This is a genomic window from Lysobacter sp. Root690 (assembly GCF_001427785.1).
GTDB lineage: Bacteria > Pseudomonadota > Gammaproteobacteria > Xanthomonadales > Xanthomonadaceae > Lysobacter.
In genome coordinates, this window is the sequence record NZ_LMHM01000002.1 from 130,817 (window position 1) to 188,487 (window position 57,671).

46 protein-coding genes, 1 tRNA gene and 2 pseudogenes (1 of these 49 cut by a window edge) are annotated in these 57,671 nt (G+C 61.4%); 24 read left to right on the forward strand and 25 right to left on the reverse strand.

Translation table 11 applies throughout. The features are described from left to right. Nucleotides 1-61 precede the first annotated feature (61 nt). From ASD86_RS04495 to ASD86_RS04505, 3 genes are all read right to left on the reverse strand, one after another. Nucleotides 62-1,909 (reverse strand): SLC13 family permease, encoded by a 1,848-nt coding sequence (locus ASD86_RS04495; protein WP_056107430.1) that lies wholly within the window; start codon nucleotides 1,907-1,909, stop codon nucleotides 62-64. Between the two features lie 142 nt (nucleotides 1,910-2,051). Beyond that, nucleotides 2,052-2,792 (reverse strand): tRNA (guanosine(46)-N7)-methyltransferase TrmB, encoded by a 741-nt coding sequence (trmB, locus tag ASD86_RS04500; RefSeq protein ID WP_056107434.1) that lies wholly within the window; start codon nucleotides 2,790-2,792, stop codon nucleotides 2,052-2,054. Nucleotide 2,793: 1 nt separating this feature from the next. Then, a complete protein-coding gene (locus tag ASD86_RS04505; RefSeq protein ID WP_036106745.1) occupies nucleotides 2,794-3,588 on the reverse strand; it encodes a thiazole synthase in 795 nt (264 codons plus the stop codon). 402 nt (nucleotides 3,589-3,990) lie between these two features. Between ASD86_RS04505 and ASD86_RS04510 the strand changes: the two genes are divergently transcribed. Continuing rightward, the gene (locus ASD86_RS04510) at nucleotides 3,991-5,238 is read left to right on the forward strand and encodes a phosphatidylinositol-specific phospholipase C1-like protein (protein WP_082578064.1); all 1,248 of its coding nucleotides are present in this window, start codon (nucleotides 3,991-3,993) and stop codon (nucleotides 5,236-5,238) included. 230 nt (nucleotides 5,239-5,468) lie between these two features. Here ASD86_RS04510 and ASD86_RS26385 read toward each other — a convergent pair whose 3' ends face one another. Then, nucleotides 5,469-5,666, reverse strand: a complete 198-nt coding sequence (locus ASD86_RS26385; RefSeq protein WP_157476133.1) for a hypothetical protein — start codon at nucleotides 5,664-5,666, stop codon at nucleotides 5,469-5,471. Then, entirely contained in the window at nucleotides 5,663-6,037 is a 375-nt protein-coding gene (locus ASD86_RS26390) for a hypothetical protein (protein WP_157476135.1), read from the reverse strand. Before ASD86_RS26390 ends, ASD86_RS26385 begins: the two co-directional genes overlap by 4 nt. On the opposite strand from ASD86_RS26390, the gene ASD86_RS04515 reads away from it, so the two are divergent. Beyond that, nucleotides 6,036-6,311, forward strand: a complete 276-nt coding sequence (locus ASD86_RS04515; protein ID WP_157476137.1) for a hypothetical protein — start codon at nucleotides 6,036-6,038, stop codon at nucleotides 6,309-6,311. The two genes, ASD86_RS26390 and ASD86_RS04515, sit on opposite strands and share 2 nt — an antisense overlap. A 362-nt stretch (nucleotides 6,312-6,673) precedes the next feature. Here ASD86_RS04515 and thiS read toward each other — a convergent pair whose 3' ends face one another. After that, nucleotides 6,674-6,874, reverse strand: a complete 201-nt coding sequence (gene thiS / locus ASD86_RS04520; protein WP_056107437.1) for a sulfur carrier protein ThiS — start codon at nucleotides 6,872-6,874, stop codon at nucleotides 6,674-6,676. A 433-nt stretch (nucleotides 6,875-7,307) separates the two neighbouring features. Between thiS and ASD86_RS04525 the strand changes: the two genes are divergently transcribed. The 3 genes from ASD86_RS04525 (at nucleotide 7,308) to ASD86_RS04535 (ending at nucleotide 11,380) form a co-directional block, all read left to right on the forward strand. Next, nucleotides 7,308-9,098, forward strand: coding sequence for an autotransporter domain-containing protein (locus ASD86_RS04525; RefSeq protein ID WP_200957206.1), 1,791 nt, complete (start codon nucleotides 7,308-7,310; stop codon nucleotides 9,096-9,098). Between the two features lie 588 nt (nucleotides 9,099-9,686). Continuing rightward, a tRNA-Gly gene (locus ASD86_RS04530) sits at nucleotides 9,687-9,760 on the forward strand. A gap of 123 nt (nucleotides 9,761-9,883) precedes the next feature. Continuing rightward, nucleotides 9,884-11,380, forward strand: a complete 1,497-nt coding sequence (locus ASD86_RS04535; protein WP_056107442.1) for a site-specific integrase — start codon at nucleotides 9,884-9,886, stop codon at nucleotides 11,378-11,380. 619 nt (nucleotides 11,381-11,999) lie between these two features. Here ASD86_RS04535 and ASD86_RS04540 read toward each other — a convergent pair. From ASD86_RS04540 to ASD86_RS04575, 9 genes and pseudogenes are all read right to left on the reverse strand, one after another. Further along, nucleotides 12,000-12,245 (reverse strand): hypothetical protein, encoded by a 246-nt coding sequence (locus ASD86_RS04540; RefSeq protein WP_056107447.1) that lies wholly within the window; start codon nucleotides 12,243-12,245, stop codon nucleotides 12,000-12,002. 1,046 nt (nucleotides 12,246-13,291) lie between these two features. Then, nucleotides 13,292-15,013, reverse strand: a complete 1,722-nt coding sequence (locus ASD86_RS04545; RefSeq protein WP_157476139.1) for a hypothetical protein — start codon at nucleotides 15,011-15,013, stop codon at nucleotides 13,292-13,294. 2 nt (nucleotides 15,014-15,015) lie between these two features. Next, nucleotides 15,016-15,723 (reverse strand): class I SAM-dependent methyltransferase, encoded by a 708-nt coding sequence (locus ASD86_RS04550; protein WP_162253611.1) that lies wholly within the window; start codon nucleotides 15,721-15,723, stop codon nucleotides 15,016-15,018. A gap of 34 nt (nucleotides 15,724-15,757) precedes the next feature. Beyond that, on the reverse strand, nucleotides 15,758-18,340 hold the full coding sequence (locus tag ASD86_RS25740) for a diguanylate cyclase (RefSeq protein ID WP_082578066.1): 2,583 nt from the start codon (nucleotides 18,338-18,340) through the stop codon (nucleotides 15,758-15,760). After that, entirely contained in the window at nucleotides 18,330-19,211 is an 882-nt protein-coding gene (locus ASD86_RS04565) for an HAD family hydrolase (protein ID WP_056107460.1), read from the reverse strand. Before ASD86_RS04565 ends, ASD86_RS25740 begins: the two co-directional genes overlap by 11 nt. 784 nt (nucleotides 19,212-19,995) lie before the next feature. Continuing rightward, complete coding sequence (locus tag ASD86_RS26395; protein ID WP_157476141.1) at nucleotides 19,996-20,169, reverse strand: hypothetical protein; 174 nt, start codon at nucleotides 20,167-20,169, stop codon at nucleotides 19,996-19,998. Between the two features lie 235 nt (nucleotides 20,170-20,404). Further along, a complete protein-coding gene (locus ASD86_RS04570; RefSeq protein WP_056107463.1) occupies nucleotides 20,405-21,454 on the reverse strand; it encodes a DNA adenine methylase in 1,050 nt (349 codons plus the stop codon). An 88-nt stretch (nucleotides 21,455-21,542) separates the two neighbouring features. Then, nucleotides 21,543-22,611: pseudogene (locus ASD86_RS25745) on the reverse strand (IS3 family transposase). A 371-nt stretch (nucleotides 22,612-22,982) separates the two neighbouring features. Beyond that, nucleotides 22,983-23,321 (reverse strand): helix-turn-helix transcriptional regulator, encoded by a 339-nt coding sequence (locus tag ASD86_RS04575; protein ID WP_056107466.1) that lies wholly within the window; start codon nucleotides 23,319-23,321, stop codon nucleotides 22,983-22,985. Nucleotides 23,322-23,429: 108 nt separating this feature from the next. Here ASD86_RS04575 and ASD86_RS04580 point away from each other — a divergent pair, with 108 nt between their 5' ends. Together ASD86_RS04580 and ASD86_RS04585 are read left to right on the forward strand one after the other, a co-directional pair. Further along, entirely contained in the window at nucleotides 23,430-23,762 is a 333-nt protein-coding gene (locus tag ASD86_RS04580) for a hypothetical protein (RefSeq protein WP_056107468.1), read from the forward strand. Then, nucleotides 23,759-24,202, forward strand: coding sequence for a hypothetical protein (locus ASD86_RS04585; RefSeq protein ID WP_056107473.1), 444 nt, complete (start codon nucleotides 23,759-23,761; stop codon nucleotides 24,200-24,202). Before ASD86_RS04580 ends, ASD86_RS04585 begins: the two co-directional genes overlap by 4 nt. A 157-nt stretch (nucleotides 24,203-24,359) precedes the next feature. Here ASD86_RS04585 and ASD86_RS04590 read toward each other — a convergent pair whose 3' ends face one another. Together ASD86_RS04590 and ASD86_RS04595 are read right to left on the reverse strand one after the other, a co-directional pair. Next, entirely contained in the window at nucleotides 24,360-26,522 is a 2,163-nt protein-coding gene (locus ASD86_RS04590) for a hypothetical protein (protein ID WP_056107476.1), read from the reverse strand. After that, a complete protein-coding gene (locus tag ASD86_RS04595) occupies nucleotides 26,519-26,884 on the reverse strand; it encodes a hypothetical protein (RefSeq protein WP_056107479.1) in 366 nt (121 codons plus the stop codon). Before ASD86_RS04595 ends, ASD86_RS04590 begins: the two co-directional genes overlap by 4 nt. Nucleotides 26,885-27,563: 679 nt before the next feature. Here ASD86_RS04595 and ASD86_RS27670 point away from each other — a divergent pair. After that, the coding region (locus tag ASD86_RS27670) for a hypothetical protein (RefSeq protein ID WP_235567666.1) at nucleotides 27,564-27,860 on the forward strand (297 nt) is incomplete at its 3' end. A 4,378-nt stretch (nucleotides 27,861-32,238) separates the two neighbouring features. After that, nucleotides 32,239-32,616 carry a hypothetical protein gene (locus ASD86_RS26400; RefSeq protein WP_157476145.1) on the forward strand — a complete coding sequence of 126 codons (378 nt, stop codon included), beginning with the start codon at nucleotides 32,239-32,241 and terminating at the stop codon, nucleotides 32,614-32,616. Nucleotides 32,617-32,827: 211 nt separating this feature from the next. Here ASD86_RS26400 and ASD86_RS04610 read toward each other — a convergent pair whose 3' ends face one another. Both ASD86_RS04610 and ASD86_RS04615 read right to left on the reverse strand, forming a co-directional pair. Next, a complete protein-coding gene (locus tag ASD86_RS04610; protein WP_056107487.1) occupies nucleotides 32,828-33,274 on the reverse strand; it encodes a hypothetical protein in 447 nt (148 codons plus the stop codon). Nucleotides 33,275-33,349: 75 nt separating this feature from the next. Further along, nucleotides 33,350-34,168, reverse strand: coding sequence for a hypothetical protein (locus tag ASD86_RS04615; protein WP_056107490.1), 819 nt, complete (start codon nucleotides 34,166-34,168; stop codon nucleotides 33,350-33,352). 106 nt (nucleotides 34,169-34,274) lie between these two features. Between ASD86_RS04615 and ASD86_RS04620 the strand changes: the two genes are divergently transcribed. The 8 genes and pseudogenes from ASD86_RS04620 to ASD86_RS25755 all read left to right on the forward strand — a co-directional run bounded on the left by ASD86_RS04620 (nucleotide 34,275) and on the right by ASD86_RS25755 (nucleotide 43,801). Further along, nucleotides 34,275-34,604, forward strand: coding sequence for a helix-turn-helix transcriptional regulator (locus ASD86_RS04620; RefSeq protein WP_056107493.1), 330 nt, complete (start codon nucleotides 34,275-34,277; stop codon nucleotides 34,602-34,604). A gap of 934 nt (nucleotides 34,605-35,538) precedes the next feature. Continuing rightward, complete coding sequence (locus ASD86_RS04625; protein WP_056107496.1) at nucleotides 35,539-36,492, forward strand: GH25 family lysozyme; 954 nt, start codon at nucleotides 35,539-35,541, stop codon at nucleotides 36,490-36,492. Beyond that, on the forward strand, nucleotides 36,489-38,321 hold the full coding sequence (locus ASD86_RS04630; RefSeq protein WP_056107499.1) for a GH25 family lysozyme: 1,833 nt from the start codon (nucleotides 36,489-36,491) through the stop codon (nucleotides 38,319-38,321). The genes ASD86_RS04625 and ASD86_RS04630 overlap by 4 nt, the downstream gene beginning before the upstream one ends. Before the next feature lie 431 nt (nucleotides 38,322-38,752). Beyond that, the gene (locus ASD86_RS04635; protein ID WP_157476147.1) at nucleotides 38,753-41,155 is read left to right on the forward strand and encodes a P-loop NTPase fold protein; all 2,403 of its coding nucleotides are present in this window, start codon (nucleotides 38,753-38,755) and stop codon (nucleotides 41,153-41,155) included. Nucleotides 41,156-41,619: 464 nt separating this feature from the next. Beyond that, on the forward strand, nucleotides 41,620-41,982 hold the full coding sequence (locus ASD86_RS27675) for a JAB domain-containing protein (RefSeq protein WP_235567673.1): 363 nt from the start codon (nucleotides 41,620-41,622) through the stop codon (nucleotides 41,980-41,982). Between the two features lie 29 nt (nucleotides 41,983-42,011). Next, entirely contained in the window at nucleotides 42,012-42,575 is a 564-nt protein-coding gene (locus ASD86_RS04645) for a HEPN domain-containing protein (protein ID WP_056107509.1), read from the forward strand. Nucleotides 42,576-42,972: 397 nt separating this feature from the next. Then, nucleotides 42,973-43,253: pseudogene (locus ASD86_RS04650) on the forward strand (SOS response-associated peptidase family protein); the annotation flags it as partial. A gap of 53 nt (nucleotides 43,254-43,306) precedes the next feature. After that, nucleotides 43,307-43,801 (forward strand): GIY-YIG nuclease family protein, encoded by a 495-nt coding sequence (locus ASD86_RS25755; RefSeq protein WP_235567674.1) that lies wholly within the window; start codon nucleotides 43,307-43,309, stop codon nucleotides 43,799-43,801. 406 nt (nucleotides 43,802-44,207) lie between these two features. Here ASD86_RS25755 and ASD86_RS04655 read toward each other — a convergent pair whose 3' ends face one another. Further along, on the reverse strand, nucleotides 44,208-45,599 hold the full coding sequence (locus ASD86_RS04655; RefSeq protein ID WP_056107513.1) for a site-specific integrase: 1,392 nt from the start codon (nucleotides 45,597-45,599) through the stop codon (nucleotides 44,208-44,210). 592 nt (nucleotides 45,600-46,191) lie between these two features. Between ASD86_RS04655 and ASD86_RS04660 the strand changes: the two genes are divergently transcribed. Beyond that, nucleotides 46,192-47,343 (forward strand): heparan-alpha-glucosaminide N-acetyltransferase domain-containing protein, encoded by a 1,152-nt coding sequence (locus ASD86_RS04660; RefSeq protein ID WP_056107646.1) that lies wholly within the window; start codon nucleotides 46,192-46,194, stop codon nucleotides 47,341-47,343. A 203-nt stretch (nucleotides 47,344-47,546) separates the two neighbouring features. On the opposite strand, the gene ASD86_RS04665 is transcribed toward ASD86_RS04660, so the two are convergent. Further along, nucleotides 47,547-47,840 (reverse strand): hypothetical protein, encoded by a 294-nt coding sequence (locus tag ASD86_RS04665; RefSeq protein ID WP_056107515.1) that lies wholly within the window; start codon nucleotides 47,838-47,840, stop codon nucleotides 47,547-47,549. 1,390 nt (nucleotides 47,841-49,230) lie between these two features. Between ASD86_RS04665 and ASD86_RS04675 the strand changes: the two genes are divergently transcribed. The 5 genes from ASD86_RS04675 to ASD86_RS04695 all read left to right on the forward strand — a co-directional run bounded on the left by ASD86_RS04675 (nucleotide 49,231) and on the right by ASD86_RS04695 (nucleotide 52,267). After that, nucleotides 49,231-49,485, forward strand: coding sequence for a hypothetical protein (locus tag ASD86_RS04675; RefSeq protein WP_056107519.1), 255 nt, complete (start codon nucleotides 49,231-49,233; stop codon nucleotides 49,483-49,485). A gap of 14 nt (nucleotides 49,486-49,499) precedes the next feature. Beyond that, nucleotides 49,500-50,012 carry a hypothetical protein gene (locus ASD86_RS26405; RefSeq protein ID WP_157476151.1) on the forward strand — a complete coding sequence of 171 codons (513 nt, stop codon included), beginning with the start codon at nucleotides 49,500-49,502 and terminating at the stop codon, nucleotides 50,010-50,012. Nucleotides 50,013-50,300: 288 nt separating this feature from the next. Further along, nucleotides 50,301-50,807 (forward strand): H-NS histone family protein, encoded by a 507-nt coding sequence (locus ASD86_RS04685; RefSeq protein WP_056107521.1) that lies wholly within the window; start codon nucleotides 50,301-50,303, stop codon nucleotides 50,805-50,807. Continuing rightward, nucleotides 50,804-51,376, forward strand: a complete 573-nt coding sequence (locus ASD86_RS04690; protein WP_157476153.1) for a DUF3060 domain-containing protein — start codon at nucleotides 50,804-50,806, stop codon at nucleotides 51,374-51,376. Before ASD86_RS04685 ends, ASD86_RS04690 begins: the two co-directional genes overlap by 4 nt. Nucleotides 51,377-51,982: 606 nt before the next feature. After that, nucleotides 51,983-52,267, forward strand: a complete 285-nt coding sequence (locus tag ASD86_RS04695) for a hypothetical protein (protein WP_056107527.1) — start codon at nucleotides 51,983-51,985, stop codon at nucleotides 52,265-52,267. A gap of 62 nt (nucleotides 52,268-52,329) precedes the next feature. Here ASD86_RS04695 and traD read toward each other — a convergent pair whose 3' ends face one another. After that, nucleotides 52,330-52,641 (reverse strand): conjugal transfer protein TraD, encoded by a 312-nt coding sequence (traD, locus tag ASD86_RS04700; protein WP_157476155.1) that lies wholly within the window; start codon nucleotides 52,639-52,641, stop codon nucleotides 52,330-52,332. 339 nt (nucleotides 52,642-52,980) lie between these two features. Here traD and ASD86_RS04705 point away from each other — a divergent pair, with 339 nt between their 5' ends. Next, complete coding sequence (locus ASD86_RS04705) at nucleotides 52,981-54,573, forward strand: MobA/MobL family protein (RefSeq protein WP_056107530.1); 1,593 nt, start codon at nucleotides 52,981-52,983, stop codon at nucleotides 54,571-54,573. Nucleotides 54,574-54,769: 196 nt separating this feature from the next. Here the strand turns inward: ASD86_RS04705 and yecR are convergent, their stop codons facing one another. The 3 genes from yecR to ASD86_RS04715 all read right to left on the reverse strand — a co-directional run. After that, the gene (gene yecR, locus ASD86_RS25765; protein ID WP_157476157.1) at nucleotides 54,770-55,345 is read right to left on the reverse strand and encodes a YecR family lipoprotein; all 576 of its coding nucleotides are present in this window, start codon (nucleotides 55,343-55,345) and stop codon (nucleotides 54,770-54,772) included. A 215-nt stretch (nucleotides 55,346-55,560) separates the two neighbouring features. Continuing rightward, nucleotides 55,561-55,878 carry a hypothetical protein gene (locus tag ASD86_RS26410; protein WP_157476159.1) on the reverse strand — a complete coding sequence of 106 codons (318 nt, stop codon included), beginning with the start codon at nucleotides 55,876-55,878 and terminating at the stop codon, nucleotides 55,561-55,563. Between the two features lie 558 nt (nucleotides 55,879-56,436). After that, nucleotides 56,437-57,671 carry the 3' portion of an LTA synthase family protein gene (locus ASD86_RS04715; protein ID WP_082578071.1) on the reverse strand. The gene runs 730 nt beyond the window's last position, so the window shows 1,235 of its 1,965 coding nt (coding positions 731-1,965); its start codon lies beyond the right edge, outside the window; it ends in the stop codon at nucleotides 56,437-56,439.

Below are 57,671 nucleotides of genomic sequence, written 5' to 3' on the forward strand. Positions count from 1 at the left end.
TCGCTCAGGCGGACGGATTCGGGTTTCTAGGTGAGGCGTCGCGCTTGTTTTTTCTGCGACATTACTTGCCCCAAAACAACACATTCACCATCAACACCGTCACCACCGTATAGATCAACGACAACGGCCCGCCGATCCGCCACAGCTCCTTGCCGCTGTAGCCGGCCGGGCCGGAGATCATCGAGATCACCGGGTTCGACGCGGTCATGAAATTGTTCGAGGCCGACAGCGCGACGATCAGCGCGAACGCGGTCGGGTTGCCGCCGGCGGCCAGCGCGAGGTTGACCGCGAGCGGCACCACCACGATGGTCGCGCCGACGTGGCTGATGACTAACGAGAATAGTGTCGTCAGCAGCCCGATCAGTATCTCCAGCAGCCACACCGGCGTGCCGGTGGGCAAGCGCTCGATCGTATGCCCGGCGATCCACGCCGCCGCGCCGCTGGAATCCATCGCCCAACCGAGCGGAATCAGGCAGGCCATCAGGAACACGGTCTTCCAGTTGATCGCCGAATAGGCTTCGTCGATGTTGATCACCCCGGCGATCAACATGCCGGCGACGCCGGTCATCAGCGCGATCGACACCGGCAGGCGCGAGGACAACGCCAGCAGCATCGCCACGGCGAAGATCGCCAGCGCGATTTTGAGCTTGTGCGGACGCTGCTCGCCCTTGGGGTAATCGGTGACCACGACCAGGTCCTTGCTCGCCGCGGCGCTGGCCAGGTCGGTCCAGATGCTGTGGAACACCAGCATGTCCCCGGCGCGCATCGGAACGCTGCGCACGTTGTCGCGCAGCACGTCCTTGTCGCGGTTGATCGCCAGCAGGCTCAGGCCCGACTGCTTGCGCAAGTGCAGGTCGCCGGCGGTTTTACCGATGTAACCGGACGTCGCCGGCACCACCGCTTCGGAAATGCCGGCGCGCGAGGGATTGAACAGGTCGGCGAAATTGCGCAGGCGCGAGGACAGCCGCAGGAAATGGTTCTGGGCGAAATCGGCGACCTGCTGCTTCGGCCCCATCGCGCCGAGCACGCTGCCGACCCAGATGCGGGTGTCGGCCGGCGGCGCCAGGCGCGAGTCGTTGTCGCTCTTGAGCGCCAGCAGCAGCGGCGCGTCGCGCAAGGCTTCCGCTTCGCCCAGCGACATGCCGACCAGGGGGCTGTCGGCGGTCACGGTGAGTTCGTAGACGTCGCCCTCGATGCCGTAAGCCTTGGCGAAATAACTCTGGGTGCGCGCCGGGGTCGCGCCTTTCTCGGTGTCGTCCTTGAGCAGCTTGTCGCCGAAGAAATGGAAATACGCCAGCGACGCGGCCAGCAGGGCCACGCCGATCGGCAGCGGCGCGAACATCTTCAGCGGCTCGATCGTGGCCGCGCCCGAGGGCAGGTTGCTGTTCGCGTTGAGCAGCAAGTCGTTGAGCAGGATCAGCGGCGAATTGCCGACCATGGTCAGCGCGCCGCCCATGATGATCGCCGCGGCGATCGGCAACAGCAGTCGCGGCAGCGACAGGCCGGTGCGCGAGGACAGGCGTGAGGCGACCGGCATGTACAACGCCATCACCGACGGGTTCTGCATGAAGGAGGAATTCAGCCCGGCCACCGCGGTGGTCAGCAGCAGCAATCGCTGCTCGACGCCGTGCGCGCGCCGCAGCAACCAGCCGGCGAGGCGATTGAGCGCGCCGGTGCGGTCCAGGCCGGCGCCGAGGATCATCGTCGCGATGATGCTGATCACCGCGTTACCGGAAAAGCCGTTGAACAGTTCGTCGGGCTCGACCAGGCCGGACAGGCCCAGCAACACCAGCACGACCAGGGCGACCACGTCGGCGCGGATGCGTTCGAACAGGAACATCGCCATCGTGAACACCACCAGCCCGAGAACGAGCTTCATGTCGGTGGTTAGCGCGAGGGCGGTGTCCATTTAGGGCCGGGAATCGGGAATGGGGAATGGAAAATCGGAACAGCCAGGGCAAGAGCAAGGCACCGCAGCACTACCGAATTCGGCACCGACAACCTGTCGCGAATGTCCGGTGGCTCGCATCCGATTCCCGACTCCCAATTCCCTATTCCCGGCTCTTGTCGTACAGCAGATCCCAGACGCCGTGGCCGAGCTTCTGGCCCCGGGTCTCGAAATGCGTCTGTGGGCGCCAATCCGGACGCGGCACGCTGCCGCGCTTGCCCGCGCGGTTGACGATGCCCCCTGTCGCATCCAGGACGTCCCACATCTGTTCGGCATAGTCCTGCCAATCGGTGGCGAGGTGCAAGCGTCCGTCGTCGGCGAGCTTGCGCACCAGCAATTCGGCGAACGCCGGCTGCACCAGCCTGCGCTTGTTGTGACGCTTCTTATGCCACGGGTCCGGGAAATAAATCCGGACCTCGTCCAATGAACCGTCGGCGACTTCGTTGTTGAGCACTTCGACCGCGTCGTGGTGATACAGCCGCACGTGGTCGCTGCCGTCCTCGGCCAGGGCGTTCAACAGCCGGCCGACGCCGGGCGCGTGGACTTCGATGCCGATCAGGTCGCGGTCTTTATCGTTATTGGCGGCGAAACGCAGCGCATCGCCGTTGCCGAAACCGATTTCAAGCACGCGCTTGGCGCTGCGTCCGAACACTGCGTCGAAGTCGCGCGGCGAGCCGTGGTAATCGATACCGAAGCGCGGCCACAGTTCGTCGAACGCGCGCTGCTGGGCCGGGGTGAAGCGGCCCTGGCGCAGCACGAAGCTGCGCACCTGGCGGCGGCCTTCCTCGACCGTGAACGGCTTGGGTGGGGACTTGGCGCCGTCGCTGGCGAACGGATCGGTCATATCAGCCGATCAGGCCATCGATGGGGCTCGACGCGCTGGCGAAACGCTTGCGCGGAATGCGCCCGGCCTTGAATGCGGCGCGGCCGGCCTCGATCGCCAGTTTCATCGCATGCGCCATCAGGATCGGATCGCGCGCGCCGGCGATGGCGGTGTTCATCAGCACGCCGTCGCAGCCCAGTTCCATCGCGATCGCCGCGTCGGAGGCGGTGCCGACGCCGGCATCGACCAGGATCGGCACCTTGGCGTTCTCGATGATCTCGAGCAGGTTGTACTTGTTCTGCACGCCCAGGCCCGAGCCGATCGGCGCGGCCAGCGGCATCACCGCGACGCAGCCGATTTCCTCCAGGCGCTTGGCCAGGATCGGGTCGTCGGAGGTGTAGACCATCACGTCGAAGCCGTCCTTGACCAGGATTTCGGCCGCGGCCAGGGTCTGCACGACGTCGGGGAACAAGGTGCGCTGGTCGCCGAGCACTTCCAGCTTGACCAGTTTGTGGCCGTCGAGCAGCTCGCGTGCGAGGCGGCAGGTGCGCACCGCGTCGTCGGCGGTGTAGCAGCCGGCGGTGTTGGGCAGCAGGGTGTAGCGGTCCGGCGGCAGTACGTCGAGCAGGTTCGGCTCGCCCGGGTTCTGGCCGATATTGGTGCGGCGGATCGCGACGGTGACGATCTGCGCGCCGGCGGCCTCGGTGGCCCGGCGGGTTTCGTCGAGGTCCTTGAACTTGCCGGTGCCGGTCAACAGGCGCGAGCGGTAGGTTTTGCCGGCGATGACCAGCGGATCGGAGAAGGCGGTGTCAGTCATCCGGCAATTATGGCTGATCGCCGGTGAACATGTCCGAGCCGGGAGCGCGCCGGGCGGGGCTGTTCTGGCCTTTCCGCCATCGCGTTCTGCCCGGGCTCGCAGGCCCGGCTTGGCCGAATCTGGCCGCAAAGTCCCTTCGTCTGTCACCGGGGTTTAAGCGTTCGCGCGCAGCATTGGGTGCAGCGGTCGGGCTCGCGCCGGGCTTTTGGACGAAGCCGGCAGGCCGTGGGGCTCGCTTTCGGTCTTGTGGAGGATGCCGAAGCCTCGCGTCTCGATTGCGTCGGCCGGGCCGGTCGATCGGCCTCATCCGCGCACCGAGTTGGCATGGTGCGGCGGTTGCGGTCATGCCGCGCTGAGGTTCCAGCCGTGAGCGTATCGTTCGTTTTTTTAGCGAAGGGCCTTATGCGAATTTCCAAGCGGAATCGGCTGTGCGGCGCATGGGCGAGGGGCCTGCTGTCGGCCTGTCTGTTGACGGCGGGCATCGCGCAGAGCGCGATCGCGCAAACGCCGGCCCGAGCGCAGACACCCGGCTGCATCCTCGATGCCACCGGCGCGGCCCAGGCCGGTCCCGACTGCGCCGCGGCCTGGATCGATCGCAACCTGCGCCTCAACGACGTACAGGCGATCGGCACCCACAACAGCTACAAGCTCGCGATCGCGCCGGACGAACTCGCGGCCCTGCGCGCGCGCGACCCGGCCGGCGCCGATGCGCTGGACTACGCGCATGCGCCACTGCACGAGCAACTCGAACTGGGCATGCGCAGCCTGGAACTGGACCTGTACTACGACCCGAAAGGCGGCCGCTACGCGCATCCGCGCGGCGCGACGGGCCAGGGCTACGGCGACGCCGGTCCATGGAACCGCGAGGTAGCCGCACGGAAGCAGCTGCCCGGGTTCAAGGTCATGCATCTGGCCGATGTCGATTTCCGCAGTCAGTGCACGGTGTTCGTTCAATGCCTGGAGCAGATCCGGGCCTGGTCGCAGACCCATCGCGATCACGCGCCGATCCTGATCCTGATCAACGCCAAGGACGGCAAGGGCGGGACGGATTCGACCTCGCCGCTGCCGTTCGACAGCCGCGCCTTCGATGCGCTCGACGCGGAAATCCGCTCGGTGTTCGCCGCCGATGAATTGATCACGCCCGACCGTGTGCGCGGCGATGCGGCGAACTTGCGCGCGGCGGTGCTGGCCGGGCGATGGCCGACCCTGGCCGAGTCGCGCGGCAAGGTGCTGTTCGCGCTCGATGAAGATGCGCGCAAGGTCGCGCTGTACCGCGGCAAGCGCCGCTCGCTGGAAGGCCGCGCGATGTTCGTCAACGGCGATGAAAACGCGAGCGATGCCGCTTACCTGACCCTCAACGATCCGATCGCGCAGGGCGAGCGGATCGCGCGCGCGGTCGCCGCTGGCTTCCTGGTGCGCACGCGCGCCGACGCCGACACCGCCGAAGCCCGGCGCAACGACCCGCGCCGCCGCGAAGCCGCGTTCGCCAGCGGCGCGCAGTACATCTCCACCGATTACCCGAAACCCGACCTGCGCCTGAGCCGCTACCGGGTGACGTTCCCGCGCAGCGAGGTGGTGCGTTGCAACCCGCGCCGCGCGCCGGAACGCTGCGGGCAGCGCGCGATCGAGGCGGCCGAGAAGCACGATTGATAACCCTCGGCGACGCGCTTCCGTCGCTCGATTGATCTGTGCCGGGTAAGAGCCATCCGTGCTTGTACTGAAAGGCAGTGCGGTATCGGCTCGCGTTTGAGTCGATCCACCGCCGATGCGCATGCGTATGCATCCTGCGTTTCGCGCATTCGCGTCGACGAGGCATGCGATCGCATGCGTTTCTTCGCGAATCGCATGCGACCTTGGTCGCGAATCGGATGATGGTTTGATTAAAAGATTTGATCGAATCGATAGGCGAAAGCTTTGCGTACGACCGATCGTGAGTCCCGCAGTACCGGACTAATGCTGCTTTTTGCGTGGAATTTATTGATTTTCAGGCACACGATCGTGCTCGCGGCGCGAAGCGCCCGATTTCGGGCGATCGGATGGGTGACGTCGTCGCTCCCTGGATTGTCGATGGCGATCATCGGTTTTCGATAATCGGCTTGTAATTGGCTTCGCGCGGATTCGAGTCGACGCGATCGGCAATGCCGCGCGCTGCGCGAACCGAAAGCGCGAGCTGCATAAAAGATGTGTCAACGAAGCAAGATTGCGGTAATCGAAGCGTGATTCGTAGCGGCAAAAAATACGAGATTTCGATCTTCGCAAGCTCGCTTCGCATGGCGATGCGGCTCGCGCGGTTTTCCGCGCTCGCAGCGCACGCGCTCGCCGAATTGCCTGCAAATGAAACTTTTTTCGCGTGCTGTAATCCGGCCGGCTTTCGTTCTCGGCACGAGATCGATCGCGAACCGGCCGATATCGGTCGGCTCCCCCGAAAAATCCTAAAGGAGCGTTCCATGCGTATTTCCCTTCGTGCGGCAGCTTTGTCTCTTGCGACCGTGTGCCTGTTCGCGGCCGGTTCGGCCTCGGCGGCCGATTCCTACACGATCAACCTGGGTACCTTCCAGGGCGACTTCGACGAAGACGCCATCGCCCTGGCGAACAGCGAGTTGACCAATGCCTGCGTGGCCAATGGCGACACGCCGGGCCCGATCACCATTCACGGCATCGGCCGCGACGGCTGCAACTACGTGAGCTTCGTGGACGCCACCATCACCTGCCATCGCAAGTGAGTCGTCGGCGTTGAGGGATTCCCGTCGCCGGAACATCGGCGACGGGAAGGTGGATGCGGCGCGTTGCCGGTTATCGGCGAATGCGTGTCATGTGCCGCGTGCTTTGCACCGGTCGGCACGCTCGTTTCAATTCAGGTCGCGACGTGGCTGGCATCGCGCGCGACTCGTTGCATATCCGCGGCTCGCTCGGGTCGGATGCACGAAGTCTCGTGCAAGGGGTTTAAGCCGCGACGATTTTCGGCGCCAACAACGCAGCGGCGGGGCTCTGAGCCCCTTCCACGAAACATCGAAAGCTGATGCCGGCGGCCGCGCGCCGCGACAGACGACCGGGTGGTTATCGCGAGATCGCGACAGAGCCCAACTCAACCACCGCCCAAGGCGTGCACGATCTCGACTTTGTCGCCTTCGTTCAAGGCCGTGTCGGCATGGCGGCCGCGCGGCACGATCTCGCCGTTGATCTCGACCGCGACCCGGCGTTCGCCCAGGCCTTCCTCGCGCAGCAGTTCGACCAGCTTGATCGGCGCGGCGAGTGCGCGCGGTTCGCCATTGAGCAGAATGTTCATGCCGATATTGTTGCGTGTACCTCGCGCGGCGACCAGCCTTTGCCGCAGCGGGCGGTTCGCTCATCGTCGCGCGGGCCACCGGCCCGATGCCGGCCGGGCCCAGCCACGGCGTCATCGCTCACCTGTGACGTCTGGCCCCGGCACGCGGCGTCCGCGAGGACCATAATCGCGCCGCCGGGTCCGATCGCGGCGCTTGCGGCCGCCTGCGGCCGCGCGCCGCCGCCCAGGAATCGGCGTCCCGGACCGGGACGTTTGCCGCGCTGCGCCTTGCTTTGCTCGCGTGGCACATGTTTCGATTCAGCCATCCGGCGGCGTATGTCGAGCCGCGCGGAGACTCATCCGGCGTCCGATCGTCCTCGCCAGGACAGGTCGGACGCCACCACCGCTACTTATCAATGCAGGGAAGTTAATGATGAAACCCGTTCGCACCGCGCTGGCCGCCGCCCTCGTGCTGGCCGCCGCCCCGGCCTTCGCCCAGACCTATTCGCAGACCGTCTTCATCGGCGACAGCCTGACCGACTCGGGCCACTTCCGCCCGGCGCTGATCCAGGCGGTCGGCCCCAACGGCGCGCTGATCGGCCGTTTCACCACCAATCCGGGTCTGGTCTGGGCGGAGTACGTCGCCGACTACTACGGCACCAACGCCAACAGCGATAACCAGGGCGGCACCAACTACGCCGTCGGCGGCGCCCGTACCGGCGTCAACACCGCCGGCGCGCTCGGCCCGATCCCGTCGCTGACCACCCAGACCACCAACTACCTCGCCGCCAACGGCGGCCGCGCCGATCCCAACGCGCTGTACACCGTGTGGGGCGGCGCCAACGACCTGTTCGCGGTCGCGGGCGGCGCGCCGGCGCAGGCGACCATCACCAACGCGGTGACCGCGCAGATCGGCGTGATCGGCGCGCTGCGCAACGCCGGCGCCGAATACATCCTGGTGCCGACCATTCCCGACCTCGGCGTGACCCCGCAGTTCCGCGCCGGCGGCGCGGCCCAGCAGGCCGCGGGCACCCAGTTGGCGACCACCTACAACACCGCGCTGTACGGCGGCCTGGCCGCGACCGGCCTGCGGGTGATTCCGCTCGACACCTTCAACCTGCTGCGCGAGATCACCGCCAACCCGGCGCCGTACGGCATCACCAACGTCACCGGCACCGCGTGCAACCCGCAGATCACCGCCTCCTCGGTGACCTGCAGCCCGACCAACACCATCCCGGGCGCGGCCGAGAGTTATGCCTTCGCCGACGGCGTGCATCCGTCCAGCAAGGCGCACAAGATCCTCGGCGACTACGCCTTGTCGGTGCTCGAAGCGCCGCGCTTCATCGCCCTGCTGCCGAACTCGGCGTCGACCACCGGCCGCGCCCGCGCCGACCAAGTCGCCAACCATGTCGCCGGCGCCCAGGACGGCGACGGCACGCGTTGGTGGGGCAGCGTGCGCGGCGACTTCCAGCGCTACGGCCACGGCGATCTGTACGACGGCGCCGGTCCGGCGCTGACCGGCGGCGTCGACTGGACCAGCGGCAAGCTGGTGGTCGGCGGCTTCCTCGGCTACGGCCAGCAGAAGCAGGACTTCGGCCTGCGCAACGGCGACTTCGACCAGAAAGACACCAGCATCGGCGGCTTCATCGGCTGGTACGGCGAGCGCGCCTGGATCAACGGCCAGTTGAGCTACACCAAGCTGGACTACGACATCGACCGCAACGCCAACCTCGGCCCGGCGACCCGCGTGCATCACGGTTCGGCCGACGGCAAGAACGTCACCGCCGCGCTCAACGGCGGTTACGAGTTCGGCGAAACCTTGCGTCACGGCCCGGTGATCGGCATCTTGGCCCAGCGCATCGACGTCGACGGCTTCGCCGAAAGCGATCCGAACCTGGCGACCTCGCTGGCCTACCCGGACCAGTCCTTCGACTCGCTGATCGGCAGCGTCGGCTGGCAGATCAACTACACCCACAGCGAAAGCTTCCGTCCGTACGCGCGCCTGACCGTCGACCGCGAGTTCGAAGACGCGCCGAAGAACGCCTACGCGCGTCTGCAGACCGTGCCGGGCCTGGGCGACTACGCGGTCAAGGGCCGCGAGTTCGACCAGGACTACGGCACCTTGCTGTTCGGCGCGCGCACCAAGCTGTTCGGCCTGGACGCCAACCTGGGCGCCAGCGTCACCGTCGGCCAGGAAGGCGGCAACAACGCCACCGTGTTCGCGCAGATCGGCAGCGGATTCTGATCGCGGCGCGGTCGCTGTAGCGATCGCGTTTGCTTAGAGGTTTGCGTTGTAGTTGAAGAAACCGGGCCGAAGGGCCCGGTTTTTTTATGAGCGGCGATCCAGTTGGTTGTGCGTGGCGATCGGCTTGAGAGCTAGCGGCGGCGAGTCGCGATCGGGCGGGAATCAAGAGCGGCGAGGCGATAAGTCGCGGGTCGATCGCGGATCGGCGGTTTTGGCGAAAGTGTTCTAGGTGGTGCTTCGGTCGCTGTGCTGTGCGGCCCTGGTGGTTATGTTCGGAAGCGATAACCGCTGAAAGCATCTAAGCGGGAGGCACGCCTCAAGATCAGATCTCCCGGTAGGTTTCGATCCGATCAAAGAGCGTCGGAGCTGAAGCCCGTCCAGCAGACCTCGTACGCCCGCGAGATCGGGGCCGCAAGGAAGGGAATCGCGAGGAAAGGGAGGCGCGAGCAAAGGGAGTCGCGACGCCGGCTGCCGCCATGCGCCCGGGAACGTCTCATCCGCCCCGGCCGCGCCGAACAACGCCCCCCGGTATCCGCATCGCCGCACCGCATTGCCACCCGCGTTCGGGCCGAATAGACTGGTCCGCAAGCGGGTGTAGTTCAATGGTAGAACTGCAGCTTCCCAAGCTGCTAGCGTGGGTTCGATTCCCATCACCCGCTCCATCTCGTTCACCCGCTCCTTTCTCAACCTTTGCTGCGCGTAAAGCGCTGACTTGCAAAGGCTCCTGCGGACCTTCGATCCCGATCGCGGTGCCTTCCACGAGGTATCGCCGAAGGTATCGTTTTGTGCCGAAGCCCTATTTCCTGTCCCGACCCGCCGGGCTCTACGTCCGCTTTCGGGTGCCCGAGGACTTGCGTCTCAGAATCGGCTTGCGCTTCGTCGTGCGTTCGATGCACGGGCTGCGCGGGGACGCCGCCCGCTTGTCCGCGGCCCGCCAAGCTGTGGCACTCTCAGCCGTGTTCCATCGCCTACGGAAGGGGGATGACGTGACCGGATTCGATCCGAAGAAGCTCATCGACAGCGCCCAACGGGCGGCCGCCGACGGCACGCTTCGGGAGTGGACGGCGACCGGCGTGCGGATCGGTGCTGTGGACTTCGGCGCGGTCACGACCCAGGGGCCTCAAGACACCCTGGACTTCATTGAGGCCATGAAGGCGGCGGCCGCCATCGCGCCGTCGATGCCCATGCCTGTTTCTGCTCCGGTCGCTCCCGTCCCGGAGCCTATTGCTCCCACGGGGCCGCTGCTGTCCGAGGCGATCGCCGATTACCTCAAGGACCTCGAGTCAGCCAAGCGCGATCCCAAGACGGTGTTGGAAAGCCGCCACAGCCTTCGGATCCTGCTCGGGGTGGTGGGCGACGTTGCGGTCGGTACGCTCTCGCAATCGCACGTGCGCGCGTTCTTTGACGCCGTGCGGCATTGGCCGAGCAACGCCACCAAGCGGCCGGAGTACCGAAGCCTCAGCGTGCCGGAGGTGCTGGTGCTGTCGAAGGCCCGCAAGGAGCCAGAACCCGCGGCGCACACGCTCAACAAGCATCGCCAACGCCTGTCGGCGTTCGTGCAGCCGCTGTTGGCCGCACGGGTGATCTCGCACAACCCTATGGCGGGCATCGTGCGCATGAGCGCCCACGCGGCGAGTGCCGAAGTCGAGACCGGGCGGCCGTTCACAACGGCGGAGTTGCAGGCCGTTTTTGCGCCATTGGCCTACCTGCCATGGGCCAAGAAGTATCCGCACCGCTATTGGGCGCCGATCCTTGGGCTCTACAGCGGCGCCCGAGTCACCGAGGTGGCGCAGCTCTACGTCGACGACATCGAGACCGTGGAAGGCGTACCCGGCTTTCACGTCAACCGACGTTTCCCTGGGCAGAAGATCAAGAACGCGCAGTCGCGTCGGTTCGTGCCGTTGGCGCAGCCGGTGTTGGACGTGGGGTTTCTGAGGTTCGTCGAAGAGGCGCGCAAGGCGGGTCAGGCGCGGCTGTTCCCGGATTTGCCCAACGGAACGGGGCTGGGTTTCGGGCGGCAGCTGAGCCGGCAGTTCTCGGCCTACATCAAAAAATGCGGCGTGGTGGAGGAGGGCATGGGATTCCACGCGTTCCGCCACACGTTCGCAACACTGTTGAGCGAGGCGGGGGTTGAGACCACGGACATTGCACGGTTGACCGGGCACCTGGACGGAAAAGCGCAGGGGTCGGTGTTGGAGAAGTTCTACATTGATCGCAAGACGCTGCCGTTGCGGGTGGCGACGTTGGCTAGGTTTACACCGGCTGTAGGTATGCCTACTTAAGTTACTTTTTACTGCGAAAAAGAGAGCGCTTGAGACCTCGGTGTAAGCTATTGTTGGCTCAAGTTTAGTTTAAGTTTGCATGCGGAGTGGCTAATGAGCGAGTCAGTGCTAGTCGAGTCGACGGTGTCAGCGGACAGCGGAATTATCGTCGTAGAGGTAACTGTATACGATAATAGGGGTGTGCCACTTTCGGAAGGTCTCCAGCCAAAAGCGCGTTACTACGTTATTGATACGAATATCCCTAGCCCGAGGGTGTGCCATACCTGTAGCAGTCTTGGTGAGGCGTCTGGCTGGGCTGAGGGTGTGGGGCGAAGAGTGTTGGAGGAAGGAGAGATTGATGATTATTTTCTCCGGGAAGCATTTAAAGCAGGTTACCCGCGCATACCGGGTGGCGCAGGTTTGCCCTTGCGCCCGGTAAAAGTAACTTGTATGTATTCAGGCAAAGTATCAGTCAAGCAGTTCACGCATCGATGGATTGTGGCGAGTGCAGAGCTTGGTGATCTTCTGCCTTTGAAGTTTCTCTTTGGCCTGGAAAATAAAGCGCAGTTAAAAAAATGGTTTCCTGGGTCTCATGACGACGATAGCGTCCCATCTTCAGGAGCAAGTCCTGATGGGCCGGCTACCCGCCGGCGTCGTGGTCCTGGGGGGCGATAGGGTAGGGGCCAGGCATTCGCTGCTGAGGTGCATTGGTAATGTCTTGCTCTTGCCAAAGAATGGATTGAATCGGCGCCCAATGGAGGCGGTGGTCTATCCAGTGGTGCAAGCAAATCTGAGTGGCTTCGTCTGCCTCTTTTTTTGCAGCCTCGGCCGGCAACCGGGCTAATGCTGCCAGGAACGCTTGATTCCAGAACTCCTCGATCTTCATCAGTCCCTCGTCATCAACTTGAACGGTGCTCTTGATAACAGGGGTTCAAAGTTTGTCAAGGGGGCATTTGTCAAGGGTTGTAGCTTCTACCGAATCTCTATGAAGAGCTGCGCAGAGCGTTGCAGCCTAATCGTAAGCTGTGGCAAAGATCCTATCTATCAAGTGTCTCCGGCTGACGCCGACAATGCTTCCGTAGTAGCTTTCCGCTTTCCTGCAGCCAGTTGGTTGATGCCGCCATGAACTTTTCCCACCGCCGCAGCTGCGGCTGGCTCTGCTGGTCTGCCTCCTAAGTCGTTGTGGCCATCTCCGACATGGCGGAGCAACTGCGCCAGCGGTATTTCTAGATCCTTGGCAAATTGAAACATCACGCCCAGTTTGATGGTGATCGTCTAGCTTCGTATCGGTTATTCCGTATAGCGGCGGCGCCCTTATCCATAACCGTGTGGATATCTGCTTGGCATTGGTTCTAGCGCGCAACGCGCAGGCTTCAGTCGAGCGCTTGAAAAAGATGCCGTCGGGCTAGTAGGTTCAACGAACTTGTTCACGCCTGAGATTGTCCAGCACCGCGAACACAAATGCGAAGAGCCATCCCTGCCTGCTGTGGCGATTGCTACTTGGCAGAGGCGCTGGGGTCGACAAGGCACGCTACATTGCATAGCGGAATGGGAGGCGGGAAGATAATGGCTTCCTTTTGGACGTCGGATCTAATCCGGCAGTTGTTGAGTGCGGAGAGAGCACTAAACCCCGAGGCATCCTCAAATGCTGATGTGCTGATCTGGTTGGTTATGGCGCCTCTATATATACGATCCCAACACGCTTTATCGGGAGTCGTTGCAGATGGGAATGGGGAGCAGGTCAGTAATTCCGAAGCCGAGCAGAAGTAAGGTGCTGATCGAGAGCTGGCGGCAGATCTACAACGAGCAGTGGCTGTATAGTGGCCACTGATATATGCCGCCGGCGACCATGCACCGAAATTGGATCGGACCCCCAAACTCACAGTGTGAGCGGTTACGTAGTCCATACGCTGGCTACCGCTTGCGGGTTCTTTAGCTAGCCGGACGCAGATGAATCGCGTACTCGACCACCCGTTTCTGGCCACGTTTGCCTTGGGCTTTGTAGCTGTGGTCCATGCAGAAGACATCTGCAGTCTTTGCATGATCTTTTAGGCGTTCAAGCGTCCCATTGACCGAAGCAACTCCCGAATTGGAGTAACTCCACAGACAGTTCCAGCCTCGAGACAAACAAGCTTGGATCGTCCTGGCGATCTCGGCTTCCATAAGATCTGCGCGCCGTCCACTGAACTTTGACGCAAATCGCCCCGCAGAGCCGCGCTTCGGCAGGCGCCCTTTCCCGGAAACAGCCTGCGGCTCATAGCGCACTAGTGCTTCGAGGACATGGTAGTAGCGGCTATACTCGTCACGAGTGTAGGGCGGATCGATATAGACGCAAACGGGCCCACGACCGCAGCTACGCGCGACCGCTTGAATTGCGTCCTCCCAAGGCCCCGCAACCAATGACACCGCGTGCTTAACATTCTCGCTTTCGCTAGCCAGGCTTGTTAATCGGGTGAAGAACTCATGGGTGACGGATAGCGAGCGCTGCTTGAGTGCTTCCGATATGTCCCCTCGAGACTTCCCTGAATCGGATATGTCAAGCTTCGGCTGAGCAAAATGACCTCCATAGGTGTACGCGCAGGCGCTGGCAGCACACACGAGAGCTCCGAGAGCCCACCTTCTCTCCAGCTCGTCTGGCAAGTCCGAAATTGACTGCCGGAGGCAATCGAGCTCCGCGGCCTGTCGATCGCCGAAAAAGACGCCACCATAAAGGTGTCCGATTAGCCTGCCCGAGCGATGCGCTGCCTCAACGGCTTCGAGGCTGCCAAGGTTATCGGTATCCCAAATCATCAAACGCTTTTGAAGTCGATGCAGAATAGTATCTGTTACGCCGACTGTAAGCTCGGAGTTCACGAGTTGGCTTTCGCCGTCAATAGCGCGGCGCACCTCGTCGCCGAGGCTGTTGAACCTGCGACGAGCGCCGTGGATCACGCGCTGTGCGATTTCTACGCCGCGGGTATAAGTCATTCCGCCGGCTTGAACCAAGCCGAGTAAGCGGCAGAACTTCTGCGCGTCCGACGCGATGGTTGGGAACTGTTTGGCGAACGCCGACGCCATTACGCCCGATCCGCACATCAGATCGACCATGGTGGTGTCGGAGGATTCCGTGGCGTCAACGATATCGAGGAACTGGCTGGCAAGCGCAGCTTTGGAGCCCATGTAGTTCGCTGACCGCGAAAACAATGCGCTACGACTGGCCGCGAAGTTCTTATAACGCTCAACGCTCTTCGCCGAGATCGCATTTAGCGCAACGTTCAGCGAATAGGCGCGATACCCATCGATGTCCACCTCATTCCAACTCGAGCATGGCAATTGGCCGGTAGAAGCGGGCTGATCCAATAGCCACAATGGCAGAAGTTGCATCCACAGCGAAGATGCAGGTGACGAAAGTGGAGCGGCACCTTGCGTCAAGCAAGAGGAAGCACCAAGCTCAGCAACTAAATGGGGCGTAAATAGATCATCTGGAAGTTGCGGTCCGACATTCCAATCGAATTGGACCGCCGTTAGCTGCTTGAGCCTATCGTACTGGGAGGTGGTGATCCAACTCTCACCTTGGCGCGTAGTGATGGACGGAAGAAGGCCGCAAGAATCCCATAAGGTTTGTTGAGGATCCGAGGCGTCGAAGGGGCGAAGAAGATAACCCAGACCGCTCATGTTCAGCCCATTTTTACAGCCACGATCGGGCCGAAGGAAGAATGACTGAATTGTCCCGCAAGCTCAAGCGCGCTGGACCGCAAGCATGCGAAAAAAGCGGCTAGGCCGATGCCTTTATGAAAGTTGAGAGCCCAGACACCGCCAGGCTTTAGGTTACACTGTACGCCTGCCAGAGTCTCGGCGAGGTCGCATGTGTAATGCATCGTGTAGGCACTTAACGCGACATCGAACCGCGCGGATCCTGAAACGAACTCATCTCGCGACATCACCGTCATACCAGCAGAAATCGCCGCTTTAGCGGCAATATCGCTGATGTCGTAGCCGACGAGAACTTGTGCTGTGTGAGCCACGTCCGAGCGAAGGATAGTGCCTGGCCCGCAACCTACATCTAGTACGGCGGTTGGGGTCGGGACTTCTCGGAACTGGTTCGCGAAGCCGTATAGATACTCGTAGCAAGCCAGGTTTCTAGTGGTTTCGATCTCATTGCTGTACCGATCCGTAAGCCAGTCGAAGAATGCGCTGACCACGACTCCTTGTGCTTTGTCATTATCGGCGTTGACAAGGTGATACTCCTCGAATATGCGCGTCCACTTTCGGCCATTCCCTTGTGAGCTTTCCAAAAGCGTGCGATCCGCACTTTCGAGGATGCAGACGTCGTCTGCCAGGTACACAAGCGCCGCCCTACGATCTGTCAACAGTGCTTCGATCAAGCTATCCGATGGGGACAAGACCAAGCGACTAGGCTTACTCACTTGATTCGTCCACTATGCGTTTAGCAATTCGATGATGCACGCCGTCTGATCGCATGTGTAGGCTAAGTGCGATGTACGTCAACTCACCCAAGCGGAACGGCGTCGCTTCCGTACCAGGTTGTTCATGGTTAATTTGTTCCAGAAGAGATTTTGCTAATGCGGTTGAACCATAGAGGCTGTAAGGGAGCCCAATAAAAGCCTCGACGGTGCGCCAGACAAAAACCCAGTCGACGGTCTTCTCGACTGACGAACTATTAATTCGCGGGGAGGCCCAGACAGATACCAATCCTGCTGGAGACGGATTCCCATCGGCGGCCGGAAAATGAGGTACGACCAAGCACGCCCGTCGTGTCGATCTAGGGCCTTCGCCCGAAAAGCACGCGAGCAACTCTTTCTTGAATGCAATCAACTGATTGTTCGATGCTAGACCCCTGTTGATCAGGCCGCCCTCGCTCAGAAGTACGTCTTGTGCGTAGCGATTCATGTCGTCTTCTTGCTCTCGCAAGTAGCCAGGCACCGCAGGCGCATTTGGCGTCTCGAGCGTGAGTTTGAAGGCGACAAGCTCTCGAAGCGGCTGGCGCGCATCATCCGTAGAATCTCGAGTCACCGCCTTGCGCAGCGTGTCAATGATGATTGGGTAGGCCTGAGAGGCAGACCGGCATCGCAAGCCATCAGTGGCTTGCAATGGTCCCAGTTTCAGCATCTCTCTTGCGAGCGGCTCATTCTCCAACTGTTTCTCGGGCGATTTTGGCTTCGGTGGCGCGCTTACTACCGGGGCAATTTTATAGAGTTCATTCACGACGGATTTGGCGTCGTCGAAGAGGATTGTGTTAGTTTTCAGTTGCGGCTGCAGTCCACGCACCTTACTGGAAGGGACGTTAGCTAGGCGAGCAATCTCATCCTCAGACCAAGGCTTCATACCTTGCAGTCGACTCACTGTCTCGCTGTTGCGCGCCGCGCCCCAAGCGAATACATAGATCAAATCCGGGCCAGTGGTGGCAACCTCACACACCTGCGCGAGCGCAGCCTGCCAAAAGTCGGGTAAACCGCCCCCAGAACTCGGTCTGTCATCGACGATGACGACCTGAGAGAACAACTCGTTAGGCAGCTTATTCAGGCCTGCAAGAAACAAGCTCTCCTGAAATCCAACTTGAATGCCCACAAGTACACATGCAGGCCGTTCAGAGCCTGGCACTTCGATTTCTACTTCATAAACGCCCGGAGCATCGTCTGCAAGATCGTCCCCCCAAACGGTTCGTGTGTTATCGACGACTGATACTTGCCTGCCATCCGCCACGAAACGGATACGGATGTCGATCGCAGCTTCGTGATTGATATTGTGCTGCGCTTTAAGAATGCCTCCGGCTACGGCCGCCGCAAGACCAATTCTGGGTATCGCTTTTGGTGCCGTCTCCTTTAGGAGGCTTTCGACGGTGAACTTCTCACTTAATGCGAGATCAAGCCACGCTTGTACGTCCCGCAGATGCTCGTCCAAGCTCTGTTTTTTATCCCCAAGATAATACTTGCAGACAGCACTTTGAACCATGCCGAGGCGTGGGTCTCTGAAAACTGCCGGCGAGGTCAAAGTATTGCGCCTCACCATAACCGCAGCGAGTTGTGCGAAGTCATCGGGAGCGATTTGAGTTGTTTCAACGTCGCTTATTCCGAAGATTGACAGCTTACCTCGGCGTTTATTTTTCTTAGGCTTTATCTGGGCCTGATCATCTGACTTCCCCTCGTGGAACTCAGCGCCTACTTCGCCTGTAAGATTTTCGGCTGGAGCCTTGGTGGCCTCCTCGGCATTGACCAACGCGCCCTCCAGTGATTCTACGCTGATCAGGCCGTGGAAGAAATTCAATCCAAGAGTAAGATCGACGTTATGGCCCCGACCAGATTGGTCTATAAACTGATGGTCTTTAATGCGTCTTCTCAGCTCGAAAAGCGCCTCCATCATGGGCAGAAGCCCTTTATCGGGCAAGATCAGGTAGTACTCATCACCGCTCGGATGAAACGGCAAGCCCCCATGTTGAAGGCAAAGATCATGGAGTTCCCGATTGACCAAGCGGATGGCGTCATTACCCCGTTCGTGACCGGCTTGGTCATTTAATTCCTTGAAGTAATCAAGGTCGCCGTACAAGATGGCAACGGTAGTATCACCTGCCCGTACGCGTTCTACAGACCTAGCGAGCTTGGCCTGTACGGACTCGGGTTTCCAGTTTGGCCCCCCCATTGATCGGACGTCATTACCCCAAAGTGCTCTCGCCAAGTCTGCAAACTTCGTTAAAAACGACTGCTCATGTTCTGTCACAGGATAGCGATCGCCTCGGACCTCGAAGCCGACGGCAGTGCTTAACGCGCCTTTGCGCAGGACCGTCTGGGGGCCCTGTTCGTCGAGGCAGCCCCATTGGTACCTCTGCCCGTGATGCTCGACCTCGACTAGTAGCCGTTTTGCGAATAAATTTTCTGCCAGTGAGTTGAGCCGCAGCGTGACTTCCTTTGGCGAGAGTATGAGAGTGCTTGCCTCGCTGATTAGCGTGTCCAACTCGTTTATCTCACGGCTTGAGTTAGCTTCCATATTCCGAATGCCTCCCTGTCCAAAGTCTTCTCGCTCGTGTGACTAAATCTAGAGCTTCGATCGCCCCTTGCGACGACGGATACGTGGTTTTGAAGCGACTCACTGCTTGTGCGCTTGGAGACGCATTCGACACACAAACGCTAACGCCGACCGCGTCTAGCAGCTCGACATCGTTATCATTGTCTCCAATCGCCATTACTCTCGAGGGCTCGATCTGCAAGCTGCGCAAAAGTGCGGCGAGCGCAGCAGCCTTGGTCGAGCCAACTGGCCGCACTTCGATAAACTTGGAGCCGCTCGCGGTGACAGATAGGCCCTCGATCCGTCTCACGGCGTCGTGAAGGCGCTTCCTAACTTCGTTATTTTCTGCCCAGAGCAGGGCGGCGACGCAACTGGCGCCAAGCGGAACCTGATCGGCCGTGACTACAGTCAAGCTATTGAATTCTCGCTCAGGAGCTTGGCCGTGTCCGATGAACACCGGCCACTCATCTTCGAGTTGACCTGAGAAATCAGCTCGCAGCCAGTAGGTTAGTGCGCTCCCACCAGTGTGCTGCACGGTGTCGCACAAGCTCCGGATAGAAGCCCCTGTGATCGCGGTATGTGCAAGCAACGCTCCGTCGCCGGAAATGACGGCGCTCCCATTATAAAGAATGAAAGGCGTAGATTTTTGCGGTGAGACGATCTGCGCCAAGCGGCGAGCTCCAGCGTATGCGCGGCCCGTGGCAACGGTCAGTGGAACACGGTAGTAGTTCAGGCTAGCAAAGAGACTGACTCGGCGTTTCCAGATTTCGGTCTCGGGCGAATCGTCAGTATGGCTAATCAGCGTGCCGTCGAGGTCCAAGACAATGAGCTTGAGCAGCGCGAAAGGCTCCATCTCTGAGAGATCCGCGAGTGCATCCGGTAGAGGGACAGGTTGACCAGTCGACGTTGGAAACATATTCTCGAAGTCGGTGGAGATTCCTACGGGTCGTATGGACGAAGCGCTACAAGGATAGTAGGGCTATGCTACCTCAGGCGGAGCCAAAATGCGTACCCGCCGTAGTGCGCGCGGTAAAGCGCCGGTGCCTAGCGGACCACGAAGTTCAATGTTGTTTTGGTTCAGTCCAAGCCGATAGGCCGGGGCTATGCCGCATGTGGCGGTGTGGGGTTAATGCAAGTTGAAGTGGTGAAGCCAACGGTCCAATCCGTCCTGGCGCTAATCCGAGATATCGAAGCTGGTCGCGTAGGCCTGCCTGTGCAGGCCGGCCGGGATGAAACGGTCGGACTTGCGATTGGTATGTGGTGTGTCCGGATGTATTTTTAGCCTCAAGGCTTGGCAGGCATCGGCGAAGACAGGTAAGCACGGCGTCCGTTGACGGCCAACAGCCAGTGGACGGCGAGGCCACGGCACTGTAGTCCGGCACAAACCGGTGCAGGATCGCGGCGGCTGTTTCGTAACATTCATCGACTGCGATGGTGGTAGTGGCCACGCATGAGTGATCGTCGATGGTCATATCAACCAAAATCCCGGCCGAGGCCCCGGAGACGGTGTGACCCGTTGCCCGTAACGCAATAGCACGGTGAGCCGATCCGCCCCAGCTTCTTAATACCCAGATGAATCACTCACCCGGCACGGCATAATCGTACCGCTGTGCCGGCGTCTGCAGTTCAAGTTCGCGTCAGCGGCTGAACTCGACCTGCGGTAGCGCCGGCGACACCATGGCCGCCGACAACCCGAACTGACGATCAATCCGGTGATCATTGTGGCGCTGGCGACGCAGCATCTCTACCTGGGCGCCCAACTCGGTCGACGTCCGGCTGGCGGCAATCGCGGCCGGCTGCTGCGATCCCACTAACCTTCGTTCGCTTGGCGCCGCCACCACTTGCGGACCGTTGTCTCCGACGTCCCCAACGCCTGCGCGACCCGCGTCACGCGCCGGCCGGCTCGCATACGCTGAATCAAAACCTCTTGAGTCTTGGGGTCGGGCGGGCACAATGGTGCATGTTGTTCCCCTCGCTGGATAAAAGTAACGTTTTTCGAGATCAGCGTTCCCAAGTCATAGGTGAGCAACCTCCTGAAACATACACCTAGACTGCTTGGGTGATGGTTTTGCCGGCGATAAAACTGCCTGGCGCTTTGTCGATGATGAAGATGTGATGTTGATGCTGGCGCGCTTGGGCTGTGGTGGTATAGCCCAGAGCTGGAAGCACGTACTCCTGAAGCTTGCCAGCTTTGTTTAGCATATTTCGCAGTTCGGACATCGGAATTTCCGACCCCTCGCAATACTGCACGACGAGCCGCTTCCAATGTACGGAGTGTATAAGCTCCTGTAGGTAGTTCGCTTCGACGGACCTACGAATCAGCGAAGATGCATCGAGCATTTGAATCGGCACACCCGATGCTCTGTTCGGGTTTGTGTCGGGCTGCTTGAGCGATGCGAGCGATTCCGGGAGGTGATAGTAGCGCGAGTAGTCGCGACGGTTGTATGGTGGATCGAGATAGAGAAGATCGAAGGTCTTCCCTCTGAGGACATCAAGGGCGTCACCCACGAGCGCCTGACCACCAGTTGCCCCCACTTGCACCGGAATCCACTTCATTTGGAACGGCTTGAGCGCCTTGCGGTGCCAATGCTTAAGATGCGCGTAGTAGGTTCCTGCGGTGTTTGCGCATGGATCCATGCTATTGAGAAACGAAGCCAGCAAATACTTACGCTCGGACTCACTCAAGAGATCATCTTCGTTCCAGCGCTTGATCGCGTTCCAGGCGCCGGCGATGCGCGAGGCATTGCTGCGGGTGAAGAACTGACGCTGAGTGGAGAACTCAGTAACGAGCCACGATCGGTCGGCCCGGCGGGTATTTAGATGTTCCAGGATGGCACCGCTAGTCTGCAGGCCCGTGATCTTTCGCAGACGAGTGAAGCGAGGACGTTCCTGGCAAACGATGCGAGCGTGCTGGAACGCATTGGGCAACATCAGAACATCACAGGTTGTCACCTTTAAGCCACGGCCCTTGAGCACGGCACCAATCGTGCCTAGGCCGCCGAATGCGTCGGCGGCGGTTGTGCCCGAAAACCCAATCGTCGCGAGCTCGGCAACCTGAGTGGCACTTGAATGCTTGGAGCCGAAATATCGAAACATGTCAGTCTTACTCGGTTGATGCATTATGGGCGATCTGAACTGCTCAGGGCCTTGTGAAAAATTACAGGACTGAAAGTCCCGCCTACCGTTAGTACTCTACCGGAGATATGCCTCCAGTGGTTTCGTGGCGGCGTATTGGAGTTGTAGAACATCTCGATGTAATCGAACACATCACCTCGGGCATCGACATGGGTGGTGTAGATTCGCTGCTTGATGCGCCGGCGCTTGAGCGATTGGAAGAGGCTTTCCATTGCCGCATTGTCGTGACAGCTTCCGCGTAGATTCGTGCTGCGCATGATGTCGTGCGTTTTCAAAAGGCTCTGCCAGTCTTCGCTCGTGAATTGACTGCCCCTGATCCGAGTGCAAGAGTAGGCCGGGTTCGGGCTTGCGGCGCCACACCGCCGCTAATAGAGCTTGCAGCACCAGATCGGTGTGCTGCGTCGGACGCGTGGCCCAGCCCACGACTTGGCGGGAGAAAAAATCCAACACGACGGCTAAGTACAGAAAGCCTTCGTAGGTGCGGATGTAGGTGATGTCGGTTACCCAAGTTCGATTGGGCTCTGCCGCAATGAATGCACGCGCCAACACGTTGTTTGCCACCGCGCCGATCGGTCCGTTCAAAGGCCGCGGACGCCGGCCATAGCCCACTATGGCGCGCAGCCCTTCTTGCTTCATCAAACGCGCAACGCGGTGTTTGCTGCACGTTTCACCCAGTTCGCGAAGATCCTTGGTGATCTTGCGATGACCGCAAATCGATCCGCTCTCCAGCCAGCAGTGCTTGATCAAGCCGAGCAGGCGTTGATCGTCGCGCGCACCAACGCTGTTGGGTTCGCGAAGCCATGCGTAGTAGCCGCCGCGGCGCACGTGCAGCGCGCGACACATCGCGGCCAGTCCGAATTCGTTGGCGTGCCGCTTCATGAAGGCGCACTTCACCTTTACCCCTTGGCAAAGTACGCGGCGGCTTTTTTTAGGATGTCTCGTTCTTCAGTCATGCGTCGAAGTTGTGCTTTCAGGCGTCGAACGTCCGCGTTCTGGTCTTGTTCAACGCGACCAACCACGCTGCCTTTGCCTTGCTGGCGCTTCCAGCCGCACAGGCTGCGGAACGACACGTCCAGGCGCTCGGCTACTTCGGCGACCGGTCGCCCGTATTCCACTATCTGACGGACAGCTTCGCTGTTGTACTAATCCGCGTATCGCTTCACGCTCATAACCACTTCCCCTTAAGTCATAGTTTATGGCTGCGAGATATTTACGCAGCATTGGGCGATTCAGGACAATGAGGTAGTGCACCCTAAATCCGGTTCTTGGCTTGTCAAGTGGGGCCTATAGATATCGCCTGGGCTTCTTGTAGGCTGATCCGCGCGGACGCCGCGCCTTTCCCAGGCAAATGAGTACTCCCCCGCGCTTGGTTCTAGCCGCGAGACGCGCAGGCTTCAACCGAGAATTTGGAAAAGGCAGGGCCCGACTAGCACGCTCAACATGGTCCATCAAGCCCGAGAGGATGGCTCAAAGGGTTACCCCTAGTTGGTCAACCTTTCAATCCTGAGCCAGCAAGCTCTTTCAACACCGCAATCGCCTTCCTCTGCCTCGCCGGAGGCAGCCGATTGAAGATCAGGATGGCTTCGGCCAGCGCGTCCGACGTGGCGTGGAAGTAGGCCACCGGCACGCCCAGGGCCTCGGCGAGCTCCCGTGCCGTGTCGTCATCGGGCGCATGCAGCCCGGTCTCGTATCGGCTCACCCGCGGGGCGCCGGTGTTCTGTTCCGTCAAGCCCAACCTCTCCGCCAACTGCGCTTGGGTCCAACCCAGGCTTTGCCGTGCCGCGCGAAGGCGGCGGCCAAAAATGGAACCTGGGGCTTTGATCGGCATGCGGAGAGCGTACGGAAGCTGAACCGCTGAACCGTGCCAGTTTTAAACTAACATGTCATTTGCGATTATCGCAAATGACGGCGATGGGCCGCGTGATCGGAGTGGGGCATGGGCACGGGTAGGAAGGGAGTAGGGCTGGCGGCGGCCACGCTGGCCGCAGCGGGGTTGCTGGGCGGGTGCAGCGGACGGCCGTCGACCGAGGACGCCCAAGCCGCGTTCGTGGCGGAGTTCGACCGCGCCTTCGACGGCGGCGCCAGGGTTGAGGACGTCCGCCGCTTTGAGTTGTCGAACTGCGAACCCGCCCGGGAGGTGGACGGCTACCTGTGCGATGTCGAAGGCGAGCTGGTGCTCAACATCGCCGGCACCCAGGTGCCGCGGCCGCTCAAGGGCAGGTTTAGGTTCTCCGACAGCACGGGCGCGTGGAAGGCGTATCAGCCATGAGCGCCGCCCACATGCTGCCAGCGACCCTGCTGCTCGGCGGGTCGGGAACCATCGCTGTCTTGGGCAGCCCCGAGGCGGGAGCACGGGCGCCGATCTACCTGGTCGGCGGTCTCGCGATCTGGGGTGTCCTGGCGCTGCTCTGGATGCTCAACATCCGAGCCGCCCGATACCACGCTTGGGCGTTGCAAAACTATCGCGCCGGACCGCCCAAAGCTCCCAAGGGGGCTTTCTGGAAGGGCGCGGGGGTAGGGCTGCTGCTGACGATCGGTGGGCTGATTTGCGCGGTCTATTTGCTCGCCCACGGTGGTCCGGGTGTCCAAGAGCTCGCGGGCTGGGTGCTGCTCATCGGGGGCGGCTGGGGCTTGACGCTGGTGCCTCTGGTGGCGGGCTGGGCCTGGGTCCAGATCGCCGCAACTCGGATCCCCCGGGGATCCCGGTGACCGGCACTCTCTGGCCCCGGCAACGGGGCCTTTCTTTTGCCTATTAGTCCCACTTAACCGCCGGCGCCCATGCTTACCGCTCGATGCGAATGTTGATGGACCACGGGACTTTCCCGCACGGGCTGTTGGGAAAAAATGCTCGTCGAAGACTCTCGGGTCAGTTCGCCCAAGCTTCCAAACTTACCTCCGCCGCATCGCCACCATTGGCTCCCTTGATAACCAGGTAATAGTCGCCTTCCTTGACGTCCCCGGTGAACAAGTCGGCACACGTTGGCTTAGCATTGGAGATGGCCCGCCCTCGGGCATCAAAGAGCTGGTAAGCCGGCTTCGAACCGTCCACCTCCTCCGCGACGCACGAGAGGTTGTTGGAGATGACGTTCAAGAACACCGGCGGATCGCCGCGGCTCGCGTCGATGCGGTAGGTACGCTGCTCGCGTGCGCCAATGCGGACATCGAAGCGCTGACCGTTGGGTAGGGTCTGGACGGGGTTGGCGATGTCGGGCGTGAAGAGGGCAGGGTATGCACCCAACGGCGCAGACTTCGGCTCCGAAGGCGTCGGCGAGGCCCTCAGAGCGGGCAGATGCGACACCAGGAACTCCGTCGAGCCGGACACGGCCAAGTCGAATGCGCAGGCGTTCAGGCGATCGGCGGGAACCCCGGCGGCAGCGCAGGCTGCATGCGCCGTTTCCAGCGCCTCCGGGGTCGGCTTGGCCGGCTTTTCCGGAAATCCTCGCAGGTCGAACGTCGCCGGCGACTCGCCCTGTTGGTAGTCGAAGAGGCTCTCCTTGGCCTGGATGCGCCAACTGGCGACGAACGCGTCTGCTTGGTCCGGGTTTGCCAGGCTTCCGGGTCGACCATCCCGGCCGATGAGCGCGCCGGCCACGGTGCTGGACGCCTGGCCGATGAGACCCTTGTCGTTTGCGACGGCCGTGCCCCGCGTCCAGGTCGTCTCCATGTCCAGCCAACTGCTGCGCAAATGCACCCGCAGGGTCCGCCCGTTGCGCCATATGACGGCCACTTGGGACGGGCGTTCGCTCGCTCCCCAGACGCCGACCACGGCCTCGGCGCCCAAGGCTTGCTGGTGAAACTTGCCGGCCCAATGCAGCGCCTTTCCATCGACCATCACGCGTCCGTCCGCGTAGACCCCCACGCGGTGGATGCCGACTTGAGCAGCGATCGCCCCGATCGCGGCCACCTGCCGGCTCTGGCCCCACGGGATCTGCCGCACCTGGATACGGGTCCGGTCGGGCGCGTCGAGCAGCCAGAACTCCCCGGCGCGCTGGGTGGTCAAGGTCTGGCCGCCGGGAAGCCGGTAGTGCGGCTCGCCCGTGCCGGTGGCGTAGCCGGAGGGGCGGTGGTCAGAGCCACCCGAGCGATCGCGGTCGGTAGGCCCTTGGCCGCTGGCACCGCCGTGCCCGGCAGGACCCGGGGGCTCTGCCGGGGGTGGGTCGGGCTGCATGCGGCAGGTATCGATGGCGCTGTTGGCCGTCGGCGGGGCGGCGCCGGTAGGTGCAGTGCACACGCTGCCTAGAGTGGACAGTGATTTCATCAACGAGCCCTGCTTGGCGCTCAGGGCCGCGCGTTCGGCCGCGTTCCCTTGGCCGGGCTGAGCGCACCAGGCGTCGATCTGCTTGGACGCATCGTCCAACGCCGCTTTATCTGCGTTGCGAACGGTGGCCAGCCCTCGGAGAACTTGGCGGATGGCATCCAAGGTGTCGGTGCGGTAGTTCGGCTTGTCGGCCGAGTCGGCCCACCTAGTCCCTTTCAGCGCAGAGAAGAACTCTTCAGGCGTTGGGTTGCCTTTGCCCAACTGTTGGAGTGTCTTGGTGTAGTTCTTGAACGGAAGCAGGTAGCCGTCGGCCGCCTTCTGGACGCTGGGGTACTTAGGAAAACAGACTACCGTCCACTTCATCGGCTCGCCGGCACTGTTGGTGAAACAGCCGTTGTAAGCGATGGGCTTCCGGGGAATGGGTGGAAGGCTTTTCATCGCGTCCGGACACACGACCTCCGTGTCGGATCGGCAACTGGGTGTCGCGTCGGTTTGGACATTCCAGAGGTTGAGGTTGGGCTTCGGTGTGAAGTCCATTTGCTCATCGCGCATGTTGCCCAAACTTTCGCCACGCGCTTGGCCCGCAATGTAGGCCCAGAGCACCGGCCCGAGTCCTCCAGCGTTGTGCTCGACAAGGGGTAAGGTCACATTGCGGGCGTAATCGATTCCAAATTTCGCGTCTTGGCCAGTGAGCGGCTCCCCACAGTCGACCTGTGCGGAAGCCGGAAGCACTGCGGCGGCCGCGATCAGCGCGGCGGCGATGCGCCTCACGGGGCTGCCTCCAGCCGTTCGGTGCCGTTTCTGCCGATATACCGCGTAGACCCGTCGGTGGCATGCCACCAGCGCTCCCGCGTGCCGTCCGGCCAGATTTGCTCCAACACGACGTCGCCGCCCTCGTGGAGCGCCTTGGTCAGCGAGGTCGCGCCGGAATCGGGCGCCAAGGCGAGGGTGACCGCGTCGCCCGTGGGCCAGGAGGCGGGCAGCTCCGCCGGGGCGGGCGGTGGTGCGGGCGTGGTGGCGGACTCGGCGACCTGGGCAGCAGGTGGGGGGGCTTCGGTTGACGTATGTCGCTCGCAGGCGGCAAGCGGCAGCAGGGCGAGGAGCAACAGACAGCGGATGGAAAGCACAGGCATAAAACCTCGAGGCTGCCGCAGCGCGGGAAACGGCTGTCGGGCCGATGTCGAAAGACTACGTGCAACCGGGACTCAAACGGTCACCGTTCCAAATGTTCAAGAGCTCGCAGGTTGGGTGCTGCTTATCGGGAGCGGCTGGGGATTGACGCCGGTGTCTCTGGTGACGGGGCTGGGTCTAGGTCCAGATCGCGGCGAGTTGGATCCACGGGTGCCGCGGCAGCCGGCACTTCCACTAAGTTTTCGACCCAGAACCTCGGCGCCGCTTCACAGTTTCGATTGAAGGCGGCGTCGCCTGCTTGGCCACGCTGGATCCCATCGCCAGATCGTGACCGAATGAACCGCAGCGGTAATAAATAAGAACACGAGCGTCACTATCCTCAACCTAAGTAAGCGAAGGACTCGACCGTACTGCGCTCTTCGTGTTTTATTTGTGCGCACAGCGTTGACCACTGGTCGTTGGCCAGTTGGCATGGTCTCCATTGACCAAGCCGGTGTTTCATGTCGCCGACGCTGAGATGCTGGACGCTCAGGATTGACTCCCCCAAGCCGCAAAGGACGTGCCGGCAACTTCCCCACGAAAGATGCAGATGTTTCATAGGAAACGGACGTTTCCGCGCGCCATGATGGCCGCGGCGGCTTCTGTCGACGGGCACCTGATTGCCCCCCAAGGAGATCGACAATGTCTAGAAGAAATGGAGTTCCATCTGCCGGGCTCGACCGGCGCCCCCTCGTAGCCGTGTTGGCGCTCTCTATTGGCGCGGCGCTGTGCACGAGCGCCCATGCCCAAGAGGCCGGAAAACTCTGGATCAGCAACGCCATTCCGGCCGAGCCTCAGCTTACCGAGGCGGGAATCCAGCAAGAAATCAAGAGCTTCTTCTCCAACTTTCCTGGTGGATCGGCAGCCAAGCTGCTCGTCACCGGCAACGTCGTCTTCGGCAACAAAGCGGTCTACAACTACGATTTCGAGCCACTGCCGNTAGTTCTGCTGGTCCCGAGGTCGGTTCGATCGAAGCGCTCAAGGCGCAACTCATCCAGCGCATTAACCAGGAGAGCGTCAACGATGGGTGTCCGGCCGCCACCACGATCCAGATCGATCCGGACTGGAGCGAGCAAAATCCCTGGCAGGATGGCCAGACCTCCACATTAGGGTTCGGTGAGTACACCGGCACGCGATCGGCCTGGACCGGAAGTCAATGCGACACTGTCAACGTAGGCGGTTCCTTGGAGCGTGCGCGCAACGTCGCTTGCCCGAACGACGCCTTGTTGGACTGGCGGGCGGATCTGCAAGCTTGCGGCGGACCGCAGTTCCAGATCAGTTACGAAACCGCGCCCCTGCCCAAGAACGAGTGTCCGGTCGGCAACCCGTGCGATCCCACCACCGGCGACAAGTCCGAGCCGGCGCCTGATTTCGATCTGGGCTGGATCGCGTTCGATCGGCATTACCACTCGATGGCCTCGGCCGGGCGAAGTGGTTTCGGCGACGGCTGGACCCATTCGCACAACATCCAGTTGGCCATGGGCACCGACCCCATGGACCCGAACCAAACCCTGCAAATGGGGTTGGTCGAAGCCGACGGGTCGCAAATCTCGTTCACCGCCGTTGGTTCAGCCTATGAGGCCGACGACGGCAGCGGCGACCGGGTTGTCGCAGACGGCACGGACTGGCTGTTATACCAACCGGACCGGGTGCTGCGCTTCAACGCCAAAGGACGCCTGTCTGAGCAGCGGTTCGAAGATGGCACCTCGTTGGTCTACACGTACGACGCGTCGCGTCGCTTGACGGCGATCACCCACAGCAGCGGTCGAAACTTGGGGTTTGAGTACACCGCGGGAGGGGACAACGCGCCCATCATGGCGATCCGCTCTGCCGGTGTTGCGCTCGCCAGCTACACCTACACCGCCGGCGGCCAAGTCGAAACCGTCACCTACGCAGGCGGTGGAATCCGCACCTACCATTACGAGGACACGCGCTTTCCGCGCTTCCTGACTGGCGTGACCCGCGAGGATGGACTGCGCTACAGCACCTTCGTTTACGACGACAAAGCGCGGGTGGTGTCGAGCACGCATGCCGGCGGCGCGGACTCCGTAACCTTGACCTNNGCCGGCTGGAAATGACGGTCTGTCGCGCAAGCCCACCACGTTCACCGATACGCGCGGAAGCGTCACCCGCACGTATCTGGACGCGGGCTCTGATTTCCGGCGTCGCTTGAGCACGGTCGAGGACCGGCGCAATGTAAACACCAATCACAGCTACACCGAAGCGAACGACGCCGTGACGGGCCAGCCGGCGCGCATCCACGCGGTCACAGAGGCGGTAGGGCTGGATGAGGAGCGCACCAGCCAGACGCGTACCGATATCGCCAGCAATCGGGTGCTGATGACGGTGGTTGCGAACCGCGAAACCCGCATCACCCGCAACGCCAGGCTGCAGCCGATTACCGTGGCCGTGCGCGACACCACCACCAACGATGTCCGCACCACCACCTACGCCTACTGCGAGTCCGGGGATGTGTCGGCACCCAACAGCACCTGCCCGACCTTGGGTCTGCTGAAGTCGGTGGACGGTCCGCGAACCGATGTCAGCGACATCACGACGTTTGAGTATTACGGCAGCGACGACAGCACCTGCGCCACCACGCCGGAACTATGCACCTACCGCAAGGGTGACGTGCATAAGACGATCGACGCGCTCGGCCGTGCAACGCAGGTGCTGGGCTACGATCCGCAAGGTCGACCGTTGTCCGTGCTCGATCCCAACGGCGTGGTCACCGATTACGAATACAACGCGCGCGGCTGGCTGACGGCCACGAAGGTGCGTGGGGCCAACAACGCGGTGGAGACCGACGACCGCATCACCCGAGTCGAGCACGAGCCCACCGGTCTGGTTAAGAAGGTGACTCTGCCCGACGGCGTCTACACCCGCTACACCTACGATGCGGCCCACCGCTTGACCGACGTCTTCGACAACGCAGGCAACACGATTCATTACACGCTCGACCTGGCCGGCAACCGCAAGCAGGAAGACACCAAGACCGCTGGCGGAACGCTTCGGCAAACCCTGTCGCGCGTGTTCAATACGCTGGGGCAGCTGGAAGCACTTAAGGATGCATCGCAGAACGCCACCGGCTTCCACTACGATGCCAATGGCAACCCCGATCAGGTCACCGACGCCTTGCTGCGCAGCAGCACCCGGACTGCTGACCCTCTCAACCGGTTGAGCATCAGCGTGCAGGATGCCGGGGCCGGTGGTTTGGCCGCTGAAACCAAGTTCAAATACAACGCATTCGATCAGATCACCCAGGTCACCGATCCCAACGCGCTCAACACGGTCTACGCTTACAACGGCTACGGGGATCGGACCAAGCTGACGAGCCCGGACACGGGCGTCACCGACTTCACCTACAACAGCGCGGGTCTGTTGGCGACGAAGAAGGATGCCAATGACGCCGTGGCGCATCGCTACACCTACGATGTGCTCGGTCGGCCGAAGGCGGTTTTCTACACGGCCGCGGGTCCGGCGGATGTCGAATACGATTACGACACCGTCAACACCGAATGCACCGCGGGCCAGGGTTTTGCGATGGGACGGCTTACTGCGTCCCGGACCGAAGGCAATGAGCTGAAGTATTGCTACGACCGTTTCGGCCAAGTTGTGCGCAAGGTGCAGATCGTTGCGGGCAAGAGTTTCACCCTGAGCTATGCCTATACCCTTGCGGGAAACCTCGACAGCCTGACCTATCCCGACGGCACCACCGTGGACTACGTCCGCGATTCGCAGGCGCGAATCACCGAAGTCGGCGTTCGTCCGAATGGTGGCAGCCGCACGGTGCTGCTGAATAACGCGACCTACGAGCCGTTTGGTCCGGTGAAAGGGTGGACCTACGGCAACGGCCGGACGCTGGCCCGCACGTACGATCTGGACTACCGCCCCAAGACCATTCTGGACAGCGCCAGTGGCGGCTTGTCGCTCGGCTACGGCTACAACAGCGTTGGCGAGTTGACGGAGTTGAAGGATGGTCTGCAAAGTACTTTTCAGGCGAAGTACGCCTACGACACGCTGGGCCGCTTGACCGTCACCCAAGACCCCAACGCTAACCCGCTGGAAACCTACACCTACGACAAGACCGGGAACCGGAAAAGTCTGACGGACGGTGGTGGCTTGCAAGCCTACGGGTACAACAGCGCCGGAACCCATCGCTTGACCGACGTGGCCGGCGTGGCGCGCGGCTACGACGCGGCCGGTAACACGACCAGCATCGGCGGCACTGCGAAGGAGTTTGTTTACAGCCCGGGCGATCGATTGAGCCAGTTCAAGCAGGCCGGAGTCATCAGGGCGAGTTATCGCTACAACACCCGCGGCGAGCGCGTCGCCACGACCGGCGCCACGACGAGCACCATCGATACCTACACTTTGTACGATGAGGGCGGCAACTGGATAGGCGACTACGACACCACGGGCGCGGCCAAGCAGCAGGCTATTTGGTTCGGCAATGCCCCGGTGGGCTTGGTGATTGGCGGTGGCGCGGGTCAGACGCTGGCTTATGTCCAGCCGGACCATTTGGGCACGCCGCGGGCTGTCATCGATCCGGCTCGTAATGTTGCTGTTTGGGCGTGGGACGCAAAGAGCGAAGCCTTTGGCGGCAGTCCGCCGAATCAGGATCCGGACTTGGATGGCACTGCGTTCGTGTTCAACATGCGGCTCCCGGGGCAACGTCATGATCCGATTACCAAATTTAACTACAACTACCACCGTGACTACGATGCGAGCAGTGGACGATATCTGCAGAGCGATCCAATCGGCTTGGCTGGGGGGATTAACACCTTTGCATATGCCAATGGCGGCCCCCTAGCTAACACTGACTTTTTTGGGCTAGCTGCTGATCTGATTCTTTTTCCGGCGAAAGATGTAGAGAATCGCGCAAACGCGAATAGCACGACGCCCCCGCCGGGAGTTTTTGTTGTTGCGGCCCATGGCAATCCTTACGGAATTCGGGATGCCGATGGAAACAGTTTGTCTGCGGAGAAGTTGGCCAGCTTGATAAAAAGCAATCCAGCATGGCAGAGTGGCATGAGCGTTCGTTTGGATGTTTGTTACTCTGCTGTGACGCCGTCGCCAAACTTGGTATCTCCGGCGCAAGCTCTCGCCGAAAAGCTGAGATCCTTGGTCTGGGGCGCGGATGATTTTGTATGGACATATCCAGACGGGCACACTTTAGTAGCCCCGTTGAAAAACGGAGTAACTTGGCGAAACTATACTCCGGCGGATGCGCGCGATGGCCCTGATCTGACTAACATTGGCCGTTACGTACCGTTCGCTCCCTTGATTTATAATCGTATTAAACCGGGTCAAAAACATGAGATCAATCGCCCTTAGTCTCTTGCTGTTTACTCAAGTGGTCGGTGCTCAGCCAACATCCAGTGCAACAGTTTTTTCTTTAAGTGAGCAGCAGGTATCTGATTTTGAAAAAGAAGCGTTAGCCGGGTCGGCGGAGAAAGCCAGGCGGCTATATGATTACTACGCAATTACGCGAGTGGACTTGCAGCAGGCGCGAGCTTGGCTGATTGTTTGTGCCGAAAATGGTGAGCCTGTCTGCCAGTACAATCTGGGGTTCGTGCTGAATCAAGAAAAGCAAAACGTGCGATCTGTATTCTGGCTCACCCGGTCGCTAGAGAACGGCAATCAAGCAGCCAATGATCTCCTTAAGGAAATCAGGGGGAGGGGGCGAGAATAAAAAATATTTAAACACATTCCCTCGGCTGTTCTTTGTCTTTAGAAGCACTGGTTATAAATATTATCATTTCTAAAAAGGGCCTCGAAAACGAGGCCCTTTTTTATGCTTTTCCATTGAGCTGTTTAAGAACTTCGCAGTGTTTAACCAGGCTGTAAAGTCGATAGCATCAGCAATCTTAACGGGACGTCAGAATTCCGGCCAAGCCATCGCATCAGCTCCGTGGGATGGACGTCGCGCGATGAAGGCGCCCGACCCAGCCCACGAAAAGCGGAAGAACGGCGTAACCGATGAACCCGGTGAACGTCCACACCACGCCGAGGAACTGCAGCCCCTCGGGTCCGATTTCCTGTTTGGCCACCACGTAGGCGCCCACATGGAGGACGAACGCCAGGCACAGCCCGAGCGCTGCCCCAGCCAAGAACCCGCCCTTGCGGGGTGTTGGCGCGGGGTACCTCGAGCGCGCCCAAGCGGCGTAGCGGGCAGCGCGGACGTTGGCCCACCACAAGAACGTCAGGAAGGTCAGCAGCGCCAAGCCCCCGGCAATGGACGCCGCTTGGGCGCCGGGGGTGGAAAACTCGCCGGATGCGGTCAGGGCGAGCGTGGCCGCGCCCCCAAGCACGAGGGTGGCGGGAGCAAGGTGGGCGTAGGAAGCGCTCATGGCGATCTCCAGAGGGCGCGAGTGGCTGGTTCGAAAGCGGTGGGGTCGTTCATGCCGTTCGGGGCGATAGGGGCGTTACTTCGCGGGCTCGCCTGACCGCCGGTCGAAGACGACGACCTGGTCGCCGAACCCCACCCGGGCCTGGACCACCCGGATCTCCAACTGCGGCAACGCGGTGCCGGCGCGATGGCCGCCCCGAAGCACGTCGAACGCGATCAGGTGCTCGGTGGCGTTGGGTCGCTTCGAGGTGAGTTCGGCGGCCTCGTTGGACGACATTGCGAAGGCGGCTTTGAACGTGCCCGCGTGGGGCGGGGCGCCGACGGCGTTGCCACGGGTCACCATCGCCGGCACCACGTTCTCCCCAACGTAGCCGCCAACGTCGAACCCATTGAGCAGGGGCAGCTTCATGTAGACGTCCAGCGCTCCACGCCGCGCGTCGTAGGGGGCCACGTTCAACAACGGCCGCAGGGCGAAGCGTTGGGTGCGCCGAAAGAGCTCCAAGCGCGCGTCGAAGGCGGGGCCGTACCGACGCTCGATGGCATCCTCGCCGGGCGAACGTCCCAGTCCGTCGTCGGCGCCGGTCACCAGCACGTTCTCGCGCTCGTCTCCCAAGCACTTAGTGCGCCTGGGGGCGTCGATCCGATAGCCGGTCTTGGCCGCGGCCAGCAGCTCGCCGTCGCAGGTGGGCATGCCTTGGATGCCCATGTCGGTGTGGCCCCATCGCAGGCGAACGGCGTCGTCGATCTTGTCCGACTTAGACCAAGCCCGGCCGATGAACGCCGTGGGTTGCCGCTGGGGCACATGAGCTGCTTGAACGATGCGATCGAGCAAAGAGCCCGCATGGGCGGGAAGAACGGCAGCCGCGAGCGTGGCGGTCAACAAGAGCGTGCGCATCCCAACCCTCCATGGCCGCCCCGTGCGGCATATCTGCCATATTGGCAGATTTTTGAGTTAGGATTCCAGTCGGGCAGACTAGCGGGCGTCCCGCCTCAGGTTTTGTATGCCCGCACCCACGCCCATCGCTGTCCTGTTCGGCCGACGCCTGCGCGCGGCCCGCAAGGCCGCAGGGCTGTCGCAGGTCGAGCTGGGGATGTTGCTGGGCATGACCGAGAAGAACGCATCGCCGCGGGTGTCTCGCTATGAGCGGGGCGAGCGAGAGCCCGATGGGGACACGCTTCACGCGCTCAGCGAAGCACTGGGCGTACCGCCGGCGTATTTCTTGGCCGCCAGCGACTACTTGGCTGAGTGCATTCTGCTTATCGCGAGGCAGCCGGAAGCCAAGCAGAAGAAGTTGCTTGCGCTCCTGAGAGAGCATGTTCAAGAGCGTTAGCGTCCACGTTCCCACAACGTGGCTACCAGTCGAGTGCTCTTTGGGGCACAAGTTGACTTGGTGCGCAGTTCTCATGTTGACCATACGGCGTTCGCTGAAAGCGTGCGCAGTGTCGAGCGATATACCAAGGCTTATTGGCTGCTCTGACGTGCATTAGCCTCTACGCACACTCCGCCTGCGCTAAGGGCTGCTTATGGCCTAAAGCGGGTTTGGTCAGATGCTAATCCAAACTATCAGCGTCATGTCCACTTCCGACCCAAAGCGGGCATCCTTTGTCCGTATTCATTCGCAGACCTGCGCGATAGGTTTTGCCCGCTAGCGGACGCGGCGACGGTCGAACAGTCTTGCCACATAGTTAGCCTCCAATCCTTGGCCGGCATGATCTAGAGCAATTGAGAACGGCAGTACTAACAGCTACTACGATGCGTCGGGTCCGCGGGTGGCACGCACATTGGGGATGCTCTCAGTCCGACGGCGAACCTTCGCGAACTCATCGCTCCTTGCGACGAACCCGCCCGCGCCGACCGCACGAATTGGCGACACCGCATTCCTGCACCGCCCGAACAATTCCGGCCCCCATGATTCCCTTTGGCCGCTCCCGCCCAAACCTCCCGTTTCGAGAGCTAAGGGGAGTCGCAAGCAGGCACGGTTAGCGGCTGGCCGGAGCGTCTTGAAGAGACATATCCGGCAGGGCATTAGGTCTCATGGAGGGGCCGTCGATGCATCGAATAACCAGCCGTTCCGTCGGTCCCGCCACGCGCCCGTGCGCACCTGGCCGCGGCGGCCTAGCGTTCATCGCTACAGCGGCCGGTGCGACCGGAATTTCGGGCAGATCCGCCTTCGAAACGCCGCACATCGCCAACACCGCGCCACCGTCATTGCCGCCCCATCGCTGCGTGCTCGGGTGTGCGCGGGCCAACCATGGAGAATCGAGATGAACGCTGCCATCCGGGCGGGCCTGCTCTTCGGCCTGCTGTCGCTGACCACGTCCGTCCTGGCCCAGGACGATCTGTCGGACCTGAAGGATCTCGAAGACGAGCCCTCGCGCACCCAACTGTTCGCGCTGGTGCGTGCGGTGGCGGAGGCCGAGGACCCTCCTGCCTCCGATTCGCAGCGGCAGGAGTTCTCGCTGGTGGGTCCGTTCGGATTTCCCACGGACGTGCTCACCGACTCCTCGACCAACCAGCCGCGGACCGACGCCATCTTCGGCGTCGACATCAGCCACTACACCGATTCCTCGTTCCCGATCTCCAGGCTGCGCGACAAGCGCGTGCGCTTCGTGTTCGTGAAGGCCTCGCAGGGCACGACCAACAAGGACGGCAAGTTCGCCATGTTCTGGAAGGCACTCGGCCAGCTGCCCGCCGAGCACCGCGTGCACCGCGGCGCCTACCACTTCCTCAGCGCCTCCAGCGAGGGCGCGGCGCAAGCGGCGACCTTCCTGCGCGTGCTGAACGCCAACGGCGGCATCGTCGCCCGCGACATGCCGCCGGTGGTCGACCTGGAGTGGGACAACGACCGCGACGGCCACGACCGCTGGGCCGGCAAGACGGCCGACGAGATCGTCGCCTCTGCCAAGGCCTGGCTGCAGGCGGTGGAGCAGGCCACCGGGCGCAAGCCGATGATCTACACCGCGCAGGCCTGGTGGACGCCGCGCCTGGGCGACGCACGCCTGGCCGAATTCGCGGGCTACCCGATCTGGATCGCCGACTACTCCAAGGCCTCGCGCGCCGCCGAGGTGCCGCGCATGATGGGCAACGCCGTGCCGGCGGCCTGGCAGTTCACCGATAAGGCGAAGATGGACCAGGGCTTCACCGCCGGCTTCGACGCCAGCGTGTTCAAGGGAAGCGAGGAGAAGTTCTACGAGACCTTCGGGATCGCGCGGCCGTGAGCGCGACCGCGGTGTTCCGCATGCTGTCGCGCGAGCTCGCCGCCATTGGCCTCATGGGCGCGCTGCTGGCCAGCGCGTCCGCCGAGGCGACGATCTGCGCGTCTGGCCCCGAGGTCGACGCGGAAGCGTACTGCGCCTATTTCAAGTTCTACCGGACCCAGGACGAGACCCCGGACCCTAGGATCGCCAAGCGCCTGATCCCGACGGGCAACGAGACGGTGCGATCGATCGCGCTGATCATCGGCAACAGCGTCTACCCGAACATACAAGGGACCAACGGCAGCCTCTCTGCCGCGGCGATCGACGTCTCCAACCTCACCGATTTCTTTGTCAACGACCAGCAATTCGACGAGGTGATCGTCCTCAGCAACGGCGATGCCACCAAGGACTCGATCGACTACTTCCTGCGCACCTACCTTCGCAATGTCGGCATCGAGCACGTGGGCAAGATGCGGCTGGTCGTCGCCTACTCGGGCCATGGCGTGAAGGCGGGGCCGGGCAGCGATGCACGGCTGCTGCTCAGCCAAGCCACGAGCATGACCGACAACACCAACTCGATTCCGATGGCCGACCTTCGCACACGGCTGGGCGAGTTGTCGCAGAACTACTTCCATGTCGTGGCACTGGTCAACGCCTGCTACAGCGGCGCCCTCTTCGGCGACGCCGCCGCCGGCGGCAGCCTGTGGGAGACCGACGAGCCGGCCGCACATGCCGTCTCGGCGAGCTCGGATATCGAGCCGTCCTTTTCGCTCGGTGGCCCGACCGACGGAAGCATCTTCTTTGACGGCATCCTCGCCGGGATCAGGAACTCGGATTCCGACCCCACCATTGACGTCGTCATGAGGGACAAGGTGGTGGTCCAGCACGGAGGCGTCGTCCGCCTCGGTGCCGTGGAACACGCCCTTATCAGCACTATCGACGGAATCAACCAGACTCGAAACCTCGCCGCCGGCGAGAAGAAGGTGAAGTACCCTTGGATCGGCTCGATCGTGCCGCCGCGCGATGGCCTGAAGCCCGGCGGTTTCTTCTTCCTGTCGCCTATCATCTATGACGTGCCGGAAGCCCAGGTGGAGTTGCGCTATGTCGCCAGCTTCGTGCCCGGGCGACCGGAGCTGCAGGTGTTCGGCGCCAGCGAGGAGTACGACATCCGGGGCATCGACGTGTCCCGCTACGAGGACGACATCGACTGGCGGGCCGTGAAGGACAAGACGGACTTCCGCTTCGCCTACATCCGCTACGCCGATTCGCAGGGGCGCGATGCGCGCTTCGCCGGGCATTGGCGCGAGGCCAAGCGGGTTGGCCTGGATCGCGGCGCCGTGCACGTGTTCGACTACTGCAGGTCCGTGGACGAGCAGTTCGCGATGATCAGGGACGGATTCTCCCTGTTCTGGGGCGAGCTGCCGTTTGCCATCGACGTCGGCCAGGCGGTTTACCCGGCGCAGGCGGCGTGCCTGGGCCGCCTGGGCCGCGAAGGCTGGCAAACGGGGGTCCTGCAGTTGGCGGAGCGGGTGCAGGAGTATTCGCGCAAGACGCCGCTGATCTACGGTACCCGCGACCAGTTCGACCAGATGCTAGACGAGCGCTTCGACCGCTACATGATCTGGCTTGCCGTCTACCGTAAGGGCGTCAAGCCGCAAGCCGCCGACCTCGGCCTGAAGGGGCAAAATCCCTGGACGCTCTGGCAGTACGACTCGAGCCTGACTGTGCCGGGCATCGGCGACAACGTCGATGGCAACGTGTTCTGGGGCAACGAGCGCGCCTACGAGGCGTTCAAGGGCGCGCGTTCCAACCTTACCCTGCAGATGGCGACGCAGGGCATTGACCTCTAGCCGATCGATCTATACCACCGAGGAGGCAGCCATGGCATCCCTGCAGCAGATGTTGGCGACCCTTGCCCTGGCTTGCGCCTGCTGCATGGTGCTCGCGCCGGCCCGCGCGCAGGAAGTGACGGCGGCAGTGAGCGACCCGGTCATCGTCGTGTTTGTGCGGTGCCGCATGCCGCATCGTTCTGAACAGACGGCTTCCCTTCCCAATGTCCGCTCCCGACCCGAAGCGGTCACTCCGTCGCGATTACGTGAGCACACGACCCCGCAAGGAATGAGGGCGTGGACAACCCCACCCGACTATGGATGTTGGCGTGCCCACCGAGGATCAGCAGACATCTAATATCGCGACGCGCCCAAAATCTAAGGAGCCGCCCAATGAGTGCGCCCCTTCGATATGGCAACATAGCTCCAACCCATTTTTGGACTAAGTTGCCGTGCAGACCTACGAAGGTGGTCGTGTTGCGCTAGAGCGGCTAATTGAACACTCCAAATCGATTCCGGCCGATGCCAACGAGGCAACCGTCCGGTTTCAGCTCATTGACCAATTCGTAACTGAGGTCTTGGGCTGGCAAAAAGGCGACGTACAGGTCGAAAAGTATGATCGCGGAGACTTCACTGACTACGAATGCGGCAGTCCAACTTCGCTGATCATAGAAGCAAAAAGAAGCTCGACATACTTTCATGTCCCTGCGGGTTTTTCTCAGCGCGTTTGCCGCATTAAGACGCTATGTGAAGCGTCACCGGATGTGGGTGCCGCAATTCATCAGGCCATCGACTACTGCCAGAATCGAAGCGTCCAGTACGGCGCCATTAGCAATGGCACCCAGCTCGCGGTCTTTATAGGAACGAGGCTGGACGGAGTTTCGTCCATGGACGGAAAAGCCTTGGTCTTCCTTTCATTGGAAGAGATGCTTTCGCGTTTTGTCGAGTTGTGGAATGCGCTATCCCCTGCCGGAATGGCAGAAGACAATTTGGGTCGTGCTCTGAAGACCCCGGTGCTGCCACCTCCGCCATTGAAGCTCTCAGGTCGGCTTCTCGGCTATCCAGGCCACAAGAACCGAAACCCTATTGCCATTGAGCTTCAGCTACTTGGCGGTCTCTTCATCGAGGACTTGGCGGACGACCCGTCCCTTTCCGAGGAATTCCTCAAGGAGGCCTACTGCCGAAGCGGCGCCCTCTCTCAGTACGCCGTCGTAAGCAAAGAACTGCTGAAAACGAGGTACACAACATTCTTTGAACAGCAAACCGGCGTTTCCCCGCTACCGGCTACCGATAAAAAGGGAACGTCCAGACAACTCACTACGGACATAATCGCCGCTGGCTTGAGTCGTCGTCCGATTCTGCTAGTCGGCGACGTGGGTGTCGGCAAGACGACGTTTGTGAAGAACTTGATCAAGGTTGAAGCAAAGGAGGAGATGCAAAATGCAATCGTTCTTTACATAGACTTTGGCTCGAAACCTGCTGTTGCAGAGGAACTAAGGAGTTACACGGTCGGCGAGATCATCAAACAGCTTCGTGAGGACTATGGAATCGACCTCGAGGACAAGCAGTTCGTTCGGGGCGTCCATAACCAGCGAATTCAAGCTTTCGGCAAGGGCATCTATTCCGAACTCAAGGAGCTAGATCCATCTGCGTTCAAGGTGAAGGAAATTGACTACATAGCTGGGCTAGTAGCGGATAAGGAAGAGCATCTCCGCCTCTCATTGGAGCATGCGTCCAAGGGGCAGAAGCGGCAAATCGTCGTCTTCTTGGACAACGTAGATCAGCGGCTTCCCCATTTCCAAGAGGAAGTATTTCTGATCGCTCATTCCATTGCGAGCAACTGGCCGATCACTGCTTTCGTAGCCCTGAGGCCGGAGACGTTCTCTTTGTCGCGCGCAAAGGGCACGTTAGCCGCTTATCAACCGCGAGTATTTACCATCGAGCCTCCGCGGGTGGATCAGGTCATCCTAAAGCGTCTCCAGTTTGCGCTCCACCTTCTCCAAGACTCCGGACGTTTGCCGGGAACGAGCTCGGGATTCAGTCTTCAGTCCGAGCGCCTTGAGCTCTACTTGAAGATGCTCATCGATGCGTTCACGAATCGAAAGGAGATAATCGAATTAATCGACAATTTGTGCTCCGGAAACGTTCGCCGAGCGCTTGAGTACATTCAGGTCTTCGTCGGAAGCGCTCACGTCGACAGCGCGAAGATCCTGGAGGCAATGGAGCGCGCTGGGCGATACACTTTACCCATCCATGAGTTCCTCCGCGCCATAATTCACAAAGACGGCGAGTACTACGACCCAGCAGCAACCCCGATCATCCCTAACCTCTACGATATCGTAGCGGATGATGCGCGTGAGCATTTTGCCTGCCTGTTAACACTGGCATACATTGAGCATGCAGGACAGGTTGGCGGAGCATATGGGTTTGTGGAGCGCCAGAAGATTTACGAGTTCCTACGTGAGCAGGGGTTTCATCAACATCAGATCACGAGCACCGTGAATCGGTTGTTGGAGGCGGAGTTGGTTCTTACTCCAGTTGGCCTAAAGGGCGCCCAAGAAGAACGGCTCCGCATAACGACAGCCGGCGCGTACATGCTGAAGAAGATGTGCGTCTCTTTCGCTTACGTGGACGCGATGATTGTCGACACGCCAATCATCGATGCCGCGGTTAGAGCCAATATCAATGATGAGAAGACGATTGAGGGCCGACAAGCACGGGTTGTGAACTTTATCGCATATCTAGACGAGTCGTGGTCCAAGCTCAAGCCAACCGCGACCATTCTGGATTGGAACGCCCTCTCATCGACAGCCAAGGCCAACGCCGAGGAAGTGCGGCGTCGCATCGGAGCGTAGCTCCCGGGGCTTCTACCCCGTTAGGACGGACACTTACGAAAAGCCAGATACCGCGGTTATTTCAATCACCAAGTGCGCGACGCTGAATGGTCTAGAGGTAGTTGAGTGACCGCTTCTGGCCGAAAGCGGACTTGGGCACCGATGGCCTCACACTCAGCGGAACCGTGCCCTTAGCGACCGCCGCCAACAGATCTTTCAAGATTGGACAGCGCGGCTCAGGGCAGTCCCAGCTACAAAAGCCGAGGCGAGGGATAAGTTGCTCAAATCCCCGGTTTTCGTGGTATTGGTTCGGATTGGTTGGGCGCTTTCGTGGGTTTGATGGCCCGCGTCATGGGCGTAATTTGGACGATCACCCTTCGGTAGGCCGATCAGGCCTTCGGCGTGGCTTTCAACATATCGGCCACCGTCTGCCCTGTGTCCTGCCGCTTGATCATCGTAGCCCGCGAGCACTTGTCACCGGCACCGTGGATGGCTGCGAAGTCCACCCGCGCGTCGTCGCCCAGCGCTGCCTCCACCACAACTCGACCGCGGTGGTGCTCTTCCAGAGCCACCCCTCCGGCAATCCCGAGCCAAGCGCGGCCGACCGGGCCATCACGGTCTGCCCGAAGCAGGCCTTGGCGCTCCTGGACGTCCGGGTGCTTGATCACTTGGTGCTGGGCGGCGATGCCCACGTCAGCCTTGGGGGCGTAGGGGTGGGCGTAGCCCACTCCCTAGTCTTTCCGGCCGCCGACTTGGGGGCAAGTCCGGCCAAGCGCCGAGACGAGCCGGCGTGGCGAGGCTTTTTGCCTGACGCTTGGAGCGACTGCTATAAACACCGCTGTATATGACGTTGCCCAATTCCACACGGACGTATCCCATGACAGAACCAGCCCAGTCGCAGGCGTTCCGCGATTTCGAACACAGCATCAAAGACGCTCAAGATCTCTTGGACCACTACGACGTGCTCAACAAGGACGCTCAGCCGCCTCCCGTTGCGGAAGTGCTGAAGCGCACGAGTCTGGTCATGGCGCTCACGGCATTGGAAACCTACGTCGAGGACCGGATGCTGGAGGCCGCAGGCCGGGTCATAGGGATTGATCCGGGTGCAGGGCGGTTGGCGACCTTCTACCGGCGTTCGCTGGAGCAGCACCTAAAACAGTTTCACGCCCCGAGCGTCGAACGGATCCGCAAGCTGTTCAAGACTTTTTTGGACATCGACGTGACAGAGGGATGGAACTGGAACAATTTCTCTCCTGAGCGCGCGCGGGGTGAACTGGACAAGATCAACCAGAAGCGTGGGCTCGTTGCGCACCGATCCAGCCGCCCTCGGGTCGGCGATTCAAAAGCACATGCGGTCACGAGGGAAGAGCTGAAGAAGCACATCCGGTTCATCCGTGATCTCGTTGCGGCCACCGAGAATTACCTCGCCGAGAAAATTTGAGTTCTGGCGAAGTCTCAATCAAGACGCTGCGAGCAGGGATTTCAGATTTCGGGGGGATGGGCGCGCCAGTCGACAGCGCGCTGCTCAAGGGCCGAATGCGATGTGGATCGCTACCGAACTCAAGGGAACTTCCAAGAGTCCAGCCGCACAATCGCCAAGGTGCTCAGCAGCACCGGTGGGCGAGGAGGTGTGGTTCACGCGCCGCCTGCCGCCCCAAGGTATTGCCGCCCAACCCATGTCAGCAATCGTGGGTGTGCGGCATGCCTTGCTGCTGTTGGCGCCGGGCACATACGCGATGTTTCGACGTTAACAGGCACCGCAGGTGTGATGCTTCGTTCACTTCATCGCGTCACCGTATAACCTGCCCGCGCATTGGCAGGCTCAGGCGTGCGAGACGATCGTGCTTGAGTTCCGGCCGCAGGGCCACGGGGACTTGCTCGTGGCGTGTCTGGTTTCAAGGTGGCAAGGGCCGGGCGAAGAACTGCTGTCGTTCGCCGCCATCACCGACGAGCCGCCGGCGGAAGTGGCCGCGGCGGGGCACGACCGCTGCATCGTGCCCATCAAGACCGAGCACCTCGACGCTTGGCTCAACCCGGGCCCCAAGCGGCGCGCCGACCTTTACAGAAAATCCTGGACGACCGAGAGCGACCGTATTACGAATATAGGCTAGCCGCTTAAGAACATTGGATTGCTAGATGTTAAAAATAACATTCCCAGAGGGCTCTGTCGAGATGGATGATAATCGGAAACACTATGTTTATCTCATAGCGTGCAGAAATGAGAGTAGCGTATATATCAAGATTGGCCGAAGCTCCAGCTTGGTTTCGAGGATTAGGAACATTCAAACCGGATGCCCGATGGCTTTTGTCAAGACATTCTGCATCACATCCGGCTATCGGGAAGAAGTAATGGGGCTTGAAAAATTACTTCATATGCAGCTAAAAAAGAGAAGTGAACGAGGCGAATGGTATGTTGCAAGCGCTGAATTTCTCCGCGCCCTGATACGACTGCTTCGGAAAATAAACAATGGCAATTTCACTTACGAAGAAATTGAACAGATGCCAGATTTTTGTGGGCATGAGCTGGAAATTATGATGCACAGGCACGACTTCAAGTTTTATCGATTCCGATTGGCATCTTCGAAAGAAAAGCAACAAAACATGCTTGAAAAAGTGAGCAATGCGCAGGTTGTTCGAGAATTGAATGAGCTTATTGCGAACGGATAAGCCGGTGCATATGCCGTTGGATCATGCATGTGAAGCGGCGCGGTGTTCACGCGGCAAGCGATGCGCCACAACAGCAGTCGTCGTTCGACGAACCTACCTCAAGCGGTGCCCATTTTTGAGCGCGAGCGATGGCGAAGAGAACACCCGGAATAGCTCCAGAGTAAACAGTATTGGCCGAGCTAAACGGCCCTTAGGTGTAAGCGGTGAGTTCAACCAAAGATTGGACATCAAGTCTGCCCACACGTCAGATCGGCGTTGATACGACGGTCTGAACTTCATTGGCGCGGGCTTGACAGGTTGCAGTAAGTCCACATCAGTGCGGCCACCCTAGCCGGAGACGATAGCGGCCGGCATGATCGAATGGTGCAAGACTAAAGCGAGCTATATGAGCTGCTAGCGCCAACACTTAAGGGTAGAACTTGCTGGGGTCGGCCAGCTTCTTCTTGAACTGGCCCTTTTGGTACACAGGTATCGTCACGAGTGGTCGATACCGCTCAAATGCTGCGATCTGTTTCTTCCTGGCGAGCATCGGCTTCTTATGGAAGTAGGCGTCATGGAGCACTGGCACGCGCTTGCTGACGGAATGACCAGTCAGTAACGCAATGTCATCATCCGGAACACCCTGGTGGTGAAGATCGGTTGCGAGGGTGTGGCGGAAGGCGTGGAACCCCACCCCTTTCGGAAATCCCAGGCTCTTGAGGTAGCCGCTGAACTGCTTCACCACGCCCGCGCTGTAGTGGGCGTTGGTCTCCCCTGTCTTCCTGTTCACGCCGGCCGAGAGGTGGGGAAAGAGCCGAGGGTGACCACAGCCACGTATGTCATCGACGAAGTCCAAAAATCCAGCGTTCAGCAGTGGCTGCGGGATGGGGAGCGTACGGACCGCGGCTTTGCCCTTTAGGCTTTGGCGACTGCGTCCGGTTTCCTTGTGAGCGAGGTCGGGATCGACGGTCTTGCGGATGGCGATACACCACACGCCGCACTCATCAATGATGTCGGCCAGTTTCAGCTGGCACACCTCGTTGATACGAGCACCTGTATAGAGTCCAATCATCGGCGCCCACCACCGGTGGGGATGGTTCCGAGCCCATTTGACGAAGCTCTCGGGCGAGAAGATCCGTTGGAGTTCCTCGTCGTCGAAGAGACGTTCGGACCTGCCGGGGTCGACCGCCAAGTCCCGCTTGATCTCGCCGAACGCCGCCATAGGTGATTGGGGGATCACACCCATGCGGACAAGCTGATTGAAGAACGACACCAAAAATCGCCGATGCCGTTCGAACGTGGCCGGTGCTTGCGCAGGCACCCCGGCCGCCTTGCCCAGTTCAATGCAATGCTCTGGCGTGAAGGTGTCGAAGTCAGCCCGAAGCGTCAGGCCCGGAGGAGCCCAGCGTAGGACCTCCCAGAGCAAATGGATGTGCTGGTAGTTGATGCGGGTCACTGGAATATCGCCGCACGTCAGTTGCAAGAGCTTAAGCGTGCGTGTGGTGACCTCGACGGTTTTGGGATTCAGCCCCTTGCGCGTCATCTGGCTGAGATGGTCACGAATCTCAAGACTCAACACCCGCGCTGGGTAGAACATCGGAAGGGGCTGTTGGGTCCGCGTGCCGTGCTTGCCGCCGCGCCATCGTTTGGCCTTTTCCTGAATGTTGTGTATGAGCTGATCCAAGCTGATCGCAGCCTCACGTCCTTTGACACGCACCTCTTCAACGGAAAAGGTACCGATCCGGATGTGCTTGAAGCAGAGCACGCCATAGGGATTTGCGATGTAGCGCCTGATCTTTTGTTGCGGCTCGCTTTCCAAAGCTGTGCCTCCATCGAAACGATGGAGGTACCTTGAAGCGGTGCTTCAGTTCGTCAAGCATCTTCCGCACTTTGTTCTGTGCGCTCTCTGTGTCACGAACATGCCCAGCTTTTATGGGCTTTTGCCGTTCGTCCATACGGGTTACCCCGCCAGTGACGAATGAAATTTGATTTTTATCAGGTGGTTGCGCGTCGCACTTTGATCAACGGCGTAGGCATGTCCGTACTATGCAGCGAAATGAGCTAACAACCGGAACGCGATTCACGGGTGTCAGACCTGTACGGTGTGCAACTGCAACAACGCGATGAGAAAAACAGGAGGCTTGTTAGTCTTACGAAGTGGATCGAGGGGGCGAAAACACTAACAACCGCAGTGTCCCGATCGCACGGCCTTGGCTAACATCGCAACCAACTAGGCACTTTTCCCGTGAACAGCCGTATGGATCCGAACGCCAAGCGTTCCGGTCGCCGTATGACAACTTCTTCTGGGGCGGCAACGACCAGCCCATGTTCTCGGCGGCGCCTGGACGCGCGGCCTACCTGTCCATGAACGTCAAGCTGTGAGCTCGGGCGTGCCTTCGACGATCCCTGCCATCCCTCCCGCCGGTGTGCCGGCCCAGCGACTGCCCGCGATCGACATCCTGCGAGGCGTCGTCATGCTGCTGATGCTGGTGGACCACGTCCGCGAGACCTTCTTGCCCCACCGCCAAGTCAGCGATCCCATGGCGGTTGACGAGGTGACGCCTGCGCTGTTCGTCGCGCCGATGCTGGCCCACCTGTGCGCGCCGGTGTTCGTGTTCCTCACCGGCCTGTCGGCCTTCCTGTACGGGCGCAAGCAGGTCAACCCACGGCGTGCGGCCAGCGAGTTTCTGTTGAAGCGCGGCGCGTTCTTGATCGTGCTGGAGCTGACCGTGGTGAACTTCGCCTGGACCGGTGAGTTTCCACCCAGGGTGATCTACCTGCAGGTCATATGGGCGATCGGCGTCAGCATGGTGGCGCTGTCCGCGCTGCTTTGGCTGCCGCGGTTGTGGATGCTGGTGCTGGGCGTGGCGGTGGTGGCCAGTCACAACTTGCTGGACGGTTACACCTTTGACGGGTCAGGTCTTGGGCACGCGCTTTGGCTGATCCTTCACGAGCGCGGATGGTTTGAGATCGGCGGTGTCCGGTTGCGCACGTCGTATCCGGTGCTGCCCTGGATTGGCGTGATCGCGCTGGATTACGTCGCCGGCAGTTGGTACGCGGTCGCTGACGACAGCGCCAAGCGGCGAGGTCTCGCGGCCGCAGGCGTGACCATGCTGATAGCCTTCCTGGCCGTGCGAGGCTTGAACCTCTACGGCGATGCGCCGTGGCAGTGGGGCGACGGCTTTGCTGAGACCGTCATGAGCTTCTTCAACGTGACCAAGTATCCGCCTTCGCTCCAGTTCCTGCTGCTAACCCTGGGGGTGGGCGCGTGCCTGTTGCACGTATTCGAGCGTCCGAGGGTAGCGCGAGCTTTGTTGCCGCTGGCGACCTTTGGTGCGGCGCCGATGTTCTTCTACCTGGTCCATCTCTACCTGCTTAAGGCGCTCTACCTCGTTGCTCTAGTTGTGTGGGGCGCCAACCAAGGCGCCGTGTTTGGCGTCGGGGGCGTGGCTGCCGTGTGGGGCATCGCCGGGCTGGTGGCGCTCGGGCTGTGGTATCCAACGCAGGCGTTCGCTCGCCTCAAGGCGAGCAAGCGGGAGTGGCATCTACTTCGCTATCTCTAGATCCACGAGCGGGTTATCGCGTAGGAAAGCGGCACTTGGTGCCTATCCTCAGCGTTATTTTGCAAGTCGATGTCCGCTATCGGCCACAAGCAGACCGTCATCGGTAATCGCATTCAGGCATAAAGTATCTGATGATCGTGCGTCCGGCGTCTCCCCAACGCTGGACGTCGATTGCGGGATAAACGCGGCTTTGGCGCGTCTCGTCAATCTCCGCTGTTATTCGAGCGAGCGACTTTAATCGAATTCTTAATGATTTTTTGGAGGTCTGCGGCGATTGTGGTGCGCGTAGCCTCGTCACCAGCAGCTGCGAGCTTCTTGACTTGATGGCTTGCCGACTTGAGCATAGCCTGCAGCGTCTTATTCTCCTTCAGGTACTCGGTCACATCCCGAATCTGGGCGCCGTGATCCTTGATCATTATCTGGACGATGTCGGGGCCCTTCTTGTTCTGACCGATCATCTTGTCGATGATAGCGGTCTGATCTTTTGTCAATGCCATGCTTTTCTCCCTTGAACTGGCCAATTATCTTATTGCCGCCCGACTGTAGTTGCAGATAGGGGAGGTCTGCAAGGGAATGCGCGCAACGCCCGGTGCAATCCTTCTTTATTGGCGCCTGCGTCAACTGCAAAGAATGACTTGACTTCGCCATTGCGCCGGGGCGTTNCCGAAATGGGCCAAGTGAGGTCTGCTTTGGGTCGAAAGCGGGCATCTGTGCTGTGCCGAGTGTCCAAATGGCTGGCGGCGGTGTCCAGTTCGTTTGGCTGGGCCGGTGACGTGGTTGGATTGGGAACCCATCACAGATCCAGAGGCGCCGGTGCGTCGTGCGACCGGTTCGTCTTTTGCAGCGAGGACGCCTGGGGCAGGATCGGCGGCATTCGGGTCGGAGCAGGAAAGCCGACCGGCGTACCGCTCAGGGAGTTGTCGATGGCCGCCACGAAGACGCAAGCCGCCCTCCGGGCGGCCAAGAAGTTGTTAGGAAAAGTGCCGCCCAGGGAGGGGGTGCCTTGGCGTCAGCTGATCGCCGAGGTCACCCGCCAGGCTGCAGTCCTGCGCAAGCGCAAAGATCTGTCATGGACCCTGACGCTCAACGAGGCGGCGGGGGCCTTGGGCATGCAGCCGAACCGCCTGCGGCGTCTCGTGGCCAAGCATCCTCTGGACCCGCCGCTGTTCACCCGACCCGCCCCGAAACCGCGATCGGGCTCGAAGCCCGCGTCGAACACCACCCGCAAGCCCAACACCGTCTCGCGAGCCTCCATGGTTCACCTGGTCGATTGGCACGAGGGCTTGGTGGCTGCCGGCCACCTTGAGCCCATCGATGAGCGCGTGGACCTGGACGCCAGGGTAGGGGGCGATGGCGTGCCGCGGGTGCGGGTCCACCCCTCAGTAGTGCCAAGAGCGGCGTTCAAATACAAAGACGAGGGCGACGGCAAGTTCCTCATCCTCGGCGTGCGCGACGCCGAGGATTTTGGGGGCCTGCTCAAGAGCCTTGGCGGACAAGCGATGGGGTTCATGGTGATGACCCTTCCCGAAGCCCTGCGGCTGCCGTGGGAGGACTCCGCCGTGCGGGAGGTCTGGGCGCAGACATACACCGAATGGCTGACCGCGGCCGAAGCGGATGTGTCGCAGGTGTTGGCCGAGTTGAGGGCCGCCAAACTGGACGTGTCCTGGCAGAGAACCGCTGGCGAGGAGCGCCCTGATGGCGAGCAGGCGGCCGCCAAGCCAAGGCGTCCCCGTCTGTAAGAGGGTCGCACGGGCCCTGAATCGTGCTGGGTGCATGCACCCACTTTGCGCCGTGCTCGAAGCGGCCCCGCCTATCGTTCGCCCCCTGCATCGCACGGTCAGCGTGGCTCAGCCTGAGCCGGACCACGGCGGTGCCTGGAGGGCGTAGATGCGCAAGCGTCGTTTTAACGTGGTGATCACTGGAACCGCACAGGGCGAGGCCACCCTCGTCATCGAAGCCGAAGACCTGGACGCGGCGACCGAACAGTTCGCGGCGATCACGCAAGAGCAGGTCAACGCGATCGACTGGGGCGTGGACGTCGTGTGCTTCGAACACTTCGTCGAGGTCCACGACTGCAAGAAGAAGAAAAAGCCCAGGGAAATGCCCTGGCCGAACTACCACTTGGGCTATCGCCTGTACTGATCCGGGAGACGACCATGGGTACCTTTACGTTCACCTTGCAGGGCAACTTCCTGGCCACCAAGACCTTCTCGTTCAAGGCCAAGTCGCACGAAGAAGCGTTGGCCGCGTTCAACGAGCTGGAGTTCGCCAAGCTCGATGCTGCACCTTGGCGCATCGGCGCGTTGACGCTCGACGACGTCGGGGTCTGCGATGAAGAGGAGGGCGACACCTACGCCATCGACATGGACGAGTACGAGGACGCTAACAGGGTCTTCGAGAACACCGAGGCGTGGGAGGTCCACTACACGGACGATCGGCTGAACCTCCACCAGCTGCTGGCCGCGGTTCAGGCCGGTCATTGCGAGGAGCCGCCGCGCGCCGCCGAAAAGTCCTTCTTCGTGTCGGAGATCGTCTGGGACACCGATGACGAAACGCCGGATCTGCCGCACGAAACGGTGGTTCGGTGTGATAGCTCCGACGACATTGCCGACGCCCTCAGCGACGCCCACGGATGGCTGGTGAGCGACTTTCGCGCCGAGCCCATGTAGACCAGTGCGGCAGGTCGATCGCCGCCAGCGTAGCCGCGGCGGCTTCGGTGCCGTCCGCGAACGACGACGCTCCGCTCCCTGAGCGGGGCCACTGTCTGGCTGCCGCGCCCACACGGCGCCCACACGGCGCCCACGCGGTGCCTGTCGCTGACCTCCGAGTTCACAAGGGAGGGCGAGGCCGCCGGTAGATTTTCGTGGTCATTCGAATGGCGGGGGGCGTTCGGGAATGACTTGGCGAAATCGCGATCGATGCTATAACCGGGGCTTCTCCTCGATAGGACGACCCCATTGGCCCTGACCACACTTCAGTCGATTGACGCCGAGATCAAGCAGTTGGAAGCCCAGAAGAAGCTGGTCGAGAAACGCGACTCCGAGGTTCCCAAAGCAATCGAAGTTCTTCAGCGATACGCCAAGGTGCTGACGCCGGCGCAGCGCCGCAAGCTGGCGAAAATCTCCGGAAGCGAGTTGGGCGCCGAAACGGCCAAGGCGCCGGCGCGTGCCTCCCGTGCTCGAAAGATCGGCAAGGTGGCGCCCAAGTACCGCCTACCCACTGGCGAAACCTGGACCGGGCGCGGCCGAACCCCAATCGCCTTCGCGGCGTGGGAGAAGGGTGCCGAGGGCAAGGCCTGGCGCAAGACCAACGAAGGTGGGCGTTTCCCCGCCATTGATGGCACCTCCGTCAAGGCTCCCGCCAGCGCCGCGTCGACGAAAGCCTCGCGCGGCGCTGCCAAGAAGATTGGAAAGAAGGCGGCCAAGAAGGCTGCGAGGCCTGCGAAAAAGGCGGCCGGCCAGTGATCCGCCCGTTTCCAAACAAGGACGCTTCGATGACGGTTGAAATCCAACAACGCAACGGCGCGAGCACCGATCACCTGCGGTGTTACACGAGGCTGCTCGCCGTGTCGGCCTTGTGCTTCGCCGCGGTTGCTTGCACCGACGGCACGGGCGGTGGAATCGGCAGCGCGATGTCCAACGAACTCGTGGACCCCGCCAGCGGCGCCACCTGCAGCCAAGGGTCGAACGTGAGGATCACCAAGAACGAGTTCTCGACCGTGCTCGACGGCGAGTGCGGGGATGTGATCATCACCGGTTCGAACGGTTCGGTGAACGTGGATCGCGCCAAGTCGATCCGCGTCGAAGGTACGCAGGTCACCGTTCTCAACGAAAAAGTCGAAACGTTGGTGGCGGTGGGCTCGGACAACACCTTCAACATGACCGAGGTGGGGCACGCCACCATCGCCGGCGATCAAAACACGCTGCTGGGACGCAACTACCGCCAAGTAACGTTCAAGGGCCAGGGCAATTCGGTCAACACCGACAACGAGCCGCAGTTGGACGATCAGGGGACGGGCAACAAGGTCATTTGATCGCTTCGTGGAATGAGCGGTGGGCACCCCGTGGACCACGCCTCGGGGTTTTCCATGGCGCAGAAGCGTGGTTTCCAGGGCCTTGGCGTGACAGCACCTCCCCCCGTTGCCGTCAGTCGCTCGGCCTGAAGTTTGGCTCGAAATTGCCAAGTAGCGTTCTTGTAGGCGCGGGGCGACGGCTTCCTGGCCAGCGTCTGGTCGTGCTGACGCTTACTTGCCGGGGGTGCGGCCCGTTGCTGCGGCCGCCGCCTGAGGGATTGCCGGTCATGCTGGGCCAGCCGCCGCCGTTTCCTTGACCCCGGCCGCCGCTGCCCGAGGTGCTTCCGCCACCGCCGGTGGGGCCGCGACCACCACTGCCACCGGATTTTCCACCGCCGCCACCGCCACTGGTTTCCTTGGCCATTTTCTGTACTCCGTTACGTTACCGACATCGTGGGGAGCGCTGTGGTGGTTGGCTTCACCGCGAAGCGCCTATGCCAGGATTTATCACGCACCTGCACCTTGCGGCGTGAACGCTGGAGAGAGGAGCGCGTGCTTCGCTAAACGCCAATAAGTCGAAAGCTTGAGCACGCAATGACGCGTGCTCCTACAGGGGAGAGAAGTGGCATGGCTGTTTACGTCGTGACGTGGAACTTGAACAAGGAGCGCTCCAACTACGCGCAAGCTCGAAAGGAGTTCATCGAAAATCTGAACAGGTACGAAAACGTGGGCGATCCTGCCTTGGAAACGGTGAGATGGGTCTCGACGACCTGGAGTGCCGCACAAATCTCTAATGACTTGCGAACAAAAATGGACGACAACGACAGAATCTTCATTTCTCAGGTTACGGCTGGGACGAACAGCGGCTGGCTCAATCGCGACGTTTGGGATTGGATCAATTCCAAGCTTTAGCCGCATCCTGCGCGTCGATGGTTCTCGCTACACTCGAACTGGACAGGGTTGCGACATGGTCGTTACGTGTCGGAGATCGCCTCTTCTCCTAAGGCAGCATTGCCCAGTGCCTCGACCTCCGTTCTCTGGCTTTCGGTGGCTTCTTGGCGGTAATGAACCAGCACGCCCACGATTTCAGTGTCGGCAAGGTGATCGCAGCCCGCTGCGATCACCAACTCCGCCAAGCGCTCTCGCCGCAGTCGATCCTGCCGGCGGCGGGCGGCTCGGTCTTTTTCTGCTTGCCGCTGCGACGCTAGCAACTGGCGCGCCTGTAGCTTCGCGAGCCGCGAGGTCGCGTTGCTGATTTGCTCATGCAGCCGATCTTTCATCCCCATGCTTGGACCCTCGCATTCGATGCTTCGATTCAAGCAGAGGCGGTCGTAGTGTCAAGCACGTGCCGCGAAGTGCAGTTCCCGAAACGCCGGCCGCTGCTGGAAGTGTGAAAAAGAAACGGCAAACCCGGCACAGAAAAGCGCCGAGCGCTAAAGCGTGGGCGGTAAGGCGGAGCGAAGAGCGCACTTATGCATTGCCGTTGGCAACGCGTGCGCAAGGGCTCTGCCCCTTGACCCCAACGGCGTGCCACCACCGCCCTCGAGGCTGAATCCACTCTAAAAACCAGCGTTTGCCAATGCGCAGCTCCTCTCCACACCGTAGACGCCCAACCAGGAGAGCGTATGGCCATTTATCACATGCAAGTGAAAACGTTGAGCCGATCAAAGGGCAACTCCTCAGTGGCGGCTGCCGCGTACCGAGCCGCGTTGCTGCTCTTCGATGACAAGACCGGTATCAAGCACGACTACCGTGTGCGCAGCGGTGTCGTCGAGACCCAGTTCGTGTTGCCTGAGGGGGCTGCGCTGTGGGGAAGAATCCCGCAACAGCTTTGGAACGCCGCGGAGGCGGCAGAACGGCGCAAGGACGCCGCCGTCGCCCGAGAGTTCGAAGTTGCGCTGCCGCACGAGTTGAACGAGTTGCAGCGTTCGGCACTGGTGAGGGAACTCACCGAGCGCCTGGTGACACGGTACGGGTTCGCAGCTCAGGCCTGCATCCACACCCCGACCGCGCCGGGCGGGCTGAACCACCACGTCCACATTCTGGCTACGACGCGTCGCATGGGGCCCGACGGGCTCACTGAGAAAACCCGTGAGTTGGACGCCAGGCCTGGCTGTACGGAGCAGGTGATGTGGGTGCGCGCGATGGTGTGCGATGTGATCAATCGCCACCTGACGATGGCGAGGGTGGACGCCCGCGTCGACCACCGCACCTTGTCGGCGCAGGCGGAGGAAGCTTGGGGGAACGGGGACTCGGGGAAGGCCATCGAGCTGACCCGGGAGCCGACCAGGCACATTGGCAAAGAGGCCATGGCGCTGTATCGAATGGGCTTCGAGGTCGAGGCGGTGGAGGAGAACAAAGCCATCCGCCGCAACAACCAGCAAGAAGCGTTGGTTCGGCTGATGGATTGGCGCAGGGCCAGCCGCGGCACGGACGCGACCTTGCCCAACCGGCTCTTGGCCTCCTCCTCGGGCGGCATCGTGGCGCACCTGGACGACGAGGACCGGGTGCGGCTCGCCCTTCTCGCGCCCGACCCCGGCGCAGGGAGCCCACACGCGGAGGCCGCCGCGTTGCTCGTGGAGGCCGAGAAGCTGTGGAACGAGCCGTTTCGCGCTTGGTTCGACAAGATCCTCGTCATGACCGGGCGTTTCCTGAAGCACAGCACGGAGCGCCTGCGGGCGTACCACGAGCGACCCCAGTTTCTTTTGCACCTGAAGAACCTGGTTTGGCGGCTACGCCAGCTCAAGAAGGACTCCGCGGAGGGAGAGCGGCGGCAACTCGTCTTGACCGAGGCGATCGCTGCTGTCGATCAGGCGGAAACCGCGCTTGAGCAGATGGGCAAGGAACGCCCGCGATCGGGGCCTTGGGCCAAGCGCGAGTGGCGCCGACGTCGCCGTGCGCGGGCGTTCGAGCTCAAGGTCAAGCGCAAGGCCTACTTCGTGGCAAGCCAAGAGGCAGCGGCCGACACCTTGGAGGAGTGCGAGGAACTGGCGAGTACCAGCGCCCAGGAGTTGGAGGCCTGGAGCCGGATGTTGATGAAGCGCTACCCCGCTCCCCAGGACGCCGTGGACCAACGCGCGGCGAACGCCGCCGCCCTCGGGATGGCCATTCCGTCCCCGGTGCTCGTGGTCGGTGGCGGGGACAGCGGCAGCGCTCCCCGCCAAGGCCCGGCTACGATTTCGACGCTGACGCCGAAGCGTCCGCGGCCACCGCGCTGAGGCTGGAAGGACGGGCGCCCCGCGCAGGCGGGACGTCCTCCGCGAGAAGGGCCGCGCAAGGGGCTTCCAAGGCCGCGCGCCTGCCGGCCCTTTGGTCGGGCGATGTGAGCGTGGCGGAACCGCTCCGTTCCGTGGTGGCGCCCGATAGGGCCGCCACCATCGTCGCTGGTTCCGCCTGCCCAGAGCGTCAGTGGGCTCAATCCACTTCTTTGCAGGTCGCTCCCTGGCACTGCAGGATCAGCGAACGTCCGGTGGCCGGGCAGTTGGCGCGAAACACGTTGCCGCTCACGTGGGAAATGCCCGCTGCGCTGCAACCGCGGGTGGCCGCGTGGCGCAACGCCGCCTCGTACCCGGGTTCTGACGCAGCCGGCTGAGCCGGTGCTGCGGAAGGCCCTGCGCTGGCAGTAACGACGGGCGAAACGATCACCGTGTTGCCGCCTGCGGCCTGAGGAGCGCCCGTGCCGGTGCACTGGAATTCCTTGGTGACCACCCAGGTCGCGCAGCCGCCGAACCCGCCGGGCTGGTTGCACTGGCGGGTTGTCCCGCCGAACGCTTCGGCGCCGGTGTAGCCCCAGGTCGCGCAGCGGCGGGTCGCCATGGCGATGGCTTGGCTTTCGCTGAGTTGTGCTTGCTCCATCGCGCCGACCTCGTAGGACAAGCGCACCACGCCATCAGCCCTGCTGCCGCCGGTGGCTGACCACTCCTTCGTCGTTACGCAGCCGCTGGTGGCGGCCAGGATCATGGTCACCACCAACATTCCCTGGATCTTCATCAAAAACTCCCCTGTGTCTCGTTGTTCCTACGCAAAGCCGCGCCGCGATCGGCCAGGCGAAGCCCCTCCCGTGGTGCGCACGGGAGGGGGCGCCTAAACGGTCACGGTCGCAGTCGAGCAAGCCTCAAGAGGGCCTTGGCGAGGGGCCAGGCGGCCGGTGCCCTAACGCACGGATCAGCCGGTCCGGTGCTGGGTTGGGCAGACGAGCTTTCCGATCACCGCGAAAACCGCCGCGGGCCCCGGCGATCAGGTGGGGGCTCCGGTGGGCTGGAGGCTTCCGAGGGAGCGGGTGACTTTTCAGAGGCGGACGGTTTGGGGCAATCCGGCTCCGGCCGGGTACCGGTGTTGGACGGTGGGTCGTAATCGTAGGTCGGTGGCATGCGGGTGGAGACGAGCAGCACCGCGTCGGCGACCTTAAACGCATGGTTGATGTCGATCAGGCGTCCTCGGTTCATGGAACGGCATCGGTCATGGCCGATCAGCGTGCACAGGACCTGGGTTGCGATGGATACGCGTTGGGCTAGGTCTTGCATGAGCATCTCCCGCTGGGTGGAGATTTCATCAAAGCGAGATTCGTGGCGAACGCAAACTGCGGTTCGATTTCATGACCCTGTAGGGCTGAAGACGACCCAGACCTTGGACGCATTGCACGGAGCGGAGAGCGGTTGCTGCACGGAGGCGGGACGCGGTAGCGTTGCAGTCCTGTCTTGGTATCGCGTTGGGTATCACCGGTTCCTGATTGAGGTAGGAGCAAGTGGTTGAACGGCTTGGAAACGGGTGGGTTCGATGCAGTTCGATTCCCATCACCCGCTCCAGATTCGCCAGGCATCGACATTGAGTCAATGACGCGGCACGCCACGACGGCTCGATCCCATGGATCGGGCCGTCGTTGTTTCCGGGATTTCGATGCGTGCGATCAGGGGGGCGGCGATGCTTTCCTTCGCCGCACCATTTGATGGATGCCGCGTTTGCGCCGCTTCAACGCGCCTGCACCAGCGCGCTACGTTTTCGCTCACGCCGTGCCAAGACGGTCGTGCGATCCGCACGCCACAATTGACGGCATGTACCCGATCGACTCTTACAGATCGCGACTACTCGGCCTTAGCAGGCAAGCGATGCCATCCACGTTCGTAGGCCACAGTCCCCCACAAGGCCTGCAGATGCGCCGTCTTCGCCAGCGCCGGGTCGATCGACGCCGCGGGCGTCATGCGCTCGCCGGGGGTATAGGTAAATTGCCTGGGCGGTTGGCCGGGCTGCAGCACGATGACGTCCTTGCCCGACATCCAGGCGAAGTTCTTGTCGTATTGCATCATCGCGCGGCCGGGCTGGAATCGATCGCGTTGGTTGAGGTCGTGACCGCTCATCGGCGTGGGCGTATCGATTCCGATCAGCGACAGCAAGGTCGGCGGCAGATCGATCTGGCTGACGATGCGCTTGTCGCGCGCCGGCGCGACCGCGCCGCCGAGGATCACGCCGGGGATGTGGAAATTGTCGATCGGCACCAGGTCGCGTCCGAATGCTCTTGAATCGTGATCGGCGACGATCAGGAAAATAGTGTCGTTCCAATACTCGGACGCCATCGCCTTGCGGAAAAATCCGCCCACCGCGTAATCGGCGTACTTGGCCGCGTTGTTGCGCGTGGCCTGCGGCTGTTCGTAGAGCTCGATGCGGTTGCTGGGGAATTCGAACGGGTCGTGGTTGCTCGAGCTGAACACGAATCCGAAGAAGGGCTTGCCCGCCTGATGCATGCGCGCGAATTCCTGGTGCGCGCGATCGAACAGGTCTTCGTCGGACACGCCCCAGGAACCGGTGAACGCGGGGTGCGGATAGTCCTTCTGCTCGATCACCCGCTTAAACCCGTTCGACAGGAAGAACCCGCGCATATTGTCGAAGTGGCTTTCGCCGCCGTAGTAGAAAGTGGTGTCGTAACCGCGACGGCCTAGAACTTCGGCCAGGGTGAAGAAATTCTGCTGGCTGAGTGGTTGCTTGACCACCGCCTGCGACGGCGTCGGTGTGAAACCGGTCAGCACCGCTTCGATGCCGCGGACCGAGCGCGTGCCTGTCGCATACAGGCGCTCAAACGCCCAGCCTTGCGTGGACAACCGATCGATGTTCGGCGTCAACGGCCGTCCGCCCAGGTTGCCGACGAACTGCGCACCCAGGCTTTCTTCGAGCACGATCACCAGATTTCGCGGCTTGCCTGTGTAAGTGGGCGGGCGGCGGGCGAGGGTCGGCAGCTTGGGGTCGACGAAGGCGTCATGCGGAAGCTGCATGCCGTCGGTGACGGCCTTGACGACCTCGGCATCGGCCGCGCCGCCGTAGATTC

What these genes read in the sequence shown, in the direction of transcription:
- ASD86_RS04495 (WP_056107430.1), bottom strand. Translation starts at nt 1,909, where the DNA reads ATGGACACCGCCCTCGCGCTAACCACCGACATGAAGCTCGTTCTCGGG.
- trmB (WP_056107434.1), bottom strand. Translation starts at nt 2,792, where the DNA reads ATGACCGATCCGTTCGCCAGCGACGGCGCCAAGTCCCCACCCAAGCCG.
- ASD86_RS04505 (WP_036106745.1), bottom strand. Translation starts at nt 3,588, where the DNA reads ATGACTGACACCGCCTTCTCCGATCCGCTGGTCATCGCCGGCAAAACC.
- ASD86_RS04510 (WP_082578064.1), top strand. Translation starts at nt 3,991, where the DNA reads ATGCGAATTTCCAAGCGGAATCGGCTGTGCGGCGCATGGGCGAGGGGC.
- ASD86_RS26385 (WP_157476133.1), bottom strand. Translation starts at nt 5,666, where the DNA reads ATGATCGCCATCGACAATCCAGGGAGCGACGACGTCACCCATCCGATC.
- ASD86_RS04515 (WP_157476137.1), top strand. Translation starts at nt 6,036, where the DNA reads ATGCGTATTTCCCTTCGTGCGGCAGCTTTGTCTCTTGCGACCGTGTGC.
- ASD86_RS26390 (WP_157476135.1), bottom strand. Translation starts at nt 6,037, where the DNA reads ATGGAACGCTCCTTTAGGATTTTTCGGGGGAGCCGACCGATATCGGCC.
- thiS (WP_056107437.1), bottom strand. Translation starts at nt 6,874, where the DNA reads ATGAACATTCTGCTCAATGGCGAACCGCGCGCACTCGCCGCGCCGATC.
- ASD86_RS04540 (WP_056107447.1), bottom strand. Translation starts at nt 12,245, where the DNA reads ATGAAGATCGAGGAGTTCTGGAATCAAGCGTTCCTGGCAGCATTAGCC.
- ASD86_RS04545 (WP_157476139.1), bottom strand. Translation starts at nt 15,013, where the DNA reads ATGAGCGGTCTGGGTTATCTTCTTCGCCCCTTCGACGCCTCGGATCCT.
- ASD86_RS25740 (WP_082578066.1), bottom strand. Translation starts at nt 18,340, where the DNA reads ATGGAAGCTAACTCAAGCCGTGAGATAAACGAGTTGGACACGCTAATC.
- ASD86_RS04565 (WP_056107460.1), bottom strand. Translation starts at nt 19,211, where the DNA reads ATGGAGCCTTTCGCGCTGCTCAAGCTCATTGTCTTGGACCTCGACGGC.
- ASD86_RS04570 (WP_056107463.1), bottom strand. Translation starts at nt 21,454, where the DNA reads ATGTTTCGATATTTCGGCTCCAAGCATTCAAGTGCCACTCAGGTTGCC.
- ASD86_RS04575 (WP_056107466.1), bottom strand. Translation starts at nt 23,321, where the DNA reads ATGCCGATCAAAGCCCCAGGTTCCATTTTTGGCCGCCGCCTTCGCGCG.
- ASD86_RS04580 (WP_056107468.1), top strand. Translation starts at nt 23,430, where the DNA reads ATGGGCACGGGTAGGAAGGGAGTAGGGCTGGCGGCGGCCACGCTGGCC.
- ASD86_RS04585 (WP_056107473.1), top strand. Translation starts at nt 23,759, where the DNA reads ATGAGCGCCGCCCACATGCTGCCAGCGACCCTGCTGCTCGGCGGGTCG.
- ASD86_RS04595 (WP_056107479.1), bottom strand. Translation starts at nt 26,884, where the DNA reads ATGCCTGTGCTTTCCATCCGCTGTCTGTTGCTCCTCGCCCTGCTGCCG.
- ASD86_RS26400 (WP_157476145.1), top strand. Translation starts at nt 32,239, where the DNA reads ATGAGATCAATCGCCCTTAGTCTCTTGCTGTTTACTCAAGTGGTCGGT.
- ASD86_RS04610 (WP_056107487.1), bottom strand. Translation starts at nt 33,274, where the DNA reads ATGAGCGCTTCCTACGCCCACCTTGCTCCCGCCACCCTCGTGCTTGGG.
- ASD86_RS04615 (WP_056107490.1), bottom strand. Translation starts at nt 34,168, where the DNA reads ATGCGCACGCTCTTGTTGACCGCCACGCTCGCGGCTGCCGTTCTTCCC.
- ASD86_RS04620 (WP_056107493.1), top strand. Translation starts at nt 34,275, where the DNA reads ATGCCCGCACCCACGCCCATCGCTGTCCTGTTCGGCCGACGCCTGCGC.
- ASD86_RS04625 (WP_056107496.1), top strand. Translation starts at nt 35,539, where the DNA reads ATGAACGCTGCCATCCGGGCGGGCCTGCTCTTCGGCCTGCTGTCGCTG.
- ASD86_RS04645 (WP_056107509.1), top strand. Translation starts at nt 42,012, where the DNA reads ATGACAGAACCAGCCCAGTCGCAGGCGTTCCGCGATTTCGAACACAGC.
- ASD86_RS25755 (WP_235567674.1), top strand. Translation starts at nt 43,307, where the DNA reads ATGGATGATAATCGGAAACACTATGTTTATCTCATAGCGTGCAGAAAT.
- ASD86_RS04665 (WP_056107515.1), bottom strand. Translation starts at nt 47,840, where the DNA reads ATGGCATTGACAAAAGATCAGACCGCTATCATCGACAAGATGATCGGT.
- ASD86_RS04675 (WP_056107519.1), top strand. Translation starts at nt 49,231, where the DNA reads ATGCGCAAGCGTCGTTTTAACGTGGTGATCACTGGAACCGCACAGGGC.
- ASD86_RS26405 (WP_157476151.1), top strand. Translation starts at nt 49,500, where the DNA reads ATGGGTACCTTTACGTTCACCTTGCAGGGCAACTTCCTGGCCACCAAG.
- ASD86_RS04695 (WP_056107527.1), top strand. Translation starts at nt 51,983, where the DNA reads ATGGCTGTTTACGTCGTGACGTGGAACTTGAACAAGGAGCGCTCCAAC.
- traD (WP_157476155.1), bottom strand. Translation starts at nt 52,641, where the DNA reads ATGGGGATGAAAGATCGGCTGCATGAGCAAATCAGCAACGCGACCTCG.
- ASD86_RS04705 (WP_056107530.1), top strand. Translation starts at nt 52,981, where the DNA reads ATGGCCATTTATCACATGCAAGTGAAAACGTTGAGCCGATCAAAGGGC.
- yecR (WP_157476157.1), bottom strand. Translation starts at nt 55,345, where the DNA reads ATGAAGATCCAGGGAATGTTGGTGGTGACCATGATCCTGGCCGCCACC.
- ASD86_RS26410 (WP_157476159.1), bottom strand. Translation starts at nt 55,878, where the DNA reads ATGCAAGACCTAGCCCAACGCGTATCCATCGCAACCCAGGTCCTGTGC.